General features: G+C 69.1%; 49 protein-coding genes and 9 pseudogenes (1 of these 58 running past the window's edge). 25 read left to right on the forward strand and 33 right to left on the reverse strand.

Annotation, left to right across the window (positions count from 1 at the left end):
• Nucleotides 1–768: 768 nt before the first annotated feature.
• The 4 genes from EF387_RS40120 to EF387_RS40135 form a co-directional block, all read right to left on the reverse strand.
• On the reverse strand, nt 769–1,146 hold the full coding sequence (locus EF387_RS40120) for a nuclear transport factor 2 family protein (RefSeq protein WP_128381555.1): 378 nt from the start codon (nt 1,144–1,146) through the stop codon (nt 769–771).
• A gap of 54 nt (nt 1,147–1,200) precedes the next feature.
• Nucleotides 1,201–2,007 (reverse strand): DUF1684 domain-containing protein, encoded by an 807-nt coding sequence (locus EF387_RS40125; RefSeq protein ID WP_162467303.1) that lies wholly within the window; start codon nt 2,005–2,007, stop codon nt 1,201–1,203.
• A gap of 169 nt (nt 2,008–2,176) precedes the next feature.
• Nucleotides 2,177–3,070: a class I SAM-dependent methyltransferase gene (locus tag EF387_RS40130; RefSeq protein WP_128381557.1), complete on the reverse strand. Its 894-nt coding sequence runs from the start codon at nt 3,068–3,070 to the stop codon at nt 2,177–2,179.
• A 130-nt stretch (nt 3,071–3,200) separates the two neighbouring features.
• Nucleotides 3,201–3,818 carry an XRE family transcriptional regulator gene (locus EF387_RS40135; RefSeq protein ID WP_162467304.1) on the reverse strand — a complete coding sequence of 206 codons (618 nt, stop codon included), beginning with the start codon at nt 3,816–3,818 and terminating at the stop codon, nt 3,201–3,203.
• A gap of 92 nt (nt 3,819–3,910) precedes the next feature.
• Between EF387_RS40135 and EF387_RS40140 the strand changes: the two genes are divergently transcribed.
• The 5 genes from EF387_RS40140 (at nt 3,911) to EF387_RS40160 (ending at nt 8,726) form a co-directional block, all read left to right on the forward strand.
• Nucleotides 3,911–4,918 (forward strand): NAD(P)/FAD-dependent oxidoreductase, encoded by a 1,008-nt coding sequence (locus EF387_RS40140; RefSeq protein WP_128381559.1) that lies wholly within the window; start codon nt 3,911–3,913, stop codon nt 4,916–4,918.
• A 135-nt stretch (nt 4,919–5,053) separates the two neighbouring features.
• Nucleotides 5,054–6,667, forward strand: a complete 1,614-nt coding sequence (locus EF387_RS40145) for an MFS transporter (protein ID WP_128381560.1) — start codon at nt 5,054–5,056, stop codon at nt 6,665–6,667.
• A 157-nt stretch (nt 6,668–6,824) separates the two neighbouring features.
• Nucleotides 6,825–6,989: a hypothetical protein gene (locus EF387_RS48875; RefSeq protein WP_238431968.1), complete on the forward strand. Its 165-nt coding sequence runs from the start codon at nt 6,825–6,827 to the stop codon at nt 6,987–6,989.
• Between the two features lie 106 nt (nt 6,990–7,095).
• Nucleotides 7,096–7,716, forward strand: coding sequence for an RBBP9/YdeN family alpha/beta hydrolase (locus EF387_RS40155; RefSeq protein WP_128381561.1), 621 nt, complete (start codon nt 7,096–7,098; stop codon nt 7,714–7,716).
• A gap of 92 nt (nt 7,717–7,808) precedes the next feature.
• Nucleotides 7,809–8,726 carry a DMT family transporter gene (locus EF387_RS40160; protein WP_128381562.1) on the forward strand — a complete coding sequence of 306 codons (918 nt, stop codon included), beginning with the start codon at nt 7,809–7,811 and terminating at the stop codon, nt 8,724–8,726.
• A gap of 165 nt (nt 8,727–8,891) precedes the next feature.
• Here EF387_RS40160 and EF387_RS40165 read toward each other — a convergent pair.
• Nucleotides 8,892–9,991, reverse strand: a pseudogene (locus tag EF387_RS40165) (IS110 family RNA-guided transposase).
• A gap of 187 nt (nt 9,992–10,178) precedes the next feature.
• Nucleotides 10,179–10,430: pseudogene (locus EF387_RS40170) on the reverse strand (hypothetical protein); the annotation flags it as partial.
• 343 nt (nt 10,431–10,773) lie between these two features.
• Between EF387_RS40170 and EF387_RS48880 the strand changes: the two are divergent.
• A pseudogene (locus tag EF387_RS48880) lies at nt 10,774–10,923 on the forward strand (IS110 family transposase); the annotation flags it as partial.
• 164 nt (nt 10,924–11,087) lie between these two features.
• Here EF387_RS48880 and EF387_RS50245 read toward each other — a convergent pair.
• On the reverse strand, nt 11,088–11,222 hold the full coding sequence (locus EF387_RS50245) for a hypothetical protein (protein ID WP_420802683.1): 135 nt from the start codon (nt 11,220–11,222) through the stop codon (nt 11,088–11,090).
• A gap of 3 nt (nt 11,223–11,225) precedes the next feature.
• Nucleotides 11,226–12,764, reverse strand: a complete 1,539-nt coding sequence (locus EF387_RS40185) for an ABC transporter substrate-binding protein (protein ID WP_128381563.1) — start codon at nt 12,762–12,764, stop codon at nt 11,226–11,228.
• Between the two features lie 212 nt (nt 12,765–12,976).
• Here EF387_RS40185 and EF387_RS40190 point away from each other — a divergent pair, with 212 nt between their 5' ends.
• The gene (locus EF387_RS40190; RefSeq protein WP_128381598.1) at nt 12,977–13,309 is read left to right on the forward strand and encodes an ArsR/SmtB family transcription factor; all 333 of its coding nucleotides are present in this window, start codon (nt 12,977–12,979) and stop codon (nt 13,307–13,309) included.
• Nucleotides 13,309–13,582 (forward strand): annotated as a pseudogene (locus EF387_RS40195) (cation transporter); the annotation flags it as partial. The gene EF387_RS40190 and the pseudogene EF387_RS40195, both read left to right, overlap by 1 nt.
• A 264-nt stretch (nt 13,583–13,846) precedes the next feature.
• Here the strand turns inward: EF387_RS40195 and EF387_RS40200 are convergent.
• The 12 genes from EF387_RS40200 to EF387_RS40255 all read right to left on the reverse strand — a co-directional run bounded on the left by EF387_RS40200 (nt 13,847) and on the right by EF387_RS40255 (nt 27,118).
• Entirely contained in the window at nt 13,847–14,929 is a 1,083-nt protein-coding gene (locus EF387_RS40200; protein ID WP_238431969.1) for a phosphotransferase, read from the reverse strand.
• Nucleotides 14,930–14,952: 23 nt separating this feature from the next.
• Nucleotides 14,953–16,302, reverse strand: a complete 1,350-nt coding sequence (locus tag EF387_RS40205) for an aspartate aminotransferase family protein (RefSeq protein WP_128381564.1) — start codon at nt 16,300–16,302, stop codon at nt 14,953–14,955.
• Nucleotides 16,303–17,069: 767 nt separating this feature from the next.
• Nucleotides 17,070–17,531 carry an Lrp/AsnC family transcriptional regulator gene (locus EF387_RS40210; RefSeq protein ID WP_128381565.1) on the reverse strand — a complete coding sequence of 154 codons (462 nt, stop codon included), beginning with the start codon at nt 17,529–17,531 and terminating at the stop codon, nt 17,070–17,072.
• A gap of 410 nt (nt 17,532–17,941) precedes the next feature.
• Nucleotides 17,942–19,426 (reverse strand): NAD-dependent succinate-semialdehyde dehydrogenase, encoded by a 1,485-nt coding sequence (locus EF387_RS40215; RefSeq protein ID WP_128381566.1) that lies wholly within the window; start codon nt 19,424–19,426, stop codon nt 17,942–17,944.
• A gap of 61 nt (nt 19,427–19,487) precedes the next feature.
• Complete coding sequence (locus EF387_RS40220) at nt 19,488–20,354, reverse strand: ABC transporter permease (protein ID WP_128381567.1); 867 nt, start codon at nt 20,352–20,354, stop codon at nt 19,488–19,490.
• Nucleotides 20,351–21,247, reverse strand: coding sequence for an ABC transporter permease (locus EF387_RS40225; RefSeq protein WP_128381568.1), 897 nt, complete (start codon nt 21,245–21,247; stop codon nt 20,351–20,353). Before EF387_RS40225 ends, EF387_RS40220 begins: the two co-directional genes overlap by 4 nt.
• 3 nt (nt 21,248–21,250) lie before the next feature.
• Nucleotides 21,251–22,390: an ABC transporter ATP-binding protein gene (locus EF387_RS40230; protein ID WP_128381569.1), complete on the reverse strand. Its 1,140-nt coding sequence runs from the start codon at nt 22,388–22,390 to the stop codon at nt 21,251–21,253.
• Complete coding sequence (locus EF387_RS40235) at nt 22,383–23,489, reverse strand: ABC transporter substrate-binding protein (RefSeq protein ID WP_128381570.1); 1,107 nt, start codon at nt 23,487–23,489, stop codon at nt 22,383–22,385. Before EF387_RS40235 ends, EF387_RS40230 begins: the two co-directional genes overlap by 8 nt.
• Before the next feature lie 415 nt (nt 23,490–23,904).
• The gene (locus tag EF387_RS40240; RefSeq protein WP_238431970.1) at nt 23,905–24,300 is read right to left on the reverse strand and encodes a cupin domain-containing protein; all 396 of its coding nucleotides are present in this window, start codon (nt 24,298–24,300) and stop codon (nt 23,905–23,907) included.
• A gap of 289 nt (nt 24,301–24,589) precedes the next feature.
• Nucleotides 24,590–25,324, reverse strand: a complete 735-nt coding sequence (locus EF387_RS40245) for an SDR family NAD(P)-dependent oxidoreductase (protein ID WP_128381571.1) — start codon at nt 25,322–25,324, stop codon at nt 24,590–24,592.
• An 82-nt stretch (nt 25,325–25,406) separates the two neighbouring features.
• The gene (locus EF387_RS40250) at nt 25,407–26,513 is read right to left on the reverse strand and encodes an alanine racemase (RefSeq protein WP_128381572.1); all 1,107 of its coding nucleotides are present in this window, start codon (nt 26,511–26,513) and stop codon (nt 25,407–25,409) included.
• A 119-nt stretch (nt 26,514–26,632) separates the two neighbouring features.
• The gene (locus EF387_RS40255) at nt 26,633–27,118 is read right to left on the reverse strand and encodes a RidA family protein (protein ID WP_128381573.1); all 486 of its coding nucleotides are present in this window, start codon (nt 27,116–27,118) and stop codon (nt 26,633–26,635) included.
• 402 nt (nt 27,119–27,520) lie between these two features.
• Here EF387_RS40255 and EF387_RS40260 point away from each other — a divergent pair.
• Nucleotides 27,521–28,100: pseudogene (locus EF387_RS40260) on the forward strand (Tn3 family transposase); the annotation flags it as partial.
• Nucleotides 28,101–28,210: 110 nt separating this feature from the next.
• Here EF387_RS40260 and EF387_RS40265 read toward each other — a convergent pair.
• Nucleotides 28,211–29,116, reverse strand: a complete 906-nt coding sequence (locus EF387_RS40265; RefSeq protein WP_128381574.1) for a LysR family transcriptional regulator — start codon at nt 29,114–29,116, stop codon at nt 28,211–28,213.
• Between the two features lie 322 nt (nt 29,117–29,438).
• On the opposite strand from EF387_RS40265, the gene EF387_RS40270 reads away from it, so the two are divergent.
• Both EF387_RS40270 and EF387_RS40275 read left to right on the forward strand, forming a co-directional pair.
• Nucleotides 29,439–30,074, forward strand: coding sequence for a cupin domain-containing protein (locus EF387_RS40270; protein WP_238431972.1), 636 nt, complete (start codon nt 29,439–29,441; stop codon nt 30,072–30,074).
• A gap of 17 nt (nt 30,075–30,091) precedes the next feature.
• A complete protein-coding gene (locus tag EF387_RS40275; RefSeq protein WP_238431973.1) occupies nt 30,092–31,165 on the forward strand; it encodes a threonine aldolase family protein in 1,074 nt (357 codons plus the stop codon).
• Nucleotides 31,166–31,858: 693 nt separating this feature from the next.
• Here the strand turns inward: EF387_RS40275 and EF387_RS40285 are convergent.
• Nucleotides 31,859–32,545, reverse strand: a complete 687-nt coding sequence (locus tag EF387_RS40285) for a GntR family transcriptional regulator (protein WP_128381575.1) — start codon at nt 32,543–32,545, stop codon at nt 31,859–31,861.
• A 203-nt stretch (nt 32,546–32,748) separates the two neighbouring features.
• Between EF387_RS40285 and EF387_RS40290 the strand changes: the two genes are divergently transcribed.
• From EF387_RS40290 to EF387_RS40325, 8 genes are all read left to right on the forward strand, one after another.
• The gene (locus EF387_RS40290; RefSeq protein ID WP_128381576.1) at nt 32,749–33,429 is read left to right on the forward strand and encodes a haloacid dehalogenase type II; all 681 of its coding nucleotides are present in this window, start codon (nt 32,749–32,751) and stop codon (nt 33,427–33,429) included.
• 55 nt (nt 33,430–33,484) lie between these two features.
• Nucleotides 33,485–33,970 (forward strand): RidA family protein, encoded by a 486-nt coding sequence (locus EF387_RS40295; RefSeq protein ID WP_128381577.1) that lies wholly within the window; start codon nt 33,485–33,487, stop codon nt 33,968–33,970.
• A gap of 13 nt (nt 33,971–33,983) precedes the next feature.
• Entirely contained in the window at nt 33,984–34,253 is a 270-nt protein-coding gene (locus tag EF387_RS50250; RefSeq protein WP_420802680.1) for an SDR family oxidoreductase, read from the forward strand.
• Entirely contained in the window at nt 34,250–35,653 is a 1,404-nt protein-coding gene (locus EF387_RS40305; RefSeq protein ID WP_238431974.1) for an NAD(P)/FAD-dependent oxidoreductase, read from the forward strand. The genes EF387_RS50250 and EF387_RS40305 overlap by 4 nt, the downstream gene beginning before the upstream one ends.
• 22 nt (nt 35,654–35,675) lie before the next feature.
• On the forward strand, nt 35,676–36,821 hold the full coding sequence (gene solA, locus EF387_RS40310; RefSeq protein ID WP_128381578.1) for an N-methyl-L-tryptophan oxidase: 1,146 nt from the start codon (nt 35,676–35,678) through the stop codon (nt 36,819–36,821).
• 335 nt (nt 36,822–37,156) lie between these two features.
• Nucleotides 37,157–38,422, forward strand: a complete 1,266-nt coding sequence (locus tag EF387_RS40315) for an MDR family MFS transporter (protein WP_128381579.1) — start codon at nt 37,157–37,159, stop codon at nt 38,420–38,422.
• Nucleotides 38,423–38,826: 404 nt separating this feature from the next.
• Nucleotides 38,827–39,120 (forward strand): hypothetical protein, encoded by a 294-nt coding sequence (locus tag EF387_RS40320; protein WP_128381580.1) that lies wholly within the window; start codon nt 38,827–38,829, stop codon nt 39,118–39,120.
• A 31-nt stretch (nt 39,121–39,151) separates the two neighbouring features.
• Nucleotides 39,152–40,012: an SDR family oxidoreductase gene (locus EF387_RS40325; RefSeq protein WP_128381581.1), complete on the forward strand. Its 861-nt coding sequence runs from the start codon at nt 39,152–39,154 to the stop codon at nt 40,010–40,012.
• 274 nt (nt 40,013–40,286) lie between these two features.
• Here the strand turns inward: EF387_RS40325 and EF387_RS40335 are convergent, their stop codons facing one another.
• The 5 genes and pseudogenes from EF387_RS40335 to EF387_RS50255 form a co-directional block, all read right to left on the reverse strand.
• Complete coding sequence (locus EF387_RS40335) at nt 40,287–41,957, reverse strand: sensor histidine kinase (RefSeq protein WP_202918524.1); 1,671 nt, start codon at nt 41,955–41,957, stop codon at nt 40,287–40,289.
• The gene (locus EF387_RS40340; protein ID WP_274388982.1) at nt 41,954–42,682 is read right to left on the reverse strand and encodes a response regulator transcription factor; all 729 of its coding nucleotides are present in this window, start codon (nt 42,680–42,682) and stop codon (nt 41,954–41,956) included. Before EF387_RS40340 ends, EF387_RS40335 begins: the two co-directional genes overlap by 4 nt.
• A 188-nt stretch (nt 42,683–42,870) precedes the next feature.
• Nucleotides 42,871–44,433, reverse strand: a complete 1,563-nt coding sequence (locus tag EF387_RS40345; protein WP_128381582.1) for a streptophobe family protein — start codon at nt 44,431–44,433, stop codon at nt 42,871–42,873.
• A 477-nt stretch (nt 44,434–44,910) separates the two neighbouring features.
• Nucleotides 44,911–45,090: a hypothetical protein gene (locus tag EF387_RS47690; RefSeq protein WP_202918525.1), complete on the reverse strand. Its 180-nt coding sequence runs from the start codon at nt 45,088–45,090 to the stop codon at nt 44,911–44,913.
• Between the two features lie 139 nt (nt 45,091–45,229).
• A pseudogene (locus tag EF387_RS50255) lies at nt 45,230–45,274 on the reverse strand (hypothetical protein); the annotation flags it as partial.
• Nucleotides 45,275–45,402: 128 nt separating this feature from the next.
• Here EF387_RS50255 and EF387_RS40355 point away from each other — a divergent pair.
• Both EF387_RS40355 and EF387_RS40360 read left to right on the forward strand, forming a co-directional pair.
• Nucleotides 45,403–45,993 (forward strand): annotated as a pseudogene (locus EF387_RS40355) (YHS domain-containing protein); the annotation flags it as partial.
• Nucleotides 45,994–46,008: 15 nt separating this feature from the next.
• Nucleotides 46,009–46,308, forward strand: a complete 300-nt coding sequence (locus EF387_RS40360; RefSeq protein WP_128381583.1) for a toluene-4-monooxygenase system B family protein — start codon at nt 46,009–46,011, stop codon at nt 46,306–46,308.
• A gap of 532 nt (nt 46,309–46,840) precedes the next feature.
• Here the strand turns inward: EF387_RS40360 and EF387_RS40370 are convergent.
• The 4 genes and pseudogenes from EF387_RS40370 to EF387_RS40385 all read right to left on the reverse strand — a co-directional run.
• A complete protein-coding gene (locus EF387_RS40370; RefSeq protein WP_238431977.1) occupies nt 46,841–47,785 on the reverse strand; it encodes an endonuclease/exonuclease/phosphatase family protein in 945 nt (314 codons plus the stop codon).
• A gap of 55 nt (nt 47,786–47,840) precedes the next feature.
• Nucleotides 47,841–48,854 (reverse strand): D-alanyl-D-alanine carboxypeptidase family protein, encoded by a 1,014-nt coding sequence (locus EF387_RS40375; RefSeq protein ID WP_128381585.1) that lies wholly within the window; start codon nt 48,852–48,854, stop codon nt 47,841–47,843.
• 137 nt (nt 48,855–48,991) lie between these two features.
• Nucleotides 48,992–50,237 (reverse strand): annotated as a pseudogene (locus EF387_RS40380) (ATP-binding protein).
• A gap of 1 nt (nt 50,238) precedes the next feature.
• A pseudogene (locus EF387_RS40385) lies at nt 50,239–50,745 on the reverse strand (response regulator transcription factor); the annotation flags it as partial.
• A 213-nt stretch (nt 50,746–50,958) separates the two neighbouring features.
• Between EF387_RS40385 and EF387_RS40390 the strand changes: the two are divergent.
• From EF387_RS40390 to EF387_RS40405, 4 genes are all read left to right on the forward strand, one after another.
• Nucleotides 50,959–51,957 (forward strand): zinc-binding dehydrogenase, encoded by a 999-nt coding sequence (locus EF387_RS40390; RefSeq protein ID WP_128381586.1) that lies wholly within the window; start codon nt 50,959–50,961, stop codon nt 51,955–51,957.
• A gap of 43 nt (nt 51,958–52,000) precedes the next feature.
• Nucleotides 52,001–52,888, forward strand: coding sequence for an SCO6745 family protein (locus EF387_RS40395; protein ID WP_128381587.1), 888 nt, complete (start codon nt 52,001–52,003; stop codon nt 52,886–52,888).
• An 897-nt stretch (nt 52,889–53,785) separates the two neighbouring features.
• Nucleotides 53,786–54,196 (forward strand): hypothetical protein, encoded by a 411-nt coding sequence (locus tag EF387_RS40400; RefSeq protein ID WP_128381588.1) that lies wholly within the window; start codon nt 53,786–53,788, stop codon nt 54,194–54,196.
• A gap of 178 nt (nt 54,197–54,374) precedes the next feature.
• Nucleotides 54,375–54,767: a hypothetical protein gene (locus tag EF387_RS40405; RefSeq protein ID WP_128381589.1), complete on the forward strand. Its 393-nt coding sequence runs from the start codon at nt 54,375–54,377 to the stop codon at nt 54,765–54,767.
• Nucleotides 54,768–54,882: 115 nt separating this feature from the next.
• Here EF387_RS40405 and EF387_RS40410 read toward each other — a convergent pair whose 3' ends face one another.
• Nucleotides 54,883–55,674: a hypothetical protein gene (locus EF387_RS40410; RefSeq protein WP_128381590.1), complete on the reverse strand. Its 792-nt coding sequence runs from the start codon at nt 55,672–55,674 to the stop codon at nt 54,883–54,885.
• 276 nt (nt 55,675–55,950) lie between these two features.
• Nucleotides 55,951–56,561: the 3' portion of an NADP-dependent oxidoreductase gene (locus EF387_RS40415; RefSeq protein ID WP_128381591.1), read on the reverse strand. The gene runs 313 nt beyond the window's last position; the window shows 611 of its 924 coding nt (coding positions 314–924); its start codon lies beyond the right edge, outside the window; the stop codon is at nt 55,951–55,953.

Here is a 56,561-nt window from a genome sequence, read left to right on the forward strand (position 1 = left end):
CGCACGCCAGGACGGGGACTGATCTCGAACACTGATCAGGAACCACGCATCCGGTCTATAACCGGCCTCCGATCTGCGAGTTCACTCGAAGTGCGCGACTTCGTGTCGCACCGATCAACTTCCACTTCTCGTCGGTGAGTTGCCTACGCGTCACAATCATCTTCCTACCGGACCCTCCTTTCCCCAGGGGCCCGGATCGGCAAGATTGATCACGACATCACACAGGCCCTAGTGCGATTACCGGCGCCCCTGCGACGTCGCAGGCCAGCGAACAGGCGGTGCAGCAGACTGATTACAGGGGGAGCGTCGGCGTCCAGAGCGCGAACTGGGCTGGGCCGAGCCTATCTTCCTGTCAGATCGAGCAGCATGAGTACGCTCGGTACTACACGATCACGATCAGGTGCAAGTACTTCGCGTCCAGCGGCTACTACTTCGAATACGACGCTGGTCGTTAAGCCGACACGCACACCGTGATCCGGTGGCTCGCCGGGCCAGGCCTTCGCGGGCCTGGCCCGGCGAGCCACCGCCGTGAGACAGCCGGAGAGTTACCGGCCACGGGCGGCCATCGCGCCACCGGCAACGGTGGACGTGCTGCTCAAGAGTTCAAAGACGGGTTCTCAGTTGCGGCTGAGAGGTGGGGAGCACAGCTACTGCCCGGGGCCGCCGATCCGGTGGTCGGCGGCCCCGGGCAGTAGGTGGGCCCCTTAGAGGTTGAGCGCCGCGTACTGTGCGCCGTGGTGACCAGTGGGCGTGTGCTGACTGTCGCCGTCAGCTGTCGTGGCCGCCGACGGGGATGAAGTTGGCGTACTCCTCAATGCGTTTGATCTGTCCGGCGTCGTCGAAGCCGAAGTAGACGGCGGCGTGGACCTCTCCGCGCATGCCGTTGATGGTGGCGACGTGGACCACGTGCTGCTGGAGGACCTCGCCCGGCTGGGAGAGCTGACGCAGGATGTCGTAGCGCATCGATTCGATGTTTTCGATCTGCCCCTCCATTCCGGCGATGTTCTCCTCGATGGACTGCTCGCTCTTGCCGTCGTTGTGCCAGACGGTGGCCGTCTCGGCGCACAGGGCGCGGGCCGTCTTCCAGTCGCGGTTCTCCAGTGCGCGGAGGTAGGTGACAGCCTTGTCCTTCAGGTCCTGGCTCATGCGGTCTTCCTTCGATACGAGTGAGTTGATGGGTTCCGGCAGTGGTGAGGCGTATCAGCTCTGGCCAGAAGCGGCGTGGATCAGGGCGCGTTCGCCGACCTCGATGCGCATCGGCAGGTGGTTGCCGGGCGGCGCGAGCGGGCAGACGAACACATCCGGGTTCAGGTGGTGGTGCGAGAGCGTGGCCTTGTTGAAGTCGACCGTCAGGGTGCTGCCGGGCTCCAGCAGCGACAGCACCAGCCAGCGGCCGATCGTAGGCGTCGAATCGCCGTTGGTCTCGTCGGTGAAGATCACCAGTCGCTGACCGGGGAAGTCCTGCAGGACGGCCAGGACGTATTCGGCGCCGTCGATGGTCACGGCCAAGTCGACGGGAGCCAGGATGGCTTCGGCGCTGCGCGGGCTGGTGAGCCGCGGTACCTCGATCCGGCGCCCTTCGGGAGCTGCCCGGTACTGGCCTTCGAAGACCCAGGCGGGGTCGTAGGGGAAGGTGTCGATGCCGGTCAGTCCGGTGCGCTCGACGCGGCCGTGGTCCATGACGACCAGGCCGTAGGAGCCGTCCGCACCGCTGGCGAAGCCGACCCGGTTGTCAGGGAACTCCAGGGAGCCGCCGGAGGGAACGGGGCTAGTGCCGTCGACCAGGCTGCCGGCCACCTGCACTCCGTCGACGGCCTTGGCCGTCACGGTCAGGTCTCCTGCTTCGGTGGTGCGCCATTCGCCGGGGACGCCGGGAAGCGTGTGAGGGCCCGGGTTGGTGATCTTGGCGTTGGCGACGACTGTGGCCTTGCCGTTCGCTCCGGCGATCTCTTCCCACCGGCCCTGGCGCCAGGCTTCGTAGTCGGCGGGGATCTGCGGTGCAGTCATGATGCTCCCTTTCCTCTTCACCGCGCTGTGGGGTCGCGGCGATGACATTGCGCGGGCATGGTTGCTCGGCCCGACGAAGCGCATGGCGCTGCGCAGGCGATGGTTGCGTATGAGGCAATAAGTTGGGTGCTGGGGCTGCCCGGCGGGCAACCGTGGGTTGCGCCGGGTGTCAGGCGCGGCGGGCGGCCCAGACGGTGCGCTCGGTGCGTACGGTGAGATCTTCGCGGCGCAGAAGGCTGTTCGGGCTGTTGGTGTCCAGAAGCTCGTTGAGTGCGGCGAGGTCCTCGGGGCTGAGGGCGGGTGCGGCGACGCCGCGGATGCGCTGCAGGCTGCCGTAGGCGTAGCGGCCGATCGATTGGCTGCGCTCACCTTCGATGTTGACGGTGATGGTGCGCTCGTCCTCGACGGTGAAGCCGGCGGCTGTCAGCATCGGGCCCCAGTCGGCGCCGCGGTGCGGAACGTGCTCGGCGTGGAAGCTGTCGGTCGCGGCATGGGCGCGCTCTTCGAGGCCAGGCCGGCTCTCCGGGGCGTGGGCGGGCAGGAAGCGGGGGAAGCCCGCGAGCTCGACGACGGCGAACAGGCCGCCGGGGGCGAGCAGTTCGCGGACGCTCCGCAGGGCGCGGTCGGGGTTGGCCATGTGGTGCATCGAGGCCGAGGCCCACACCAGATCCGGTGTGCCGAGGTCGGGCCATTGGGTGGTGTCGAGGTCGGCCTGCACGGCCCGTACGCGCCCCTCGACACCGCGGGCGCACGCCTTCTCGCGCAGGAGTTGGAGGTGCCCGGCCGAGGTGTCGACGGCGGTGACGTGCGCGCCGGGGAAGCGTTCGAGGAGTGCGAAGGTGCCCGCGCCGGTGCCGCAGCCCAGGTCCACGATGTGGCGCGGCTCGCTCTTCAGCGGCAGCCAGGCGGTGATGGACGCTATGTGCTCGGCGAGCACCTCGGCGTCCAGATCGAGGATCTCCGCCTGGCCGCCATCGCTGCGCTCGTGGTGGCTGCCATGGTCGTGGTCGGGGTGGTGACCGCTTTCGCCGTGGTGGAGGGTGTGCTGATGCGTTTGGGTCATGGCATCACCGTAAGCTCGTCATGCGCCTGCCGCACGGCTGCTTGCGGGATGCGCAAGAAGGTGGCTTGATGCGCTGCCCGCCACGCAATATCGCCAACCGCCCGCGGGTCTCCTGTGCGACTGTGGCCCGCTATTTGCAGGGGCCCTGGGCGCCGCCTCCACAGCCGGCTTCGGAGTCGTCGGCGCCGGCGTCTTTCTGGTGGCCGCGGCGGGCGTCGCGGTCGAAGATGCCCATGATCTCGCAGGGGCCGCCCTCGGCGCCGATGGCGTGCGGCATCATGGTGGGGAACTCAGCGGCCTGGTTGGTCTCGATACGAAAGCGCCGGTGGCCGAGCATGAGGATGGCGGTGCCGGACAGTACGACGAGCCATTCGCGGCCGGGGTGGGCGCGCATGCGGGCCGGGTTGTCGGGCGGCGGGTCGGTCATGCGCTGACGCATCACACTCATGCCAGGGTCGCCCTTTATGGGCCAGCGCATCAGACCGTGGGTGCCGTCGATCATCGGGCTGATGACGACGTCTTCGGCGGCGTTCTCCACGAGCTGGTCCAAGGTGGTGTCCAGGGCGCGGGCGAGGGTGACGAGCTGGTCCAGGGCGAGGCGGCGCTGCCCGTTCTCGATGCGGCTCAGTGAGGACTGGCTGAGGTTGGCTCGGGTGGCCAGTTCCTCCAGGGACCAGCCCTGTGCGACGCGCAGTGCGCGGATCCGTTTGCGTACGAGGCTGTCCAGTTGTCCATCTTCTTGCGTCATAGGCAACATGGTATGCCTTTTATGCAACGTGGGTTTAGCGTCGAACAGAGATGGTCCAGCACGGGGGGCCACTTACGACGAAAGGGCGCGACATGCCTGCGCAGGCTTCACACTACGAGAGCGACACACTTCCCACCGAGACCGTGGATGTAGTGGTGATCGGCGGCGGCGCCGCGGGCCTGAACGGCGCGCTGATGCTGGCCCGCTCGCGCCGCTCGGTCGTCGTGATCGACAGCGGCACCCCGCGCAATGCCCCCGCAGCAGCCATGCACGGCTTCATCGTCCTGGACGGTACCCCGCCCCCCGAGATCCTCAAGCGCGGACGCGAGCAGGTACGCCAGTACGGCGGCCGGATCATCTTCGGGGAAGTGGCCACGGCCGAACCCGCCGCCCCCTCAGCGGACGGCGACCTGCGGTTCACCATCACCCTGGCCGACGGCCGCACACTGACGGCGCGCCGGGTGCTGGTGGCCACCGGCCTGCGCGACGTGCTGCCCGAGGTGCCCGGCCTGGCCAAGCACTGGGGCCACAGCGTGGTGCACTGCCCCTACTGCCACGGCTATGAGGTCCGCGATGAGCCGATCGGCATCCTCGCGACCGGTCCGGCCTCCGTTCACCACGCGTTGCTGTTCCGCCAGCTGACGGATGACCTCATCTACTTCACCCGCGGCACCGACCTCGACTCCGAGACCCGCGCCCGCTTCGCCGCCCGCGACATCCGCACCGTCGAGACCGACGTCAAGGAAGTCGTCAACGACGACGGCGGCGCCCTCGCAGGCGTCCGCCTGACCGACGGCACTTTCGTGGGGCGGCGGATTCTGGCTGTGGCCACGCAGATGCGGGCCCGTACCGAGGGCCTCGACGGGCTGAAGCTGCCGATGGAGGACCTGCCCGACAACATGGGCCGCCGCTTCAACTCTGCCATGGCCGGCACCACCGAGATCCCGGGCGTGTGGGTGGCCGGCAACGCCACCGACCTCACCGCCCAGGTCGGAGCCTCTGCTGCTGCTGGAGCCCTGGCCGGCTCCCACATCAATGCCCTGCTGGCCGCTGCGGACACCGACGCCGCGCTCGCCGCCGCCCAGAAGACCACCGGCTGAGACATAAGCCCGGCAACTGAAGAACCGCGCGACCGCCATCCAGCGGGCCGCGCGGTGAGTAAGCCCCTATCTCACTGACCTGGCGACCGGCCCTGTCCCGGCGCTGATCCTGCATGCCCTTTTCGGAAGGAAACCATGAGTACCAATCAGCTTCCTCAGGCGGCGGCCGCGCCCGCAAGCGGCGGGGGCGCGCCGGATGCGCGTCAGCTGCGCGCGATCCTGATCACCGTCTCGATCGCGCTGATGGCTGTCATCGCCTCCGTGTCCGGGCTGAACGTCGCCCAGACCCACATGGCCGTCGAGTTCGGCGCCTCGCAGAACACCGTCCTGTGGATCATCAATATCTACACCCTCGCCCTGGCCGCGCTGCTGCTGCCGCTCGGCGCGATCGGTGACCGGCTGGGCCGCAAGCCCATGCTGATCACCGGCCTGATCATCTTCGGCGCCGCCAGTGTCCTCGCAGGACTCGCCCCATCTGCCGGGGTAATGATCGCCGCGCGCGTGGCCGCCGGCATCAGTGCCGCGATGATCATGCCGATCACTCTCGCCGTCATCACCTCCACCTTCCCCGAGGAGGAGCGCGGCAAGGCGATCGGCGTGTGGACCGGCGTCGCCGGAGGCGGCGGCATCCTCGGCATGTTCCTCTCCGCCCTACTGGTTGACGTCGCCGACTGGCGATGGCTGTTCGTCCTGCCCGTGGTCCTGGTCGTCGTCGCGCTGGCGATGACACTGAAGTCGGTGCCCAACTCCCACGAACGCTTCACCCATTCCTTCGACACCATCGGAGCACTGGTCTCCACCATCGCCGTGATCGGTCTCATCTTCGTCCTGCAGGAAGGCCCCGAGCGCGGCTGGACCGCTCCCATCACCCTGATCAGTCTGGCCGTCGGCGTCGTCGCCGCCATCGCCTTCGTGGCCTGGGAACTGCACCGCCGCGACGCATCCCTGCTGGACGTACGCCTCTTCCGTGAGCGAGGCCTTGCCTCCGGCTCCCTCACCCTGCTCGTCGTCTTCGGCGTCCAGGCCGGCATCGCCGTCGTCCTCTTCCCGTTCTTCCAGGCCGTACTCGGCTGGTCCGGACTGCTGTCCACCGTGGCGATGATGCCCATGGCCGTCATGATGATGATGACGTCCGGCCTGGCCCCCAAGATGGCCGCCAAGATCGGCGCCCGCTCCACCATGACCGTCGGCGTCGCCCTGGCCACCCTCGGCCTGGCCCTGATGGCCCTGTTCGTATCCGTCGACGGCGGCTACCTGTCCATCCTGGCCGGAATGCTCGCCATGGGCATCGGCATGGGGCTGTCAATGACACCCTCCACCGAGGCCATCACCAGCTCCCTGCCCCGCGCCAAGCAAGGCGTTGCCTCCGCACTCAACGACGTCACCCGCGAGTTCGGCACCGCACTGGGCGTCGCCATGCTCGGCGCGCTCCTGGCCAACGGCTACCGCAGCGCCATCGACGGCAAGCTCGACGGCATCCCCAACGGGGCCGCGGACACCGCCCGCGAAGGCATCGCCAACGCCATCGAGGTCGCACCCACCACCGGCAGCCACACCCAGGACCTGATCCACGCCGCGCAGCAGTCCTTCGTCGACGGCTGGCAGCAATCCATGTGGGTCGGCGCCGCCGTCATGGCCGCCCTGCTCCTCTACGTCGCCCTGCGCGGCCCGAAGAACACCGCACCTCTCCCGTCCGACGCCGAGGCAGCCCCCGAGACCGGGGCCGCGGAGAACGTCGCCGCACGCTGACCTAGCCGGAACTCCGTGCGGACGGAGCACGACGCCGCCCGCACGGCAGACGGGGCAGACGGCCGTGGGGCACCCCGCCACCACGCTGGGTGCCCGACGGCCGCGCAGCGCCCCGAGCGCAACCCGACATCCCCGATCACATGCAGGAGTATCCCTCATGAGCACCATCGAGGTGACCGCGGACAACTGCACCGAGGTCACCTCCGGAAACGACTTCGTGATCATCGATTTCTGGGCCGAACTTACAGACGGTCTGCCCAGGCGGCTGTCGATGGCCTGGCGGCCAATCTTCATGTATGTGCGGGCACATCTACTGTTTTAGGCTGGTCAGCAACCATGCCAGGGGTTGAGGATCATCCCTGGATCCGTGCAGTGGCCGTACCAGTTCACCGACAACGTGAAGATCAGGGCAGGGGCGAAGGAGACAGATGACTGAGATACCCGGCCCGCCTCCGCCGGCGCGGCGCTTCCTCATGGTGCACGGTGTGCAGCACCGTCGACCGCGGCAGCACTGGCTGTGGTGGTTGACCGAGGCCTTGCGCCAGCGGGGCGAGCAGGTGCTCTATCCGCAGTTCCCCGCACCCGAGCAGCCGTCGGTGAGCGAATGGATCGATCTCCTGCACGCCGAGCTGGCCCAACTCGGCGACCAGGAACGCGTCGTGGTGTGTCACTCCCTCGGCTGCGCCCTATGGCTGCGCGCCGCCCAGAGCCTACCTGCCGACCTGCGCGTCTCCCGGGTGCTGCTGGTGTCCCCGCTCGGTGACCAGGCGTTCACCGCGGCCAACGGCAATGAAGAGTTCAAGCTCGAGCGCATCGACCGTGAGCTCCTTGCCGCCGCGTCGGCCAAGTCGCCGCGTGTGGTCGTCTCGGCGACCGATCCGTACGCGCCCGCCGACCCACGCGCGTGGAGCGCCGCGCTCGGCCTGGACTGTGACGTCCTGCCTGCGGCCGGCCACATCACCCCCGCAGACGGATACGGCCCGTGGCCGGCCGCGCTCGACTGGTGCCTGCGCGAACAGACCCCCGTGTCAGCCGTCACCGGACTGTGAGCGCGGAGGAGTCCGTCGCCGGTGATCGTGTGCGGCTCGAACACGGATCTGGCGACGCTCGGCGCACACGGCCGGGGCGGGGTGGGACCGCGGTGCGCACCGGCACCGCCGCCGCGATCGGCGCGCTGCTGATTGCGACGCTGTTCTGGGCCGGGAACTACGTTGTCGGCGGTGCCGCCGTGTCCGCGATCCCACCGCTCGACCTCGTGGCGCTTCGATGGGCGATCGCCGTGATACCGCTTTTCGCCCTCGCGCAGCTGGTCGAACGCCCCGACTGGCGACACGTCGCGCGCTCGTGGCACCGGGTACTCCTCCCGGCCCTGTCCGGGCTCGTCGCCTACACCTACCTGCTGTACAAGGCGTTGCAGTACACCGACGCGGTGAGCGCTTCCCTCATCAACGCGTTCAACCCCGCACTCATCGCTGTTGCCGCCGCAGTCTTCCTCCGGGAACCCCTGACCTCGACAACTGTCGCGGGGGTCGTCGTCGCACTCGTCGGTGTGCTGTGGGTCCTGTGCGACGGACACCCCACCTCGTTGCTGTCCAGCGGGTTCGGCCTCGGCGACGTGTTCATGCTCGGCGCAATCGTCGTATGGACCACGTACACCCTTGCCGGTCGCCGTCGCACCGGCATCCCGCCGATCACGAGTACCGCCCTGCAAGCGCTTGTATCGGTGATCGCGCTCGCGCCCGTCGTCCTCCTCACCGGAGGACCGCACTGGCCGGCGACCTCGAACGCGACCTTGGCGCTGTTGTTCATCGGGGTGGGCCCGTCGGTCGTCTCTTCCGCGCTGTGGAACCAGGCCCTGACGACAATCCCGCCTGCGCGCGCCGGAGTGTTCCTGAACTTGATCACGGTCTTCACCGTGCTCATCTCCCTCGCGCTCGGCAAGCCGTTCACTGTCGCAGAAGCAATGGGAGGCGCGGTCGTGCTCTTCGGGGTCACGATCACCAACGCCCAAGCCTTCCGCGGTGGCAAGGCACGAAGTGATGCCCGCATGTCTCGCTGAACCATCGGCTACCGAGACGTATCTGATGCAAGGTCATCATGACAACCCACGCTTCATCGGCCTTCTAGGGCGTGTATCGAAAGTGCTGGTCACAACCACTCGTTGATAGCCGCTACGAGGACGGTCGCCTCGTAGCGGACCGCGAGTTTGATGCCCCTATGGATGTCAAGCTGCCAGCGCCTGGCCGCGGGGCCGAGCATGGGCTCGAATGATGATCGTGTAGAGCTCTCGGGCGACGTAGCGTTTCAGGCAGCGGATGGCTTCGCGTCGGGTCTTGCCTTCGGCGGTGCGTCGCTCGACGTAGCTGCGGCTGCGTGTCTCCCAGCGGAGTCGGGCAAGGACGATCGTGTAGAGAGCCGAGTTGGCCTGACGGTCGCCGCCTCGATTGAGCCTTCTGCGCTGTGTCTTGCCCGAGGAGGCTTCGACTGGGCTCACCCCGCAGAGCGAAGCAAACGAAGCCTCGCTGTGGAGTCGTTCAGGATTGTCGCCTGTGGCGATGAGTAGCGCCGCGGCGGTGTCTGGACCCACGCCGTAGCAGTCAAGCAGTTGCGGAATGTGCTGTCTGATCACGTCGGTGATCTGCTGCTTGAGAGCGGCGATCTCATCATCGAGTTCCTCGACTCGACGGGCGAGCAGCCGCAGGGTGAAGACCGCGGCCGCCGTGGCCGTGCTGGCCGTAGACCTGTGCAGTGTCGTGCAGGCTCGAACCAGTTTGGGAATGGTCAGCCCGTCCAGAGACTCTCGCAGCTCCGGACTGGCCGTCACGAGTACCGCCCTGAGCTGGTTGATGGCCTGGGTGCGGGCTTTGACCGCGGAGGCCTTGGCCATTTTGAAGAGCCGGAGAGCTTCAACGGGACCGTCAGCGAGCTTGGCCGTCGCGGTGGCTCGGCCGGACAGCACGGCATGCGCTGCTGCCTCGGCGTCGATGGTGTCGGTCTTGCCGCGACGGCGGCGTGTTGCCTTGTCCGGCTGGTTCACCTCGATGACGGTCAGCTCGTTGGTGCGCAGAAAGCGGCTCAGCGCAGCCCCGTAGGAGCCGGTGCATTCGACTCCAGCGCGGCTGACCAGGCCTGAGGACGGGCCCAGTCCAGCAGTTGTTGGTAGCCATCGGCGGTGGCGGGAAAGCTCCGGGAGTCGATCAGCTTGCCCGTGGTCGAGACCACGGCTGCCACGTGGGCGTCCTTATGGGTGTCGACACCTAGGACGACCTCACGACGGCAGTCATGGTGAAAACGGATCGGCTGGGCCATGCTGGCACTGGTCATCGGTCTCCTGCCATCGAACCGGAGCTTGGTGGCCGTCGCCGGGCTGGCAGGGTGGTCAGGACTGTGACGGTGCCTGTCGCGAAGGCCCCTATCGGGACACACCCGCCGGCCTGGCGGCAGCAAGTGCCGTCCCGAACAGTGGCCGACAAATCAAGACTCAGGACAAGATAGTCAGTCGTATCGCGGGTCAGGCCACCGCCGAGACGGCACCGACATCCTCACAGTCGTATCTCGTTGCCACGGCCCGGTGTCTTTTGAGGCGGTTGATGCCGCACTCGACCGCGTGCCGAGCCTTGTAGTCCTGCGGGTCGAACTTCGGCGGACGGCCGCCGCGCGACCCGCGTTTCTTGCGGTTCCGGGCCTGGTCGGCCTTGTCCGGGATGGTGCAGCGGATCCCGCGCCGCCGCAGGTAAGCGCGGTTCTTCCGGGAGGCGTACGCCTAATAGGCAGGTGGGTTGGCCGTTGGTCAGTCCAGGCAGGGGTCCGGGCGGGACATCTGTGCTGTAAGCAGCACTGCGAGTGCTTCGACAAGAGGGATGCGTTCTGGCCCCTGCCGTCACGAACTCGGTCGCCGTACCGTTCCGTGATTCGAGCCATTCCCAGGGCCACCTCCCAATCAGCCGGAGCCGTCGAGTTCTTCACGAGAGTGAGGCCCCTGAGCAGGGCTGGGGCCACGGACGGCTGATGGGGTGGTGCGCCCGAGAGCGCTTCTATTAGGTCGCCGGGTGGTCCTGCCGCGGCCCGACGCCGACGGACAGCGAGGCCTTGGAAAGGAGCGCGTGGTGCACGCAACCTGCGGAATCGACTGGGCCGAGGACCACCACGATGTGGCGGTGGTCGACTCCGATGCCCAACTGCTCGGCAGACTCAGGATCAGCGATGACGCGGCGGGCTTCCAGGACCCGCTGCGCCTGCTTGCCGAGCATGGCGACAGGCAGGACGGACACCCAGGAGGTGCCCGCGTCGCCCTGAGCCAATCCGCCCAGCCAGCGCGCGAGATGCGTGAGCGGCCCCTCGTCCAGGCCCAGTTGCTCCCGAACAGCGGCCAGCTGCTCGGGAGTCGGGTCCCGGTCGGCGGAGCGGGCCCGCAGGACGGTCAGCGCGGGTCGTTGCCGGACAGCCAGGGCAGCAAGGCCACGGCCGTGAGCAGCGCGGTCCCGGCAGTGAGGCGGCCGAGGCTCGCGCGCCACCGGGACGGGCGGGCCTCGGTACCGGCCGACGTGACGCTCATCGGCTACTTCAAGTGGGTGTCGATGTCGATCAGGGAGCGCTCGCGCGGGTCGAGGAGCACACCCTCGACGTTCGCGGCGACGCCCTGGATGACCTTCTCGTGGACGAGTGGGACGACGGCGTCGGTGCGCAGGATCTCCGCCTCGGCCCACATGATCCGCTGCTGACGCTTCGTCACGTCGCCCTCTACGGCGGCGGACTTGATGGCCTGGTCCACCTTGGGGTCCTTCAGACGGGCGATGTTGTACACGCCGCCGCTCTTGTAGTCGCTGGCCAGGTAGGCGACCGCGTCGCCGGTGTCGAGGAGGACCACCCGGGACATGATGAGGGCGTCGTACTTGCCTGCGAGGAGGTCGGCTTCCATCTGTGTGTACTCGCGGACGTCCTGCTTGACGGTGAAGCCGGCCTTCTCCAGCTGCTGCTGCAGCACGCTGGCGGCCTCGGGGATCTCGGCGCGGTTGGTGGGGGCGGCCAGACGCAGGGTTTTGCCCTTCGTCCTGGACCTGACCTGTGCGGGTGTCGCGGCCTTGGCGCGGCCGGTGACGTCGACGCGCTTGTCGGCGGCCCAGGACACGGCGGGACCGAACAGGCCCTGCGCGGGGTCGGCGTAGCCGCCGAAGATCGAGCCGACGAGCGCGGAGCCGTCCACGGCCTCGCGGGCGGCGGCGCGCAGCGCGGGGTCGGTGAAGATGCCGTTGCCGGTGTTGAGGATGAGGCTGTCGGTCCGTACGGACGGCACTTCGTGACGGGTTTTCGCGTCCAGCAGCTTCGCCTGGGAGGTGGGGATCCACTCGGCGATGTCGACGTCGCCGCCACGCAGGGCGTTGGCGCGGGCCGGGCCGTCGGCTATCCAGGTCACGTCGATGCCGGGAGCCTTGGCCTTGCCGCCCCAGTAGCCGTCGTACCGGTCGAGGGTGGCCTTGGACTTGCCGGTGAGCTTGGTGACCTTGAAGGGGCCGGTTCCGGTGCCGATCGCGCTGGCGGTGCCGTCCTTGGTGTACGCGTTGGCGGAGAGGATGGCCAGCACCGGGCTGGCCAGCCGCAGCGGGAGGACCGGGTCGGCGGTCTGGGTGCTGATGGTGACCGTGTCGGCGTCGTCGGCCTTCGCGGTGAGGGTGACGTCGCTGAGGACACGGGGCTTGGGCGTTGCGGCGTCCGCGTGGCCGAGGGCGTTGACGACGGACTCGGCGGTGACCTTGGTGCCGTCCTGGAAGGTGGCCTTGCGCAGCTCGAAGGTCCAGGTGGTGGGGCTGTTCTGCTTCCAGGACTTCGCCAGCGCGGGTGCCGCGGCGCCGTTCTTGTCCAGGGCGGTGAGTCCTTCGACCACGGAGAGCTTGCCCAGCAAGGTCGCGTCGTCGCTGTACGGGGACAGCGCATGCACCGGCGGCCGGGCGAGCGCCACCCTGAGTCGCCCTCCCGACCCTCCTTCAGCGCCCGTGCCCGTGCCTTGCCCGCCGGACACGAAACAGCCTGCGAGCAACGGAGTGAGAGCGAGAGCCACGAAGACACCACGGGGGGTCGTACGCACGGGAGGTCCTGTCATCCGAGAGAGGGTGGTTTGAGCCCCTGCGCGCCATAAGTGGGCATTGGGGCTCGGTCATTGTACTTAGGGCACCCTAACTTGATCTACCCCGGTAGGTGAACTCTCAACCAGCGAGATCGCTCCACAGGAGCTGTCGCGAAGCGGACCGAAAGTGCAGCCCGAACGGTACACACTTTGCTGAATTCAGGGATCTATGTACTGTCTTGGGTGCGCTGACCGTTGCCTCCGACATCGACGTGCTGGCCCGCTTCGGCCGCGCACTCGCCGACCCGATCCGCTGCCGGATCCTGCTCGCCCTGCGCCAGGCCCCCGCCTGTCCGGCAGACCTCGCCGACGCCCTCGACGTCTTTCGCACCCGCCTGTCGAACCACCTGGCATGCCTGCGGGACTGCGGACTGGTCGTCACCGTGCCCGACGGCCGCCGCACCCGCTACGAACTCGCCGACGAACGCCTCGGCCACACCCTGGACGACCTGCGCACCGCCGTGGTGGCCGGGGAGAGCGACCGCACCTGCGTCGACGCCGACGACAAGGGCTGCTGCTGATGGCCGCGATATCCCTGGGGCCCTCACCGTCCCGCCGCGACGTCCTCGCCAAGCGCATACGGCTGCTGGCGGCCGCCACGATCACCTACAACGTCATCGAAGCGGTCGTCGCCATCACCGCCGGCACCCTCGCCTCCTCCACCGCTCTGATCGGCTTCGGCCTGGACTCCGCCATAGAGGTGTCCTCCGCCACCGCCGTCGCCTGGCAGTTCTCCGCAGCCGACCACGCCGTACGGGAAGCACGCGCAGCGCACCCTGCGGATCATCGCGGTCGGAGCGGGTCTCGCCGTGGGCGGTCGACTGCTCGGGACAGGTGGCAGGCTGCCCGCAACGGAGGCCTCCCACGTCATCGCTGCCGCCCAGCGGAAGCCTGCAGCGATTGCGATTACGGCCCGATGTCAGCCAGCCACTGGCTCGTGGTCGGCGGGTGATGCCTAGCAGCTTCTGGGCGGAGGGCTCCGGCGTGATCGAACGGCCCGGCATGGCACTCATCGTGCCGTAGCAGCCGAACGAAGATGCTCCTTTCTTTATGGCTTTTCAGGAATGCCCGTGACGGGCCTCCCTGAGGTGCGCGACGACGTCGTCCAGGCTCACGGTCAAGGAACGCTCGATGTTGATCCAGTCGTCCTTGGCGTGACCGAGGAGGTACTCTCGCCGTTCGGGTGCGCGCTCCGCGCGCCAGTTCGAGATCAGCGCACGCAGTGTGAGCCGTGCCAACGCGGCAACCGGGAGCAGCGGGAGTTCCGAGGCCTGGATCGGGCGCTTTCGTTGGTAGCCTGCGGCGAAGGCGCAGGCGTCCCGCCAGGGATGATCTGGTGTCCTGCCGAGCAGGTTCGCCATGGGAACGGCGGGGTCGAAGATCACCGCACTGCGCACCGTGTCACCGAAGTCGATGACACCGGTGACGAAGTGATCGCTCTTCTCTGGGTCCACCACGATGTTGTAAGGGCTGAAGTCGCCGTGGATCACTTGCGTTTCGAGATCGCTCAGCCTCGGGACGACGTTTTCGCCGAAGAGCCGGAAGACCGACTGGGCCAACTGGCGGTGCTCGGGGCTCGGCGTGTGCCCGAGCAGTTCGGTCATCCGGTGGAAATGCCGGATGTCCCATGCCAGACCTCGTCGGTCCGCCGGGTGTGTGAACGGCCTGAGCGCCAGGTCGATCAGCCCCAGCATCTCGCCCGCCCTGGCGAGTCGCTCCGCGTCCGGGTTCGCATCGGCCAGGACCTGGCCTTCGACGAAGTCGAACACCCGCAGGATGCGCGTCCTGCCGTCGTTCAGCCTGATCGTGACATGGTCGTCTCCGTCGGCGGTCAGCTTCACCCGCTGGACGGGCAAGTGCGCAGCGGCGGTTTCGAGGTAGCGCATCGCGGCGGTCTGGAGGGCGACAACCGCCTTCACCTCGTCAGGTGGTGAGACCTTCACGAGGTAGTTGCGCGGGTCGGTGCTGAGTCTGAACGTGTCGTCCTTTTCGGTCGCCAGTCGCCGCAAGCGTCCGGTGAGGCGGTAGTGCTCCTCGAGGAGAATGCTCACCAGCATCACGTCGATGGGCTCGTGGGAAGACGTCAGGCCACTCTCCTCGAGGAGCCGCTGAGCATGGTTCTTAGCTGGTGAGGTGGTCACGGTCAGTCCCTTCGGTCAGCCTGTCACAGACGGTTTTTCGCGACCTCGGCGAAGGTCTCCAGGAATCGGGTCACATCGGCGGAGTCGAAGGCCAGTGGCGGGCGGATCTTCAGGGTGTTCGCTGACTTGCCCGTGCCGTTGATGAGGATCCGGCGATCGCGCATGTCGTTGATGACGTCTTCGGTCAGCAGGCGGTCCGGCTCAAGAGTTTCCCGGTCCTTCACGATCTCCACGCCGACGTACAGACCGGCGCCGCGGACTTCGGCGACGTGGGGGGAGTCCTTGGTGATCTCCCGCAGTCCCGCGCGCAGAGCGTTGCCGCTCTCCAGGACACGTTGCTGCACGTTCTCCTTCTCGAGGACGTCCAGCACCGCCGCGCCGGCTGCCACGGGGATCGAGCTGCCGCCGAAGGTGTTGAAGTAGCGGACGTTGCGTCCGAACTCCTCGCTGACCTCGGGGCGGAAGACCACACCCGAGATCGGCATTCCGTTACCCATCGGCTTGCCCATGGTGACGATGTCCGGCAGGACGCCGTGACGGGTGAAGCCCCACATCGACTCCCCGAGCCTGGCGAATCCGGACTGCACCTCGTCCGCGATGTAGACACCGCCGGCCGCGTGCACCTCCTCCACCACGCCCTGCATGTAGTCGACCGGGTCCGTGAAGATGCCGTCGCTGGTGTAGGCGCAGTCGGTGATCAGCGCCGCCAGGCGGTAGCCGTGGCGCTCGAGGTCGGCGATCGCGCCGCGTACCTGCTGCCGCATGTGCTCGGCGAGCGTGGTTCCCGGCGCGGCAAGGCGCGGGTCCGGCGGATCGATGAGCCGGACGTTCGGGCCCAGCGGCGATCCCGCACCCAGGTGCGGCGAGAAGCTCGCCACCTCCCGGGTGATGCCGTGGTAGGCCCAGCGGGTGACGATGATGCCTTCGCCGCCCGTGTGGAACCTCGCCACCCGCACCGCCAGGTCGTTCGCCTCCGACCCGCTGCACGCGATGCTCAGCTTCGACAGTTCCTTGGGGAAGGTCGCGAGCAGCCGCTCCGCGTAATCGACCAGGGCTTCCTGGACGTAGCGAGTGTTGGTGTTGACCGCCGTCATCTGGCGGGCGACCGCCTCGGCCACGTGGGGGTGGGCGTGTCCGACGCAGGGGACGTTGTTGTAGGCGTCGAGGTAGTCGTTGCCGTCACGGTCGATCAGGTGGGCCCCATGACCGGAGACGAACTCGACCGGCTCTTTGTAGATGAGTGTGTAGCCAGGGCCCAGGACCTTGTTCCGGCGCTGGATGGTCTCTCGGAGGTGTTCGGGGAGCTCGCTCAGTACCCCGGGGTCGAACCGGTTGGGGTAGTGGGCTATCGCCCGACTCAGCGTCGAAGTCATCGGCAGGCACACCTTCAGTCTCGTTCCGGGGTTGCTCGCTACATGGGGCCCTTGTCGATTGTCGACGATAAAAGTATTGTCGACAACTGTCAACAGGCCCGAACTTCCCTCAGGCCCACTCTGCGGAACCCGCGAAAGGACCTGACCCATGCGCCACGCGTTCACAGCAGACGGTACTGGCAGGAGAGAACAGCGACATGAAGTTCAACCCCTACTGGCCAGACACCGCTCCCCATGGTCGGGACCGGTCCCGACCGAGATCGGGGGAATGTACGTGCCTGTCGATCGGGTTCCGGCAGGCGGTTGCCCGCTACGGGTTCGACACCGCGGAGGCGTACCTGATCACCTACCACGACGCGGTCGACATCCTTGAGAAGCTCGTCGCCGAAGAGGGGATCGACTGTGACTTCGCCCGCACGGGCAAGCTGCTCCTGGCGTCCGAACCGGCCCACGTCGAAGGCCCGCGCAAGACGCACCGAGACCCGGCTCATCCCCCGGGGCGGGATCCACTCCGAGATCGGCTCCGACCGTTTCCATGGCGGAATGGTCGACGCCAAGAGCGCCGTGCTGCACGTTGACGGAGATCACCGCCAAGGAGGAGTACTTGTCCCGCCAAACCGCCCGGTCGGTGTGCTCGGTGCCTGTCCTTCTCTCCACATCGCTATGGGGACCGCCTGGGTGTCGAAGAGACCCTGGCCACCGGGGTGGAGGTGGTGGTCTTTGCGGTCACGGTGGACTGGACGGGGAAGTGACGATGGCGGCGCTGCTCACACCGATGGCGTGGTACGCCGTTTTCTTCGCGGACGGTTGACGATGCTGGACAGGGTGAGGGCGGTGACCGTGTCCCGTACGCCGGGCATCTGGGCGATGTTCTCCCGGACGACTCGTACGCGTTCCAGCGAGGCTGCCTCCAGGCGCACCATGATGTCGAAGTCGCCATTGAGGACCTCGCAGATGACGACCTCCGGAATGCTCTTGAGTGCCGCCAGGACGTCGCCTCCGCGCATGCGGTCCTGGCGGTGGACGAGGACGAGCGCCGAGACGACATTGCCGGTGTCCTCGCCCGGACGGACGATGGTGTAGCCGGCGATGTGGTCCTGCCGCTCCAGCCGTTCGATGCGCCGGCGCACCGCATTACGGGAGAGCAGCACCCTGCTGGCCAGCTCCGAGTGCGAGAGGCGGGCGTTGCGGGTCAGCTCGGCGATGATCTTCTCGTCGATGGCGTCCACGGCCGACCGTCTCCCTCGTCAAGTCGGTGGAGATGGCACCATGGCACTCGGATCACGGGTGCCATGGGGGGCTGCGGAGCACGGTGCGGTGCCGGTGAGGAAGAATCCAGACTCCCCACCGGGCTGCCGTGGCTGCTTGACGTCCCAGACGCTCTGCCCCGCCAACTGCTGGATGTCCCTTTGCTGTCGGTGACCAGGAACTGAGAGGCAGGCGCCGACGGCAGGAACTGCTTCACACCGCCGTCCTGTCGAAGATCCGCCCGGGCGGCCAGGCTGGCGACATCAAGGCCGTCGGAGACTGGCGGCCACCCTTGACCGGGCCGCTGGTGGACGTCGCGGAATGGACCCTCACCCCGGGTCACGGCGTTGCCCTGCACGACGGGGGGAGAGGTCCGCTAGTGTCGGCTTGCTCAGCTGTGAAAGCCGGGCAGTGACAGGTACTTGAGCTGCTGGTACTCGTGGAGGCCTTCCGGCCCGCCCTCACGACCCAGGCCGGACTGCTTGACCCCGCCGAAGGGCGCCGCGACCTCAGAAACCAGGCCCCGGTTGATACCGACCATTCCGGCCTCCAGCCGGGCAGCGACCCGACGGGCGCGGTCGATGTGGGACGTCATCACGTACGACGCGAGCCCGTGCTCGGTGTCGTTGGCCACCGCTATGGCCTCGGCCTCGGTGGAGAACCGGTGGATGGCGGCCACAGGTCCGAAGACCTCCTCGTGCATGATCGCGGCGTCGACGGGGACGTGGTCCAGCACGGTCGGGGCGGCATAGTGACCCGGCCCGGCAGGGATGTCCGCCTGGGCGACGACGAGGGCACCACGGTCCACGGCGTCCTCTACGAGGTGGTGGACTTTGTCCACCGCACGGTGGTCGGCCAGCGGGCCGAGCTCGGTGTCCTCCCGGTCCGGGGCACCCACGCGGATGGCGGCGATCTGTTCGCCCAGCGCGGCGGCGAACGCGTCGGCGATTCCCTCCTGGACCAGGAACCGGTTGGCACCGACACAGGACTGGCCGCCCAGCCGCATCTTCGCGATCATCGCTTCGCGGACCGCGAGGTCGAGGTCGGCGTCGTCGAAGACCAGGAACGGCGCGTTGCCGCCCAGCTCCATCGAGGTGCGCAGCACCCGCGCACCACTCTGCAGCAGCAGCAGCCTGCCGACCGGAGTAGAGCCGGTGAAGGACAGCTTGCGCAGCCGGGAATCGGTCAGCAGCGTCGTGCTGACCGCTGCCGCGTCGCTGCTGGTGATCACGGTCAGGACACCGGGGGGCGCGCCCGCCTCACGCGCCAGCTCGCCCAGCACCAGGGAGGACAGCGGGGTGAGAGCGGCCGGTTTGAGCACGGCGGTGCAGCCGGCGGCGAGGGCTGCGGCGGCCTTGCGGGCGGCCATGGCCAGCGGCACGTTCCATGGGGTGATGAGCAGGCAGGGTCCGACCGGTTCGGCGACGGTGACGATGTGACTCCTCCCGTCCGGGGAAGGGGTGCTGCGTCCGGGCGGACGGACCGCCTCCTCCGCGTACCAGCGGAAATAGGCTGCGGCGTAGTCGACCTCGCCCCGGGCTTCTCTGATCGTTTTGCCGATCTCCAGGGTGATGATCCGGGCCAGACGCTCACGGTGCTCGATCAGGGAGTCGGTGAGCCGGTGCAGGACGGCCGCCCGGTCCCGCGGGCTAGTGAGGGCCCACTGGTCGGCGGCCGCGGCCGCCGCGTCCAGTGCCTTCACCGCGTCTTCAGCGCCGCAGTCGGCCACGGTGGCGATGACTACCTCGGTTGCGGGGTTGCGCACCTCGAAGGTGCGACCTCCGGTGGCGGGTTGCCAGTCGTGGGCGAGGAAGCCACGGGGGACGGATTCCAGGACTTCCGACTCCCATGAGGGAGCGGTGAGGGTGTCAGTCATGCGCGTGGCTCTTTCGCTGATCGAAGGCTGGTGTGGTTGAGGGAGCCCGATCGGTGGGTGGTCATACGGCCTCGCCTCCGGGGTTGGCGACGCCGACGGTGTTCTCGACCGAGAGCAGGGATTCCTGGCGTCCGGAGCCGAGCCAGCGGACCAGGGCGACGAGGCCGAGGGCGAGGATGGCGAAGGCGGTGAGCAGCGCGCTGACCGCGGTCACGCTGGGGTCGATCTCGAAGGTGAGGGAGTTGTAGACCCGCACCGGCAGGGTGACGGTGTCGACGGAGGAGAGGAACTGGGAGATGTAGAACTCGTCGAAGCTGGTGATGAAGGAGAAGATCGCCGCCGCGATCATTCCCGGCGCGGCGAGGGGGAAGGTGATGCGCCGGGCGATCGTCAGCCGGCCGGCGCCCATGCTGGCCGCGGCGTCCTCGAGGCGTTCGTCGATGCCGCGCAGGGTCGCGATGAGGATGAGCACCGCGATCGGTGAGGCGAGCACGGTGTGGCCGAGCGCGATGGCGATCGGGCTGCCCAGCATCGCGGCGGGCTCGAAGAGCAGGAACAGCCCGAGCGCGGTGACGATCTGCGGGATGACCAGCGGCCCCAGCACCAGGGCGTAGACCGCTGAGCGCAGCGGGAGTTCACTGCGGGTCAGGGCGGTCGCCGCGGTCACCCCGATGATCAGGGAGAACACGGTGCTCAGGGCGGCGACCAGGGCGGACAGGGACATGGCGGCCGGCCACTTGCTGCCGTCGGCGAACAGGGCCTTGTACCAGTTCAGCGTCCACGTCTCGGGCGGGAAGGCCGCGAAGGCGTTGTTGCTGAAGGAGGTGACGAGGATGACGACGATCGGCAGCGCCAGGAACAGCAGGATGAGGGTGGCGATGGCGGTCAGGGCGATCCGGCCGGTGAGGGTCTTGCGCAGCTCCATCATGATCCGTTCCTCCTCCTACGGCTGGCGCCCAGGGAGCTGACAACCTTCACCAGGAGCAGTCCGGCCAGGGTGAGGACCAGAAGGATCACGCCCTGTGCGGCGGCTCCGTTCCACTGGTTTTCCTTGGTGACCTGTTGGTTGATGAGGGTGGCGATCATCGTCTGGTTGGGTCCGCCCATCAGGGCGGGGGTGATGTAGTAGCCCAGCGAGAGGATGAAGCTCAGCAGCCCGGCACTGGCCAGACCCGGCGCGACCAGCGGCAAATACACCCGCCGGAAGATCGTCACCCGGCCCGCGCCCATACTCGCGGCGGCCGCCAGCAGCCGGCGGTCCACACCGCGCATCACGCCGTACAGCAGCAGCACGGTGTAGGGGAGCATCATCGAGGTCGTTCCGATGACCACACCGAGCTCGTTGTAGAGCAGTTGGAACGGCGCGCCGGGGACCGACATGGCGGTCAGGCTCTCGTTCACCAGGCCCTTGTCGCCGAGCATGATGATCCAGCCGTAGGTGCGTACCAACGCGGAGACGAAGTGCGGGACGACCACGACCAGCATGGCCAGGCCGGCGAGTATGGGCTTGAGCCGGGTGATCGCCTGGGCCAGGACGAACCCGAACACCAGGCTCAGCACGGCCGTCTCGGCGGAGATCCTGAGCGTGGTCAACAGCACCGACAGGTTGACCCCGGTCAGCGCGTCGGCGTACCAGTGCAGCGTGAACGATCCGTCGGCGTCCTTCAGGCTCAGTAGCAGCGTGGAGAAGATCGGGTAGACGAACAGCACCAGCAGATACACGACGACCGGCAACGCGTACAGGATCCCGACCCGCGTCTTGCGTGACGCCAGGAGCTTGCGCGGGCGGGCGGGAGTCCCCGCGGTGAGGGTGGCGGCCATGACTCACCCGCCCTGTTCGACGGGGAAGAGGTTCACGTCGTCCGCATCAACGGTGATCCCGACCCGCTCGCCGGCCACGGGGCCGCGTCCGGCGGGTACCTCCAGGCGCAGCAGCGGCCCGTCACCGCCGTCGACCCGTACACCCGCGCGCACCAGCGTGCCCACATAGGTGGCGGTTTCTACGGTGCCGGTACAGAACCCGTCGTCGCTGGCTGAGGCCCGCAGCCGGCCCGGCTGGACGGCGACCTTGACCTCGGTGCCGGGGGCGAGCTGGTGGCGGCGCGCCTTGATCAGGCCGCCACTGGCATCCAGGCGGACCAGGGTGTGTTCGCCGTCGTGCTTGTCGATACGGCCGGGCAGGAAGTTGGCCGCGCCGAGGAAGTCCGCGACGAAGGGGGTCTTGGGCCGTTCGAACAGCTCCCTCGGGGTGTCGAACTGCTCGATCAGGCCGTTGCGCATCACCGCGATGCGGTCGGACATGACCAGCGCTTCTTCCTGATCGTGCGTCACATAGATGACGGTCAGGCCGAGTTCCTGCTGGATGGTCTTGATCTCGACCTGGAGCTGGTCGCGCAGCTTCTTGTCCAGGGCGCCGAGCGGTTCGTCCATGAGGATGACCGGCGGGCGGTAGACCAGCGCCCGGCACAGGGCGACCCGCTGCTGCTGGCCGCCGGACAGCTCGCGCGGCTTGCGGCCGCCGAACCCGGACAGGCCGGCGATCTCCAGCGTCTCCCCGACCCGCTTGCGGATCTCGTCCTTGCCCACTCCGCGCAGGGTGAGCGGGAAGGCGACGTTTTCCCGCACCGTCATGTGCGGGAAGAGCAGGTACTGCTGGAAGACGAAGCCCAGGCCCCGCTTCTGCGGCGCGAGGCGGGTGACGTCGCGGCCGCCGACGGTGATGGTGCCGGAGTCGGGTTCGCAGAACCCGGCGATCATCATCAGCGTCGTGGTCTTGCCCGACCCCGAGGAGCCGAGGAAGGTGACGAACTCCCCGGCCGCGATCTCCATGGACGCCTCGTCGACGGCGACGACGTCGCCGTAGGTCTTGCGCAGGGCCACTACCGACAGCGCTTTGCCGGTCGCGGTGGCCGGCGTGACGCCGGCCACCTTGACAGACGGTGTGGCAACACCGAATTCAGCCACGAGCCCACTCCAGCCAGCGCTTGGTGACGGCCGCTTCGTTCTTCAGCCACCAGTCGACGTCCGCATCGAAGCCCTTGTCGTAGTACTTCGGCGCACCCGCGGACGCGTTGCGCTGTTCCTCGGTGAGCTTGGCGTAGGCCACGGGCGAGGACGGGTTCGACGGGAAGAACTTGACCAGGTTGGCCTGGCTCTCCGCCCGCAGGGAGAAGTCCATGAGCTGGTAGGCGTTGTCCACGTTGGCCGCGCCCTTGGCGATGGCATAGCCCGAGAACTGGCGGCGCATACCGTTCAGCTGCCTGGTGACCGGGACGCCCTGCTTCTCCAGGTCGGCGAGTCGGCCGTCCCAGACGGTGGACATCGTGACCTCCTGGCGGCTGAGCAGCACACCGGGCAGCGGGCCGCTGTCCCAGAACTTCTTGATGTCGCCTCGCAGTCGGGTCAGCACCTTGAAGGCGCGGTCCACGTCGAGCGGGTACAGCTTGTCCATCGGGACGCCGTCGGCCAGCAGCGCGAACTCCAGCTCCGGCAGGTCACCGTCCGGGTGGACCATCGCGCGGCTGCCCTTGAACGCCTTGGTGTCCCAGAAGTCCGCCCACGACTCCGGCTTCTTACCCCCGAACGCGTCCGTGCGGTACCCGATGCACTGACCGTAAAAGGCATGGCCGACGGCATACTCGGTGATCTGGGCCTCGGGGATCTTCGCGCTCTTCACGCTCTTGACCCGGTCGAGGTCCAGCGCCTCCAGCGCGTCCTGCTTGACGTACTTGGTGTGCGACATCATCGAGTTGTTGATGAGGTCGCACTGCGGGCGGCCCTGCTTGATCTGGGCCAGCAGCGGGGCGTCGTCCAGGTTCAGCACCTTGACCTGGATGCCGGTCTCCTGGGTGAACGGCGTGTAGATCGCCTTCTGCAGAGCCGCGCCGTAAGAGCCACCGCTGTCACGGACGACCACCGTCTTACTGCCGCCCTTGCCACCACTCCCACCGGCCGTCCGGCTGGAGCCGGTACCGCAGGCGGAGAGGGAAGGAAGAGCGGCGAGGGCGGCCAGGCCGCCTGCTCCGCGCAGGAGCGCTCTACGACCGATCTGGGCATCACTCATGGCAATACTCCTCATCTGGGGACGCGTGGAACCAGCTGTGCGGGGGCTTTACCTCGCGGGTGGGGGTTGGTGCAGGGCGGCGAACGCGGACAGAGCATCGCCCGCTTGCGTTGCCGATCGCCGTTTGGGGCGCGTGTTCGTCGTGGATCGAAGTCCCCGACGGCCTTGTCGCCGGAGCGACGTCACCTGGGTGACCGGGTGGGTGGCAGTGGGGAAACTGGAGCCGGGACAGGGGGTGACCAGCGGAGTGGGGGTGGTCCTCAGCAGAGCCGGAGCATGAGGGCTCTGGTGAGGGATGAAGCAGATCCTGGCCTGCGGCTGAGGGACGGGCCGAGCGGTCCATCGTCCCCGGCGACGTTGCTCAGCAGGTGGCTTCGCGTAGGCCCCGGAAGGCGATCGGGGCCGGGCATCGGCATCACGTCACGGTCACGTAGATCTTGCGCACGGTTTCGATGGTCTTCCAGACGCCGACGTAGCCCGGCTTCATGACGAAGCTGTCGCCGGCCTTGTAGATCACCGGCTTGCCGCCTTCGGGTGTGAGTTCGACGATGCCGGAGAGGATGTGGCAGAACTCGAAGGTCTCGCCCTTGATCGAGCGCATCTCGCCGGGCGTCGCTTCCCAGACGCCCGTATGGATCGACTCCCCACGGGCGACGTCCTGGGACCAGGTCCGGAAGGTGGGATCGCCGGAGATCAGGCGTTCCGGGAGCAGGCCGGATTCTCGCGGCGCGAAGGAGGGATCGGTGTCGATGGCCTTCAGGAGCGACATGTCTTTCCTTGTTGTGCTGGTGAGGTTGGTGGCCGTGGCCACGGTGGATGAGCCGTTGCCAAGCGGTGTCTGGCGCGCACTCGCGGGCGTGGCCCTTCCCGATATGCGGAGGCCGACGACGCGTCGCGGCTGTGCCGGCGGGTCCGGGTGGCTCGGATGCGGTTGTCGGCACGGGCGCACTGTGGGTGGCACCGTTCGAGTGCGGAGCATGGGGGACGCGCTCGACGCGTGTTCGACAGTTCATGCCGCAATCGGCAGTTGCTCAAGGCAGAAGGTGAGAGGAGAGCGGGTCGTTCAGCCCATTGCCGGTGGTTGAGCCCAGCAGGGGTGTTCAGGAAGCGGTGTACCCGCCGTCGACGGTCAGGACCGATCCGGTCACGTACGACGACTCCGACGATGCGAAGAAGAGCACCGCGTCGGCGACCTCTTCGGGGGTGGCGAGGCGTTGGAGCGGGATCGTGCTCTCGCGCTGGCGGCGGTAGGCCTCGGGGTCGGGCCTGCGCTGGAACGCCGCTTCGATGACCGGGGTGGCGGTCAGGCCCGGAGCGACGACGTTGACGCGGATGTTGCGCGGGGCCCATTCGATCGCCGCGCCCTTGGCGAGCATGATGAGGCCCCCCTTGGCGGCGGAATACAGGACCTGCCCTGCCATGCCGACCATGCCCAGCCGTGAACTGACGCAGACGAACGAGCCACCGGCCCCGGGCATCAGCGGCGCGAAGTGCTTCATCACCAGGAACGCGCTGAGCAGGTTGCTCTCCAGCACGTTCCTCGCGTCGTCGCAGGCCATCTCGGTGAGCGGACCGTCGGCCTGCAGGCCGTGGTTGAGGACGACGACGTCAACGGCGCCGAAGGACTCCGCTGCCTGCTTGGCCAGGTGCTCGACGAACGCCTCGTCGTTGAGGTCTCCGGGAACGTACAGGTCGTCGGGCTGAGCGCTGTCGAGCCGCTCCCTGCGGCCGGTGAGCAGCAGCCGCCCACCCTCCCGGCGGAAGTGGGAACTCACCGCCTGCCCTATGCCACTGCTGGCGCCTGTCACCAGGGCCGTGACGTTCTCGAGTCTCATGTCAGGCACTCCTCTTATGGGGGAGGTCGGTCGTCGGGTTGCGGTTGCGGTACGGGCCACGGGGGCTTGTCCCTGAGGCCGGTCAGTTGAGGAAACCGCGGGCGTCGACCGGCCACCGCTCCAGCGACGTACCCGTGCTGTCGGTGACGATCAGTTCCTCGAAACCGAGGACGACCGGGCATACATGGTTCGGCACCACGGGGACGACGGTGCCGACGCTGGGGCGGAACTCGCCGTCCGGCAGCGGGAGGAACCCGTGGTACTCGTTGACCTTGGACAGGACCGCCTTCGTGCCGGCGATGCCGCCGTAGCCGATCTCGGGGCTGCCTTCTTTGCTGAGGGCCTTGTTGCCCACATCGACGATGACCTGGCCGGGGACCCAGTCACTGACCACGGTCCCGGCGACGAACAGCGCGATCTGGTCCTCCGTGCAGGCGCCCAGCCGGGCGTTGTTCAGATCGCCGAAGACGTACTCGCCGGGACGGATCTCGGTGATCACGCTGCTGGTGGAGAACTCGAGGGTGGGAGTGGAGCCGGCGCTGACCACCTCAGCGGCGACGCCGACACTTGCGAGGCTGTGTACCGCGGTGGTGAGCGCGGCCTCCTGGTCCTGCGCGGCGCGCCGGCGAGCGTCCCGGTCGGCGCAGCCGTGACCGGGATAGGTGAAGACGCCCACCGGCAGCAGACCGCGCTTGCGGGCGGCGAGCGCGAGGTCGCCCGCGGCCTCGGGCGGCGCCCCCGAACGACGGGCGCCACAGTCGATCTCGATCACGACCTGCAGCCGCTCGGGTTCGTCTCCCATCGCGTCGGCGAGGGCCTCGATCGCCGCGACGTTGTCGACGCCGACCCGCAGCCGGGCGGACTCGGCGAGCCGCCGGATCCGGGCTCGCTTCGTGCCAGCGGCCCAGATCGGGTAGGCGAGGAAGATGTCGTCGAACCCGGCCGCGGCGAAGACCTCGGCCTCACCGACGTTGCCCGCGGTGATCCCGACCGCGCCGGCCTCGATCTGGCGTCGCCCTATCTCCACGCACTTGTGCGTCTTGACGTGCGGTCTGACCTTGAGGTTGTGCTGGTCGGCGAAGCCCTGAATGCGCTCGATGTTGCCCTGCATGACGTCGACCAGCACGATCGGTGCGGGGGTGTCGATCCGCTCGACGAGTGCGTCGAGTGCTCGTTGCAGCCGGTTCACGCTGCCCTCCTTGTGGTTTCTGCCTGGAATTCGGGGGCGCGGGTACTGACTCCCCTGGATGCCGAACGCGCGCGGCCCGCGATATGCCCGCGCTTGCGTACACACCCGTCGGCCCCGGCCTACACAGCGGTGCAGACCATCTGGATCTCGACAGGGGTGTTGAGCGGCAGCCCGGCGACACCGATCGCGGTGCGGGCGTGGCGTCCGTTCTCGCCCAGTACCTCGATGAGCAGTTCGCTGGCCGCGTTGGCGACCTGCGACTGCTGACCGAAGTCCGGCGTGCTGGCCACGAAGACCAGCATCTGCACGATCCGGACCCGGTCCAGATCGCCCACCGCCTGCACAGCGGCGGCGAGGCAGTTGAGCGCGGCATGGCGTGCGAGCTCCTGCGCCGTCTTCAGGTCGACGTCCCGGCCGACAGTGCCCTGTCCCTGCAGCCAACCGTCCTTGTAGGGCAGCTGGCCCGAGATGTAGATGCTGGGTCCCACGGTCCGGTGGTGTACGTAGTACGGGTTGTCTCGGAGCTCGGGAAGGGCCAGGCCCAAGGCCTGAAGCCGATCGGAAGCCGAGTCGGTGTTCGCTGCCGAAGTCACGGACTGACTCATCGCGCCACCTCCGCAGACGGAACAGGGCACATGCCCACGCAGTTGGCCCCGAGAACCCGCTTCGCAAGAATCTTGATGATCTGCACTCGGCACTCCTCTCGAGCAAACAGTGGCGACAAAGCGCTGTGTGGTGGCTTAAACCCGCCACCTCATTGTCGTTTGTCGACCATATGGGCGCCTGTTGAGCACTGTCAATACAGACCTCAGTCTCGAATGCGACGTCGGGACACGACGTGCGACTGGACCCGCCGCCGCTGGAAGCGGCGGTCGACGCCGGGACCTGGCTCACCGGTTTCATCCGCTTCGGCATGGACGGCCATGTGCGTGGCCGGCCTCACCAAGCGGCCGAAGACGGCGTATGCGCACGCGCGGTAGCTCCGGGACAGCTACGAGTACCACGAGTACTCCGACATGGTGTTCGGCCTGTTCAAGATCCTCAGCTACGACTTCAGCCCGAGATTCCGCGACTTGGACGACCAGCGGTTCCGGGGCCACGATGCCCGGTGTCGAGACGGGCACGTACGGCGCGGTGGATGCGGCGTTCGCGGAGTACGGGTGGATCGCCAAGACTGAGCACCTGTTACGGGTGGTCGACCCGGTGGACGACACCTACCGGCGGCAGATGAACCGGCAGTTCCCCGTGCAGGAATCGAGGTACAAGCCGGCCCGGGACGTGTGCCACGGCAAACGCGGCACCATCCACCAGGCGTGCCGCGACGGCATGGAGGGCCGGCTCGGCGCGCTCGTCCTGGTCCTCAGCGCCATGGTGCTCTGGACCACGAAGTACATCGACGCCGCCGTTGCCCGGCTGAACGACGAGGCCCATGAGCTGCGAGGAGGACATCGCGCGGTTGTCCCCGCTCAAGCACCGCAACCTGAACTGCTCGGCCGCTCCAGCTTCTCCGTCGGCGTCCCGGCCGCCGACGCCCTGCGCCCACTGCGGGACCCGGACGCGGTCGAGCTCGACGACGATGACGACGGCTATGCCGCACGCCCCACGGCGGTACCGCCGATCCAACCGGGCGGCGGAGGCCGTGTGACAGCTATCGCCTGTTCCTCGACATGTGCCACGGACCCGCAGCGGTTGGCAAATCAGCGGTCCCGGCCCTGGATCCGTGCGGCGGCGCGGTGCAACTCGGCAAGGACTGCGCGGACGGCCTTCCGGGCGGTGCGCTCGGGCCGGTAGAGGACGTCGATGTCGCGTCGGGCGTGTACTCCGCCGAGCGGCTTGAGGACGACGTCGGGGTGCGGCCGAGCGGTCCAACGGGGCATCAGCGCGAGGCCGCCGCCGGCGGCGACGGCCTCGGCGACCACCGCGAATTCGTTGACGCGGTGGACGATGTCGAGCCGACGGTTCGCCACGCTCGCGATGGCCGCGATGATGGACATCAGCGGGAAGCCGTCGTGCACCGTGATCCACGGCTGGTCTGCCACGTCCCGAGGCGTAAGCAGCGGCTTGGACGCCAGCACATGGCCAGCAGGCAAGGCGACATCGAGGGGCTCGCTCAGCAACGTGATGGCGGTCACTGTGCGTGGCCATTGAGGGCCATGATCCAAGCGGTGAGCGAGCACGAGATCGTAGTGACGGGTAAGGGCCGGGACGCGGTCCTGGGCGACGTCCTCGTCCGCGAGCGCCAGGCGGGGGTGCCCGGGCTCGGCAAGGCTGCGCAGCAGGATCGGGAAGAACGCGGACGCTGCGCTGTGGAATGCGGCCAGCGAGACGGTGCCGTCGGGATTCTCGGCGAAGTCGGTGACCGTGTGCCGGGCTTGGGCCAGGGCTGTCTCGACCTTGATGGCCGCGGCGGCCAGAGCCTGCCCGGCGTCGGTCAGTACCAATCGGCGTCCGGCGCGTTCGGTGAGCGGCAGGGGAATTGCGCGCTGCAGCAGCCGCAACTGCTGCGAGATCGCCGAGGGCGTCACGTGCAGCGCTTCGGCGACCGCGCTGACGCTGCCGAGATCTCCCAGCTCGCGCAGGATCCGCAGCTGCCGTTCATCCATCGTGAAAGTGTAGCGCTGCTACATCTTAGGTTTAGAAGTTGCTTGTGGCCTTCAATGCGCTGGCGAGGCAGTGTGGGCGCATGCATGCTGCCCGCCGCACCGATGCGGTGCTTCTTCTCGCGGCCAAGACGGCCCCCGTCGCACTGTCCGTGACGGCGGTCCTGTTGCCCCGATATATAGTTTCTGCGCTCGCTTTGTGGTGCCTTGCGGCCTCCGGTCGCCCGGGGCGCCGCTGGAACCGCGCATTGGTCCGCGTCTTATGGGGTGGCGCCCACCAGCGCCGCGAATACCGGGCCGATCATCAGCCCGTGCGGGGGCACCCATGCGCAGCCTCGGCGATCCGGCCGAGGTGGTCCTGCCGACGCTGAAAGCCACTGATGGCCGCGCCGTCCGGGCCCGGCCGGCAGCCGGTGAGCAGTACCGCGGCCGCGGTCGGCGCGAAGATCCGTCTGCGCCGCCAGCAGCGTGGCATGAGCGCCGCGGAGATGGCCCGGTTCGCCGGGCTGAGCAAGGCAGCCGGGCTGAGCAAGGCCGCGCTGTCGCAGCTGGAGGCGGGCAATCCGACGATGGCAGCCTGGACGCGATCGCGGCCGCGCTGCGCATTCCCATCGCGGACCTGCTGGCACGCAACCCGCCCGGGCTGGTCTACCGGCCGGGCACGCCCGCCGAGCCGGGCGAGGTCGCCAAGGAGCTGCTGCGCCGCAGCAGCAACAGCCTGGAGATCTGGCGGCTGCGCATCCTGCCCGAGACGGAGCTGACCGGCGTCCCCCACGCCACCGGCACGATCGAGCACCTGCTCATCGCCGCCGGGCACGTGACCGCCGGGTCCGTGGATGCCCCGCAGGACCTGGGCCCCGGCGACATACTCGCCTTCGCCGGCGATGCCCCGCACTTCTACCGCACCGCCGCCGAGGCGGTGGACATCACCGTCGTCTTCGCCTCCCCCGTCAGCACCTGAGCCCAGGAACCATAGCCATGAGCACCAGCACCGACGTCATCCCCTCCCATCGGGCTTTCATCAGCGACAACATCGCGGGCGCCTCGCCCGAGATAGCGCAGGCTGTCGCCGCGGCGGCGGCCGGGTATGCCCTGTCGTACGGCAACGACCCCTTCACCGGCAGCGTCCGCCACAGGCTGAGCGAGCTCTTCGAACGTGACGTCGAGGTCTTCCCGGTCTCCACCGGAACCGCCGCGAACTGCCTGGGCCTGGCCGCCCTGACCCCACCCTGGGGCAGCGTGCTGTGCCACCCGGACAGTCACATCAACATCGACGAGTGCGGTGCGCCGGAGTTCTTCACAGGCGGCGCCAAACTCGTCACGGTTCCCGGCGACGACAGCAAGATCGACCCCGACGCGCTCCGCGAGGCGGTGCGCCGCAAGGCCGGTGACGTTCACAGTGTGCAGCCGTCGGTGGTGAGCATCAGCCAGGCCACGGAGCGCGGCAGCGTCTACACCCTCGACGAGATCCGCCGTCTGGCCACCATCGCCAACGACGCGGGACTGCGCGTCCACATGGACGGCGCCCGCTTCGCCAACGCCCTGGACCACCTCGGCGTCACCCCGGCCGAGATGACCTGGAAGGCCGGCATCGACGTGCTGTCCTTCGGGGCCACCAAGAACGGCGCGATGACCGCGGACGCCATCGTCTCCTTCGATCCGGCACTGGCCACCGAACTCGCCTTCCGTGCCAAGCGTGCCGGCCAGCTCTCCTCCAAGATGCGCTTCCACACAGCCCAACTCGACGCCTACCTCACCGACGGTCTGTGGCTGCGTAACGCCCGCCGGGCCAACACGATGGCCGCCCGGCTCGGCGACGGTCTCAAGGCCATCCCAGCACCGAACTCCTCAGCAGCCCGCAGGCCAACATCCTCTTCTGCCGCCTGCCCCAGCAGGCAACCGAAGGGCTTCTCGCGGAGGGTTACACCTTCTACCACGACCGCTGGGCGCCGGGCATCGTCCGCCTCGTCACCTCCTTCTCTCACACCCCCGAAGACATCGACCAGCTCCTGGACGATGTCCGCCGCCACACCCGCTGACCACCGGCCGTAACCGGCAAGGCGGCTTGCTCAGCGCGAGGGCCGCCGCGGCTCCGGCCGCGCCAGGAACCTCGCAAGAGCACCGGCGTTTGCCCTGCAGGCCCGTGGTGACGAACCTGGCAGCGGCGTCGCGTGGCGGCAATGGGCCCGTTCATGGCCGGAAGAACGCCGCCGGCCTTCGGGCGGATCCGGCAGAACAACGACCATGACGCGGAGGCAACTAGGGCCTGTGTCGGAAGTGGCGTCGTTCGCCCGAAGGGCGGGCCGGGCGGCGTCTGGTGCGTGCTCTCGGTGTGCCGGGCGGAAGCCCTCGTACTGGATGTACCTGGGCTTTCGCCCGGTGCGGCGAGTGGGGGTGCCCCCTGCTCGGAGAGCTTGGGGGAGCGTGCCAGGCGTCGGCAGGCAGGCGCCACTTCCGACACAGGCCCTAGCCGACGCACAGCGGGGGTTGGTCATTCACTTCCTGCCGATGGGCGGGTACGGCCTCAAGTGCGGCCCCCACCCTGAGCGGCTGCGGAATCAGTCCTTGCGTGCAAGGTGGCCCCTACCCGCCGCACCGTGCCGGCGGTCGGCAACCTGCAACCCTCGCTCAAGATCCACTACAGATCGTGTGGAGAGTGCGAGCTTGGTCCTCGACGTTTCGGCATGGGCGTGCGACGTCACGGTGGCGAGCGGGCTTTGACGCTTCGCGCACGTCGGCACGGCCTCAAGCGTGCCGGGGCGCGTGTTCCCCTGGATCTGCCGTCCGGGCTCCCAGCCCCATGGGGAAGTGGGCAGCCATTTCCTGGCGGAACGCGTCGGTGTCGCCTTCCAGGGCGACCGCGGCCAACCTCTCGTGCTCGACGACCAATTGGTGCGGGTCGTCGTTGTAGGTGCGGTGATCGACGCTGAGGTGGAGGCGCAGCTTGGTCTCCCAGCCGTTCCAGAGACTCTGCAGGACGCCGTGCCCCGAGAGGTCGTAGAAGAGCCGGTGGAAGCGAAGGTGCGCGTCGATGCTGGCCGGGATGTCGTCCTTCTCCATTGCCCGGCGGAGATCTTCTACGGTCTGCAGCAGCTGGGGCCGCGCAGGACCGCGCAGTGCTTCGGCCGAGAGCTCGGCGGCGTACGGCTCGACACGTAGCCGGACCGAGTCGATCTCGGCGACCTCACGAGCGCTCACCTCTACGACGAACGCGCCACGGTAAGGGATCTTTACGACGAGCCCTTCTTCCTCCAGCTTGGTCAGAGCCTCGCGCAGCGGGGACCGGCTGATCCCCAGATCCGTGGCGATGTGCGCCTCGCGCAGCTGGCCACCAGGAGGGACGCTTCCATCGAGGATGGCGGCACGCAGTGTGCGGTAGACGCCGTCCGGCGTCGTCGTCCGCTGCTCCTGCCACTCGAACTTGTGGTCCACCCCGTTGCCCTCCCCTGCTCACGCCGACCACCTGGTCGTTTGTCGACGACTATACCTCTGCTGGTTTTGCCGCATCCACACTGTTTGAGGCGCTCCTCCGACGTGGTTGACAGCCGAGACCCAGCTGGTCGACAATCGACCAATCAAATGGTCGACAATCGACCAGGACGCAGAACTGCTCCAGTAACGCACTAGGAGGAACAGTGGGATTCGATGCGAAGCCCAAGTTCGTGACGTTCGACATGAACGGAACGCTGATCAAGTTCAGCATCAACGACACGATGCGTGAGGTCCTGGGGGACCGGCTGCCGGCCGAGGTCGCCGACGAGTTCCTGCGGATCTGCAAGGCGTACCGGATCGACGAGTGCACGGGCGCGTACCAGCCGTTCCACCAGGTCGTCGCCCGTTCCATGGAGCGCGCCCTACACAAGGTCGGTCTGGAGTTCCGCGAGGACGAGGCGCGGGCAGTGTACGAGCGCATCCCCACCTGGGGTCCGTACCCCGGTGTCACCGAGGCGCTGAACCGCCTGGCCGAGGAGGTCCCGTTGGTGATCATCACGAACAGCGACACCGCGCATGCCGTGCGCCTCGCGGAGAACCTGAAGGCGCCCTTCGAGGTCGTCATCAGCGCCGAGGAGATGGGCGTCTACAAGCCGCGACTCCGCGCCTTCGAGTACATGTTTGACAAGCTCGGCGTGACACCCGACGAGATCGTCCACGTCTCCGCGAGCCCCATGTACGACCATCGCCCCGCGGCGATCATGGGCATCAAGAACAAGGTGTACATGGACCGCGGCTGGGAGCACGACGAGCACTGGCTCGGCTACGAGCGGATCACCGACATCGCCGACCTCCCGGTCCTCTTCGGCCTGCCGCGCCCCTGACGCCTGAACCCGAGCGGAGAACTGAGGAAATGATCCACAGCAAGACGGTGGCGGCATGAGTCAGCCCCTGCCTCAAACCGTCAAGGGTGACTCGGCTTCAGAAAGGCTCCAGGCCCTGGGACTGAAGCTACCCGTCCTCGCCGGCACCACGTACCTCGTGCCCCACCGGACGGTGGGCTCCACCATCCACCTCTCCGGCCAACTCCCCTTCAGGGATGGCGAGCTGCTGGGTCAGGGCGTTGTCGGCCGGGACGTGGAGCTGGAGACCGCGCAGGAGCTCGCACGCCATGCCGCGCTCAACTGTCTGGCTGCTGCTGTGCAGGCGGTGGGCGATCTGGACCGGGTCCGGATCGTGCAGATGCTGGTCTTCGTGGCCAGCACGCCGGACTTCGGTCAGCAGTCGCAGGTCGCCAACGCGGCCAGCGAACTGCTCATCGAGGTACTGGGTGAGAACGGACGCCACGCCCGCACCGCGATCGGTGTCGCCGGGCTGCCGCTCAACACCCCTGTCGAGATCCAGGTCGTCTGCACCGCTGTGTAGTGGCGAGCCACTCATGAGCAGTGCGGCTGTGGCCCGGCTTCGACAGGCACTCGACGCCCTCGGCCAGCACGATCGACACCCCGGTGCAGATCCTGCTGGCCGAAGCGAGGGGCAGATCCCGCTCCGGCGCCTCGCCACTCCGGAGGAGATCGCCGACGCTGTCCTCTTCCTCGCGTCGCCGGAATCCTCGTACATCCCCGGGGCAACGTACCCCGTCGACACCGGCCACACCGCCTTCCAGCAGCGGCCCACGCGGTTCCCAGAGACAAAGGACACACCATGAACGCCCTCGCGGCACCACCCCGAAACGGAGAGCTCGGCTTCTGGGTGGCCCAACTAGCCGACAACAAGCCCTCGTTCCCCCGCTTCACCGGCCAGGACTCCGTCGACGTGGCCATCGTCGGCGGCGGCTACACCGGCCTCTGGGCGGCGTACTTCGCCAAGAAGCTCGAACCGTCCCTCTCGGTCGCCGTCTTCGAGGCCGAACAGGTGGGCTACGGCGCATCGGGACGCAACGGTGGCTGGCTCTCGGCCATGCCCCCGGGCAACCGTGCCACCTTCGCCCGCGCCGGGGGAGGGCTGGAGGCGAGCCGGGCACTGCAGCAGGAGTTCGTCGCCGGCGTCGACTCCGTCCTGGACATCCTCCAGGCCGAAGGCATCGATGCCGATCAGCACAAGGGCGGCGCACTCGTCGCCGCCCACACTCAGGCTGCGCTGGGCCGGCTTGTCACCAGGCGTGATGCCGACCTGAAGTACGGGCTGACCGAAGACGAGATCCACCTGCTCGACCGGGACGAGTTCCAAAGCCGGATCAACATCGCCACTGTCCACGGCGGGCTCTTCTACAAGCACTGCGCACGGATCCACCCCGCGAAACTCGTCTACGGCCTCGCCGACACCCTGACCTCCATGGGGGTCAGCATCTACGAGAGCAGCAGGGTGGACAGCGTCGCGGACAAGACCCTCACCCTGACCAACGGACGCGTCACCGCGGCCAAGACGTTCATCTGCACCGAAGGCTATTCGGGACGGCTGCTGGGCAGCCGGACCCTGATCCCCGTCAATTCCTCGATGATCGTGACCAAACCCCTGCCTGAGGAGGCGTGGCAGCAGATCGGCTGGGACGGGCCGCAGTGCCTCAACGACTCCGCGCACACGTTCATCTACGCCCAACGGACGTCGGACGGCCGTATCGCCATGGGGGGCCGCGGTGTCCCCTACCGCTTCGGCTCCGGTACGGGAGGAGCCGGTGCGACCGCCCAATCCACCATCGACCTGATCTCGCACAAGCTCGGTACCTTCTTCCCGGGCATCCCCTTCGAGGTGGAACACGCCTGGTCGGGAGTCCTGGGCGTCACGCGGGACTGGAACGGCGGCGTGCACTGGGACCCGGCATCGGGCATCGGATCGTCCACCGGCTATGCAGGCCACGGTGTCACGGCAGCCTATGTCGGCGGCAGGACCCTCGCGGAGCTCGCCTTCGAGAAGGAAACCGAACGGACCACCCTTCCCTGGGTCGGCTACCGGGCACGGAAGTGGGAACCGGAACCCGTTCGCTGGCTGGGTGTTCACGCCATGTACCGGCTCTTCGGTATCGCCGACCAGTGGGAAGAACGCAGGGGCTCCAGCAAGACCTCACTCCTGGCCAGATTCGGCAGCCGCCTCGCCGGACTGCACGAGTAAACGAAAAAAGGAAACTGCTGTCATGGACGCAAAACTCGCAGTCATCGGCTTGGGCAGCATCGGAAGCATGGCCCTGTGGCAGGCCTCCCGGCTGACCGACTCGGTAGTTGGTTTCGAGGCAGCCGCCCCCGCCCACGGCCGCAGTGCCGTAGGCGGAGACACCCGCCTGTTCCGCATGATCTACCTCGGCAGGCCCGAGTACTACCCCATCATCGAACGCTCCCGCGGCCTGTGGGCCGAACTCGAAGCGGAAACCGGGCAGGACATCCTCACCACCACCGGGGGTCTGTCCATCGGGACGGCGAACGGCAGCTACATCAACAGCCTCCTCGAGGCCACGCGGGTCACCGGAGCCGAGCACTGCGTCCTGAGCCGGGAGGAGATGGCCGAACGCTACCCCCAGCACAACCTGCGCCCCGACGACTGCGCCGTCTATGACCCCCGCGCCGGTGTTCTGCGCACCGACCGCGCCGTCAGCGCCGCCGTCGCGGCGGCCCAGGCGAACGGCGCGACCGTCCTTCAGAACACGCCCGTGGACAGCATCACCGAAACCGAAGACGGCGTGGTCGTCACCTCGGGCGAGAGAACCTGGACGTTCGAGAAGGTCATCGTCGCCTCGGGCGGCTGGTCGCGAAGGCTCATGCCCGACCACCTCAAGGCCGTCACGGAAACCCACCGGCTCGTCCTGACCTGGTTCATCGCCCAGGACGGCACGCAGTTTTCGCCGGAGAACTTCCCCGCTTTCAGCCGGTGGTACGAGGATCGCTCCATGTACGGCGCACCCGCCGTCGACGGCGTGACGGTCAAGGCATCGGTGGACGGACCGCTGGCCGGGCGCGCAAGGGCAACCCCCGACCCGGACTCCGTGCCAAGGGAACTCACCCGGGAAGAAATCGAAAAGGTCACCGAGATCGTCACCGAATTCTTCCCCGGCCTGATCCCCACGATCGCGCGCTCCGACGCCTTCCCCGACCTCTTCACCGAGGACAGGCATCCCCTCCTCGGCTGGCTGGACGAAAACAGCAGGGTCTACTGCGCCACCGGATTCTCCGGAAAGGGCTTCAAAATGGCCACCGGCTATGGCCACATCGCCGCACACGAGGCGCTCGGCAAGCAGACCTTCGAAGGCCTGGACTTCGTGCGACCGGACCGATTCAAGACCAGGTAACCGCCCACTCCGCCGCCTCGGCTCTGTGGCCTCGGTATCGCCATTCGGCTGACGGTCGTTGCGGGACTCATCTCTTGATGTCCCCCAACGATGCCGAGAACCAGCCGTATGCCGAATGCGCCCCCTGGGCCGTCCTCGCCCCGGCCGCCGTCCTGGGCCCTGCTCGGGGCGCTCGCGGTCACGGCGGCCGGTGGAGTACGCATCCCATGGCTGAGGCGGTGGGCGTCGGCCCACCCCGGAGCGCCCACCGACCATCCCAGCGGGACGGCGCAGACGGTGCCGGAGCGACCGCGTACGCCCGTACTCATACAACCCAGGAACCGACGGACACCACCATGCCCGATCTCATCTCCCGCGCCCTGAGCCGCCGAACCGTCCGGACGACCAAGCCTTCACGCGAGCGGACCTGGAAGCATCTGTCACCGCTGCTGCGGCTGCTGATCCTTACCCAACTCACCTCCGGTATCGGCTTCTTCGCCGTCCTGCCGTTCCTCGCCGAGCACCTCGGCACCGCGCTCGGCATGGCGGGGTGGATGGTCGGCTTCGTCCTGGGTCTGCGCACCTTCAGCCAGCAGGGCCTCTTCGTAGTCGGCGGCGCACTCGTCGACCGCTACGGCGTACGCCCGATCGTGCTGGCCGGCTGCCTGCTGCGGGTCGCCGGGTTCGCCTGGCTGGGGTACGCGGAGCAGACCTGGACGGTGATCGGCGCGGTGCTCCTCATCGGCTTCGCCGCCGCGCTGTTCTCACCGGCGGTGGAGTCCGAAGTGGCCCGGCAGGCGGTGATCAGGGAGGAGCAGGGCCACGGTTCACGCACTCGGGTGCTGGCTCTGCTGAGCGCGGCCGGACAGGCCGGTGCCTTCATCGGCCCGCTGCTCGGCGCCCTGCTGCTCGCCGTGGACTTCCGCACCACCTGCCTCGCCGGAGCTGCCGTCTTCGTCCTCGTCCTGGCCGGGCACATATGGCTGATGCCGCAGCACATCCCCGGCCGAGTGCGCACCCGACAGCGGGGCGGCACGCGCGCACTGCTGCGCAACCGCCGCTTCCTCGCCCTGTGCTGCGCCTACGGCACCTACCTCCTCGCCTACAACCAGCTCTACCTCGCCCTGCCGGACGAGGTACGGCGCGCGACCGGCTCCCAGGCGGCCCTGTCCTGGCTGTTCGCCCTGTCCTCCCTGCTGGTCGTCTGCGCCCAACTGCCCCTCACGCACTGGGCAGGCGACCGGCTCGGCCTGCGCCGCTCAATGATCGCCGGGCTGCTGCTCATCGCGGCCGGTTTCGCCGTCGTGGCCGCTGCCCTGCCCGCCGGCTGGACGGGCGTGGCGGGGTTGCTGCCCGCCGCCGGGTACGTCGTCCTGCTCACCCTCGGCCAGATGCTGGTCGTCCCCGCCGCCCGCGCCTGGGTGCCAGACCTCGCCGAGGACGGCCGCATCGGTCTCTACACCGGCGCGCTGTCCTCCGTCTCCGGCCTGATCGTCCTCATCGGCAGCTCAGTCACCGGCTCCCTGCTCGACCTCGACCTGCCACCTGCCGTGCCCTGGCTGATCCTCGCCGCAGCGCCGGCCCTGGCGGTGGCGATCCTGCCGAGCCGCTCGGAACGGTAGACGGATGCGGGAGGGGCTCACTGACGTCACTGGTTCCTGCTCGCACACAGGCGGCCTGACCCGTCGCCTTCTCAACCGCACCACCCCGCCAGGCATCAAGGTCAGCTGGGCTGGGGCGGGATGTACTGGACGGGAAGGACACGGACGGCCGGGTCGGGAGCCGACAGCAGTCCGCGCAGCTGCCGGTTTTCCAATGTCAGTTGGTTGACCACCCGCACCAGCCCTTCGACATCGGCCCGGAGTTGTTCGAGCTCGGCTTTGTCCTTCGCGCGGAGTTCCTTGAGCCGTACGACCTGTTTGCGGAGCCGGGTCTCGGCGTCGGCGGGCCTGCGGGTGGTCGTTCAGCATGGCGTCGTCATTGCCGCTGTGTCCGCCGCCCCCGCCGCGCCTGAGGGAGAGGTCGCATGAGCACGCGCAGGAACACGCGTCAGGAGGTCGTCGTCCTCTATCTGGACAACTGCGCCTTGGGCGCCAAGGTGGTCGGCTGGTCCCGGTACGACGGCACCGGCCGTACCACCCCGACGACCGGGGACGGCGACGAGCCGCCTCACGCCACGGGCCTGGACGCCCTGCTCGACGGCTGGCGCCTGTTCCAGGCCGCGCAGTTGCTGCCGCCCTTTCCCGGGCACGAGTACGACGTGTCGTTCCTCAAGCACGAGTTCTTCTTCGAGAAACTGCACACGACCCACGACGACTGACCCACGCGACGGCAAGGAAGTGATGCTCGCCATGACCGGATCGTCCGAAGCACCCGTGGTGGTCACCGGAGCCACGGGGCGCCTCGGCGGGCGGGTCGCCCGTCGCCTGGCCGAGCGGGGCGTGGCACAGCGGCTGCTGGTGCGCAGCCCCGAGCGGGCGCCCGCGCTGCCCGGTGCCACGGTGGTCCCCGGTGGTTACGGGGACCGCGACGCCGTCCTGCGCGGCCTGAGCGGCGCGCGGACGGTGTTCATGGTGTCCGCCTCCGAGAGCGCCGACCGGATCTCCCAGCACAGGGCGTTCGTGGACGCCGCCGTGGAGGCCGGGGTCGAGCATCTGGTGTACGTGTCGTTCTTCGGCGCCGCCCCCGATGCCGTGTTCACGCTGGCCAGGGACCACTTCCACACCGAGGAGCACATCCGCGGCCGTGGGCTCGCCCACACCTTCCTGCGTGACAACTTCTACGCGGAGCTGGTCCCCGATCTCGTCGGCGCGGACGGGGTCATCCGTGGGCCGGCCGGGCAGGGGCGCACCGCGTTCGTTGCCCAGGACGACATCGCCGACGCCGCGGCGGCGGTACTGGCCGGCCCGGACGACCACGCCGGTGCCGTGTACGACCTGACGGGGCCCGAGTCCCTGACGTTGGACGCGGCCGCTGCGATCCTCTCCGAGCAGCAGGGGCGGACCGTGACCTACCGGTCAGAGACGGTCGAGGAGGCGTACGCGTCCCGTGCCTCGTACGGGGCCCCGCGGTGGCAGCTCGACGCGTGGGTGTCCACTTACACGGCGATCGCGGCGGGGCAGCTCGACGGTGTGACCGGCGCGGTGGCTCGACTTACGGGGCGTGCTGCGACGCCGCTGGCGGAGGTTCTTGCTGTGCGTGGGGGCGCCTGACAGCTCGGGGAGCACCGTGCGGGCGCGGCTGCGGGCCGGATTCGGCTGAGCGCGCCGTTCCCCGCACCCCTGAAGGGGCACGCCCCTCCGGGTGTGGTTCGGTCGATGTGTTTCGTCGCCATCGGCCCAGGGCTGGACGACCACGGAGATCGCCGAACGGCCGGTCCTCACCGAGCCCACGATGCAGAAGCGCGTGGGTCGGATCCTTGCCGAGATCGGGATGCGGGACCGCGTCCAGGCCGTGATCATGGCGTCGCGTACGACGCTGGCCTGGTCAGGGTGAATCCGTGGCCACCGGGTCCCTGCCGTGCGCGGCGCCTTGGTCGGTGAGGCGAGGCAGGAGGATGCGGAAGGTGGCGCCCCGGCCGGGGGCCGAGTCCACGGCGACCTCTCCCGCGTGTGCGGTGACGAGTGAACGGACGATGGCCAGGCCGAGACCGGCGCCGCCGGTGGCGCGGGTGCGTGAGGTGTCGGCGCGATAGAAGCGTTCGAAGATACGGCTGCTCTGCTCCGGTGTGAGGCCCGGGCCCTGGTCCGCCACCTCCAGGACCGCGTGGTCGCCGACCGCGCCGACTCCGATGCGGATGGGGGTACCGGGCGGTGTGTGGGTGACGGCGTTGCCGACCAGGTTGGTGACGACCTGGCGCAGGCGGGACTCGTCGGCGAGGGCCGGGGCGGAGGCGGGCGGGCCGTCCCCGGCGGGGCCGGTGAGGGTGACGGGGCGGACCGGGTCCAGGGCGCGTATGTCGTGGAGGGCGTCGGCGGCGAGCGTGCGCAGATCGGTGGGGGCGAGGTCGAGGCCGGCCGGGAGGCCCGGCGGGTGCGAACCGGTGGGTTTCCCGGTCGGTTTCCCGGTGTTCTTCAGCGCGTGTTCGTCGAGGCGTGCCAGCTGGAGCATGTCCTCGACGAGCCTGGTCAGGCGTTCGGACTCGCGGGCGATGCGGGACATCGTGGCGTCGATGTCCTCAGGCCCGGCGACGGCACCCATGTGGTGCAGGTCGGTCAGTCCCTTGATACCGGCGAGCGGCGTGCGCAGCTCGTGGCTGGCGTCGGCGACGAAGCGGCTCATCCTCGCCTCGGAGTCGGCGCGGGCCGCGAACGCCGCCTCGAGCTGGCCGAGCATGCCGTTCAGCGCCGCGGTGAGGCGGCCCACCTCCGTGTTGGGGCCGGCCAGTTCGGGGACCCGGCGGGAGAGGTCGCCGCCCGCGATCTCGGCTGCGGTCTGCTCGATGCGGGAGAGCGGACGCAGCCCGGAGCGGACCGCGAACCAGCAGGCGACGGCCAGGCAGCCGAGCAGGGCGAGGCCGGTGCTCCGGTAGATCCGCCACATCCGGTCCACCACGCCGTCCACCTGGGCCATCGAGGATGCCACGATCACGCTTCCGGAGGCGGCCGGATCCGTCACCGTGGTTCCCGTTGCCGTCCGCGTGCCCGGTTTGATCGGTATTCCGGGCAGGGCGGTACGGTTGCTCCTTGGCACGGCGATCGCCCGCCAGCGGGTGTCGCCCTCCGTGCTGCCGACGGTGAACGGGCGGGCGTCGCGGGCGGCGACCGCGGCCGAGTCCAGCCGGGGAAGAGCCGGGCCGCGTGCGTCACCGGTCCGGTCGGCGCCCGCGAGGGAGTCGATGCTGCTCTCCACGGTGCCATCCTCGGCGACGTAGGTGAGGACGGGGTTGCCCAGGACGTCCGTGCTGAAGTCGGCGAGGTTCGCCGGCGCTTTCCGTCCGGCTCCGATCTGCGCCACCGTGCGCGGCAACAAGGAGAACACCTGGGCGGAGGCGCGCAGTTGGGCGTCCACGCGGTCCTCCATATAGCCGCGCAGGGCGTTCCCGGCGACCAGGCTGAAGGCTGTGAAGGCGGCCGCCAGCAGTGCCAGGGCGAGCGCCGGCACCCGGCTGCGCAGTGACGCCCGCGCCCAGACGGTACGGATGCGGGGCCCGGTCATGTCCTCGGTCCGCGCAGGACGTAGCCGACACCGTGCACGGTGTGGATGAGCTTGGGGCCGCCGTTGTCGATCTTGCGGCGCAGATAGCTTATGTAGGTGTCGACGATGCCGGTGTCGCCGCCGAAGTCGTAGTCCCAAACCCGCCCGAGGATCTGTTGCTTGGACACCGTACGGCCGGCGTTGGTCATCAGGTAGTGCAGCAGCCGGAACTCGGTGGGCGACAGGCGTATCGGTTCGCCCGCGCGGGTCGTCTGGACGCCGTCGGGGTCGAGTTCCAGATCGGCGACGCGCAGCAGCGCGGTGGGGTCGCCGCTGGTGCGGCGGAGCACGGCCCGGATGCGGGCGATCAGCTCCTGGAGGTCGAACGGCTTGGTGACGTAGTCGTCGCCGCCCAGCACCAGGCCCTCGATCTTGTCCTGGGTTGCGTCGCGGGCGGTGAGGAAGACGACGGGGATGTGTCCGCCGTGGGGCGCCGGCCCGGAGTGGTGCCGCTCACGCAGTCGGCGTATCACCTCGAAGCCGTCCAGATCGGGGAGCATGACATCCAGCAGGACCAGGTCGGGCGAGACCTCCCGGGCCCGGTCGAGGGCCTCCTGGCCGGTCCCGGCAGCGGCGACGGTGAAACCGGCGTGCCTGAGCGCCGCGCACAGCAGTTCACGTACGGTCGGTTCGTCGTCCACGACCAGGAGGTTCGCACCCGCCGTGGCGGGCTCAATGGTTGTCAAGGGGGTGCCTCCAGGCGGCCGGAATCTGCGGGGCAGGATACGAAACTGTCGTGTCGTCACCGTGTAAAGCCTCACGGTGATCGCGCCCCTCGGGCACCGCGCCTCGTAGTCACGGCGCCCCCCGTCACCGCGCCCCATGGTCACGGCGCCCCAGGTCACCGCGGTCCACGTCGCCAAGTGCGGCGCGTTCAGCGCGATCCACGGCCTTCACGCGCCGCCGCATACGCCGCGGACAGCAGGCTTCCGGCGAGTCCGGCCAGTGTCCCGACGAGCAGCCCGAGCGCGGCCGTCCACAGCACTCTGCCGCTGAGTTCGGCCCGCATGCCCACCAGTTCGCTGCCGAACACGGTAATGCCGAACCGCCCGGATGCCCCCGCCGACCAGGCGGCGCCGCCGAGGACTACTGCCGTGACGACGCCGATCCGCTCGGCCAGGCCGATGTGCCGGGCCAGCGGGCCCCGGTAGGGGTGCAGCGGGCGGGTGTGGGCCGGGTGCGCGGCGCGGGCGGTGGCGTAGGCACATCCGAGCAGGATGACGCCGGTCACGGTGAGGGCCGCGAGCCACAGCGGCCAGCCGCCCGCGGACAGGGACTGGAGGTGCTCGGTGCGGTCGGGCTGCACGGTGGGCTCCTGCCCGTCGCCCCTTCCGCCGAGGGCACCCATCAGGGCGGTGAGCGGATTGCCGCCTTCGCTCCGCACCGGGTGCACGCCGGCCGTCCACGGCGATCCGACGCCGAGTGTCAGGAACACGGCCAGGGCGTTCGGGGCCAGCAGCAGCGCGGCACCGGCCGCCGTCCCGGCCCGGCCGCCCGCCACCGCCCCGACGAGCACCAGCGCCATCAGCGGCAGGGCCGCCATGACGAGGAGCGTACGGACAACAGCCGAGAGGCCCCGGCCCCAGGCGGACCGCAGCCCGTCCAGCGCACCGCCGAGGGGCAGTCGCGCCCGGCGGCTGATCAGGCATCCCACCGCGAGGGAGACCGCCACCCACAGCATTGCGCCCAACGCGGCCCGTCCCAGGTGCACTTCGTACGTCATCGCCGAGTGGCCCGCCGTAGCGCCACCGGCGCCGAACAGCCCGCCCAGCGGATTGCCCTCGCCACCGCCGAAGCCGCCCCCGAAGCCACCGCCGAGGCCACCTCCGGATCCTTCGGTGTCCATGTCCAGGCCACCGCCGAGCCCGCTCATCGCCGACCTGGGCATGGTGACCGTCCCCTGGCCGAGGGCCGCCACGATCATCACGGCGAGCAGCGCCGTGCCGCCCGCCCCTGCCGACCGCAGGGCCAACTCGCCGGCGCCGAAGCGGTGTTGCCGCAGTCGTCGGGAGAACGCGTACCACAGCACGACGGCTCCGACCAGCGTCACTCCCAGTGGCACCACATCGGCCGACCCGTTCATCGACGGGCCCATGTCACCACCGCCGCCGAAGAGTCCGGCAAGTCCGGAGCCGCCCATCGTCCCCGTGTCTCCGGACCCGCCCGGCCCCGCGCTCACCGAGCCACCCACGGCCATGGCAGTCACCGCCATCGTCAGCGACCACAGCGATCCGATCGACCCCGCGTCGAGCAGGGCCAGCGCCGACGCGGCCACGGCCGCCATGGCGACCACCGCGCACAGTCCGGCCGCCGCCCCTTCCAGGGCGTTCCGCCAGGGCTCGGTCGGGCCCTGCGGTACGGGCCGGGCCGGGCCGTGGGGTCCGGGGCGCGGGCCGGAACCGCGCGGGGTGCGGTGACGGGACGTGATGGCAGACATGTGGCGAACACTCCGCTTCGCTCGCAGTGAGGCACGCGGCCGCCGTACAGGGGAGTTACGGTGTCGCGTGCCACTGGTCCGCACAGACTGGCGGCCTCGGGTGCCACGTTCCGGAGAGGTTCTGGGAGGTTTCTGAGAGCCGGCGGGAGGGCCACGCAGATCACGGGGCGGGCACCGGAGGTCCGCCGTCCCGATTCCCAGGAAGTTCCCAGAAGTCGGTGACCGGGTTCGGTGTGCGGGCTCGGGTGTCCGGGTTCGGTGAGCGGACTCGCCGAAACGGGTGTGCATCCAGCGCGCGGAGGCGACCGCGCTTCGAAGCCGGCCTGTTTGACGAGGGCCGGCAGCCGCCTCCGCTCGGGTGCCCTGGACGGGTCGATCCAGCCGTCGCCGGTGGCCATCCACTGGATCGGGTTGAGCGCACTTGGCGTGTCGTCAGGCGGAGTACCGGGGCTCCGGGCGCTCGCAGGTGCTGCCGAGCTACACCATCTGGTTCTGCCGGGAGGCCTCCTCCACGGCGCTCAGCCCTTCGGGGACATGGAAGGCGAAGGCTGCGTTCGCACGGTGCGGCCCGCCTTCGACGGCGTTCGCGAGATCGCGTACGCCGAGGCCGCGGCGGAGTTGCTCGCGGGTGCCGACCGCGCCGAACAGCCCGACCACGGGTTCCAGGACCGTCCACTCGGCGTCGCCGTGCCGCTTGAGCGGGACTCGCCGCCGAAGTGGTTGGGTTGGGCAGGGACAGCATGCCCTCGGTGCCGTAGATCTCCAGGTAGGGCAGTTCCGTGCCCCACAGGTCGAAGCTCATCAACGTCGTGGCGATGGCTCCCGAGGCGAAGGTGAGCACCGCCGACGCGTGGGTGGGGACGGTGACGTCGATGGAGTCGACCGCTCGGTCCGGCGCGGTCGCGGCCCTGGGCGTCGCCCCGATGCGGCTGGCGCCGCTGATGTACCGGATGGGGCCGAGGCAGTTACTACGGCCTGAGCAAACCCTGGTACTGGGACCAGTTCCTGCATTCGCTGGAGAACGGTCACCACGCGATGCACCTCGGCACCTGGTTCTGGCGGCCGACGCTGTTCTGGAAGCCCAACGCGGGGGTCTCCAGGGAAGAACGGGCCTGGCTGAACGAGAAGTACCTCACCTGGGAGGAGAACTGGGGCGTCCTGTGGGACGAGATCATCGACAACGTCAACAACGGCCGCCTCCAGGACACCCTGCCGACCACCCTGCCCGCGCTGTGCAACCTCACCCAGCTGCCGCTCGGCTCCGCGACGTCCCGGCACGACCTCGCCCCGCACCAACTGGTCCACAACGGGCGGCTGTACAGCTTCGACTCGGCGGTCTCGCAGTGGTGCTTCGAGCAGGACCCGGAGCGCTACGCGGGGCACCAGAACGTCGTCGACCGGTTCATCGGCGGCCAGATCCAGCCCGCCGACCTGGGCGGCGGGCTGGCCTGGATGGGGCTCACCCCCGAGGTGATGGGCGATGACGTCTACAACTACGCCTGGGCCAAGGACTACGCCACCGGGCAGGCCGGGTCGCGTTCGGCCGCGCTGATCCGCTGAGCGAGGAGATCTCTCATGGCACTGTTCCCGATCATCGGACGCGTCGTGGGCGGCTTCCTCCCGCATCTGGTCGCCGTCGACGCCGACGACACCATGGACGAGATCGTGGAGAAGGTCGCGGTGCACAGTGTGGGCCGCCGGCTGCCCCGGCCGTCCCGACACGTCGGCTACGACGTGCTGTTGGACGGGGAGCCGCTGCCGCCGTCCGCCACCTTCGGTTTGGTGCCGGCCGAGCGCGAGGTGCTGCCCCTGCAGTGGTTCGACGTGCGCTTTCGGGAGGAGGTGCCGACGGGTGGCTTTGGATCGCCGCCGTAGTGGCGTGAGGTTTCATGCGACCTCGCCCTCCGTGTCGAGTTCCGCGAGTTCACGCGCCCGGAACGTCGTGCTCCAGACTCGCCCGAAGTAGTCCTGCGGCGGCGGAGGTCGAGCGAGAGCGCCTCTTCGAGGAGGCGGCCGAAGCTCCCCAGGGCCTTCTCCAGGCCGGCGATCGCCCGGGCCGTGGGTTCGCATACCTCGTGCAGGTAGTCGGCGGTCGCGCTGTCCGGCGCTCGCTCGGCGAGCATCCACCACTGCTCGCGCTTGCGGTGCCAGTAGACGAGGTCCGCTCCGGACATCACGAACTCCTCGCAGCTGTGGCAGTTCAGACCCCATGGACATGCGCCACCGTTGACGACGGGCTGGAAGGTGCAAAAGCCGCCCTCGGCGGGTGTGGATCTGCGGGTGAGGTCGATGGCCAGGGCCTGTGTAGGCCTCGGCGAGGCCCCGGGTGGCACCGCCCGGCTGGCCCGGCTGCAAGCCGCCGCCAAGGCCGTCGTAATTCAAGCTAGCCCGTTCCGGAAGCCCGCGCTCACACCCGCACCGACGCCGCCACCGGCAGGTGGTCGCTGCCGGTGGCCGGGAGGGTCCAGGCGGACCGCGGCTCCACACCGCGCACGAGGATGTGGTCGATCCGGGCCACCGGGAACGAGGCCGGCCAGCTGGCACCGAACCCCGCGCCCGACTCGGCCTGCACGGACCGCAGGTGGGAGGTGAGCTGGGACAACGCCCGGTCATCGGTCGTGCCGTTCAGGTCGCCCACGAGGATCGTGCGGGAGAGCGGCTCGGCGCGCACGGCGGCGGCGAGTCGCCGAGCGGCCGCGTCACGTGCGTCGGAGGTGAACCCCGAGCCGGCGGTGAAGCGGACGGACATCAGATGGGCGACGAATACCGCGACCGGTCCCTCGGGCGTGCGGACGGTGGCGCGCAGGGCACGTGGCCAGGGCGCGATGTCGACCGCACGGGCGTCGGCGACCGGATACCTGCTCCACAGACCGACCGTGCCCTGAACGGAGTGATACGGGTAGGTGCCGGCCAGCGTTCTCTCGTACGCCGCTGTCGACGGGCCGCCCAGCTCTTCGAGAGCCACGACGTCCGCGCCGGAGGCGGCCAGGGCACGGGCCGTGCGCACCGGCCGCGGATTGTGTTCGTTGACGTTGTGCGTCACGACGGTCAGGTTGCCGCCATCCTCCCGTTTGTCGACGAGTGTCCCGCCGAAGAGCGAGCACCAGACGACGGCTGGCAGCACGGCCACGGACACGGCGGCGGCCCTGGACCGGCGAGCCAGCGTGCACAGGAGCAGCAGCGGCACGGCCAGACCCGTCCAGGGCAGGAAGGTCTCGACGAGGCTGCCGAGACGGCCGACCCGGTTGGGGACGAGGGCGTGGCCCAGCATCACCAGCGTGGCCAGGACCGCGAGCGAGCCCAGGACCAGCGGCGGCCGCCGGACGCCGGTGTCCTCGTTCCGCGGGCGGATGGAATCAGGTTCCGGCCGGGCGGGCGCGGTGTCGACGGAGTTTGTCACTGCCGTCTCACCGTGTCCCGGGCGAGGTCGTCGACAGCCATCGCCGTACGCCCTCGATCAGCGCGTGGCTCGTGGCGAGAGCGGCCCGCAGCCCCTGCCGGGGGTCGGTGCCGGCGCGCTGGTGCAGCACCACTCCGAGGATCAGCCGGTCCCGGCCGTCCTTGTCGGACGCGGTGGCCGCCCACATCAGGGCGCCGCCGGCGGGAGTGCTGGAGCCGGTCTTGAGGCCGGTCACGCTCGCCGTGCCGAGCAGGGTGTTGGTGTTGCGGATCGTCCCGGGGACACCGGGCACGGAGGCGCTGGGCATGGCGACGATGGTCCGGAACACCTCCCAGCTGGCCAGCCTCAGCTGGTCGGCCGAGGTGCTGGTGGTCGTGGGTTCGATACCGCTGGCGCCGGTGTACGTGGTGTGGCGCATGCCCAGGTCACGGGCGGCCCGGTTCATCTTCGTGACGAAGGCCTCCTGCGGGCCGGCGTTCCAGCGGGCCAGCAGCCGGGCGGTGTTGTTGCCGGAGGGGATCAACAGCAGTTCTAGCAGCTGTCGTTCACTCAGCCGCATACCCTCCCTGACCGGCACGCTCGACTCCACGCCCGAGCCTGACTCGTTCGCGGCGGTCCGGTCGACGGTGACGAGGGGGCCGTCCTCGCCCGCGCGCAGCGGACGGTCGCGGAGGACCACGTAGGCGGTCATCACCTTGGTGACGCTGGCGATCGGCACCGGTGTCCGCTCGCCCCGCGTACCGAGGTCACCGTGGGCGCCGAGGCCCTCGACCACCACGCTCGTCTGCCCCCCGGCCGGCCACGGCAGCGAACCCGCTCCGGTTGCCGGGCTGGTGCCGGAGGTGAGCACGGCGACGGCAAGAACCGCCAGGGTGACCAGTGCGGTGGCGCCCGCGGCCAGGCCGGCCGTGAAGCGCCGCCCGGACCGGTCGTGCCGGCGGGGCGGGAGCCATGAGCCGGTGGACCACGAGGGCTGGGCCCGGCCTGCGCCGGGCTCTCCGGAAAAGGGAACCGGTGACATGGGAGGGACACCTCCAAGGGGGCGGGTGCGCGGCGTACGCACGTCGACCACCTTCCGCGGGGCGGATCTCCGCTCGGCTCCGGCCACGGATCGAGCACCGCTCGGCCGGGCATCCGTTCGGTATCGGCCGTTCGGCGTCAGCCCGCAGGCGGCAGCCGGAGGGTGGCGAGCGCCCCGCCATCGGGAGCGTTCGCGAACTCCAGCGACGCCTCGATGACCCGGGCCTGCCCCAGCGCGATGGTCAGCCCGAGGCCGTGCCCGTGGCCGTGCTCCGACGCACCCGTGCGGAATCGCTGCGGGCCGTCCGCGAGCAGCTCCGCCGGGAAGCCCGGGCCGTGGTCCCGTACGGTCACGGTCGTCCCGGCCACCTCGACCTCGACGGGCGTGTGGCCGTGCCGGTGGGCGTTGACGACGAGGTTGGCGACGATCCGGTCGAGCCGGCGCGGATCGGTCTCCGCCGACAGGGCACCGGTGGCGGTGAACCGCGTGTCCAGCCCGGTGCGGGCCACGGACTCTCCGACCATCTCGGCGAGCGGTACGGGCCTGAGTTCGGCCCGCTCAGCGCCCGCGGCGAGCAGGGAGATCTCCAGCAGCTCCTCCACCAGCGTCCGCAGCACCCCCACCCGGTCACGCACCAGGTCGGTGGTCTCGCCCTCGGGAAGCAGCCCGCTCGCGGTCACCAAGGCCATGAGTGGCGTACGCAACTCATGGGCGACGTCGGCGGTGAAGCGCTGCTCGGTCAGCAGACGTTCGCGCAGACTGTCGGCCATCGAGTCGACGGTGGCCGAGATCTCGGTGATCTCGTCACCGCCCCGGCCACCGGCCGCGGTCCTGGCGGTCAGGTCGCCCCCCGGCGATCCGGCGGGCGGTCCGCGCCACCCGGCGCAGCCTCCGGTTCGGCAACTCGGCGGCGAGCGCCGACAGCGGTACGACGACCGCCAGCGCCGCCAGGGAGTACTTCCACATGTGCCGGTCCAGCGCCCGCCGGGTGAGCAGGTCGGAGGTCATGTCGGCGCTCACCGCCACGGGAGCGCTACGGAGGGTCCGAACGGCCCACATCGAGGGGTGGTCGCCGGCGTACCGGGTGGCGGAGCCGACCGCCCCGCCCTGCCGGTCCTGGAGGCGGCGCAGGAGTTCGTCGGGCATCTCCCCGATCGAGACGACCAGACCGTCGGGCGGGACGCCGTCCCGCTCGTAGTCCTCCACAGCGTCGGACAACTGGGTCAAGGCCTCGGCCGCACCGTCGTTCATCGACCGTTCCAAGGTGCTGCGGTGGACCAGCAGTCCGACGGTCACCGCGATGGCACAGCACGCCACGGTGACGAGCAGCGCGATCTTCGAGCGCAGCGAACGCCAGTGCACCAGCGCGTGTACGGTCTCCACGTCAGCGCCGCAGCTTGTACCCGAAGCCGCGGACGGTCTCGATCTGCTCGGCCCCGATCTTCTTCCGCAGGCGCTGCACGCACAGGTCGACCACGCGGCTGTCACCGTCCCAGCCGTAGTCCCACACGTCGCGCAGCAGGGTCTGCCGGTCCACCACGATGCCCGGGTTCGCGGCGAACTCCAGCAGCAGCCGCAGTTCGGTGGGGGCCAGCGCGACCGGTTCACCGGCCCGGAACACCTCCAGGCCGCCCGTGTCGATGACCAGGTCGCCGATGACGAGCGGAGCGTGCCGGTCGAGGCCGGGCCTCCCCGACCGGTCCGGCGGGTCCAGCTGGTCCGACAGGTCCGGACGATCGGCCACGGGCCCGGCCGCCGGGCCGGGGGCCGGGGTGAATGTGGCCCGCCGCAGCAGCGAACGGATCCGGGCCACCAGCACGGCGGTGTCGACGGGCTTGACCACGTAGTCGTCGGCCCCTGCCTCCAGGCCGGAGACGACGTCCACGGACTCCTGCCCGATCGTCTCGCTCACTTGGCATCTCTCCCTTGATCAGCAGATCCGCCGTTGATTAGGAGGCTTGCCCGATGCGCAACGCCGGGTGCGCATCGCCTGCGCCCTCATGGCGTCGGGCACGCCCCATGAGTGCATGACGCAGCGGACTGTCCGGGGCTCGTGCCATGCGCAGCAATTCGCGACTTGAGCCGAAGTCAGTAACGTGGCCCCGTGCTTGCCGCAACCGCCATCTCCCAGAGCGCCACCGCCCCCCTGTCGGGACTGGTCCTGCGCGACATACCGAAGCCCCGTGCGAAGCCCGGGTGGTCCCGGGTCCGCGTCGTGGCCTCTTCACTGAACATGCACGACCTGTGGACGCTGCGGGGCGTCGGACACCCCCCGGAGCGCCTGCCGATCGTCCTCGGCTGCGACGCCGCCGGATACGACGAGGACGACAACGAAGTCATCGTCCACCCGGTGATCGGCGACCCGGACGCCGGCTTCGGCGACGAGACGCTGGACCCGAACCGGGCGCTGCTGTCCGAACAGCACGACGGCGCCTTCGCCGAGTACATGACCGTACCCATCCGCAACCTAATCCCGAAGCCCCCCTGGCTGTCCTTCGACGAGGCCGCCTGCCTGCCGGTCGCCTGGACGACGGCGTACCGCATGCTGTTCACCCAAGCCCGGATCCAGGCGGGCGACCGGGTGCTGGTGCAGGGCGCGGGCGGCGGCGTCGCCTCGGCCGCGATCAAGCTGGCGGTGGCGGCCGGGGCTGTCGTCTTCGCCACCAGCCGCAGCGCGGACAAGCGCTCCGAGGCGCTCACCTGGGGCGTGCGTGAGGCACTGCCCAGCGGCGAGCGGCTGCCGGAGCGGGTGGACGTCGTCATCGAGACGGTGGGCGAGGCGACCTGGTCACACTCTCTGAAGTCGCTGCGGCCCGGCGGCACGGTGGTGATCGCCGGGGCCACGAGCGGCGCCAACCCGCCCGCCGACCTGGGACGCGTCTTCTACCTCCAGCAGCGCATCATCGGCTCCACCGGCTGCACCCGCACCGAACTGGTCGCCATGCTCCGCATGCTCGAGGCCACCGGAGTCCGCCCGGTCATCGACCGGACGCTACCCCTCACCGACATCCACAAGGGCTTCCAGCTCATGCTCGACGGCAAGTTGACCGGGAAGCTCGTCATCCACCCGCCTGTCTCACCAGAGTTAGGGACCTCCCCATGACTGAACAGCAACGTTTCATCCGCCACAGGACGGAGAGCCCTTCATGACGCAGAACACGGACCGCGACAGCCTGGCCCTCGCACGCCGGACCTGGAGAGCTCTCGAGCCCTACCACGGGGCTGTCTACTTCTCGCCCGAAGCCGCAGGCCAGTACGCCGAGTTGGGCGTTGACGCCAGGACGGGGTACTTCGCGTCCCGTTCCGCCGCGCTCGGCGCCGCTCCGGCGGATCTGGTCATCGCCACGTTCTACAATTTCAATCCCGAACTGGTGCGACGAGCCATACCCGCGGCATGGGAAGCCGCCACGCCCCAGAGGTTCGCCGCCGCCCGGCTCACCGGGATCGATACCACGCTCCGCCGCATCCTCGGCGCGGACGTCTCCTCACCGGCGCTCGCCCGCGCGGCGGAACTGGCTCGTGCCGCGGCTGAAGTGACCGTGCGCCACCCACAAGGCCGCCCTCTCTTCGCCGCGCACGCCGCACTGCCGTGGCCGAGCGCACCCCACCTCGTGCTCTGGCACGCGCAGACCCTGCTGCGGGAGTTCCGTGGCGACGGTCACGTGGCGGCACTACTGACTGCCGGACTGAGCGGGATCGAGGCTCTCGTCACGCACGCCGCCGGAGGCGACATCGACGCAGGGGTGCTGCGCGACTCGCGGGCATGGACGCCGGAGCAGTGGGAACAGGCCGTGCAGAACCTGCGTGAGCGTGGATGGCTCGACGACGGACCTCACCTGGCCTTGACCGAGGACGGTACGCGGCGCAGGGCGGAGATCGAGCACACCACTGACAGGCTGGCCGCCCTCCCTTACATCACGCTCGGTCCTGCCGCCTGCGCCGAACTCCGTTCGCTGGTGAGGCCGTTCAGTCTTGCGGTGGCCAAGGAGCTCCTGCCGTGGGCAGTTGACCGCCTCAGCGAAGAGAGTGCATGAGAGAAGAGAGCGAGGCCGGGAATTTTCGACGGCAGGTCCCTTTCGACGCCCCTCCGAAGCAGCCGAGGTGCTCGCGGCGCTGCCCTGGCGCACATCGCCTGGCGTGTGGAGTTGAGGCGCCACGACCAGCACAGGCTTCTCACCTGGCTGGAGTTGCCTCCCTGAGCCGACCCCGCATGCGGTGCGCTCGGGTGTGGACGGACAGGTCGGCGCCATGGGGAAGGCACTGAGGAAGTTTCATCGTGATTCGTGCAGGTCAACGGCCGTGTTGTGACGGGCGGTTGGGCGAACTCGCGCTTGTCACGAGCGTGGGGGGCGTATCGAGTCGTGATCAATCTACGGGATTCGCCCTCACGGTGGGGCCTGGACCGGTAGGCCTTCTTGCGTGACGCGAGTGCAACTGACGGACGCCGCCTGGGAGTCATCGGGCCGTACCTGCCGATCGCAGCCTTCCGGCGTCCCGTGGCCATCGGTTCCCGGGTCCGGTCGCCGAGCGGTAGGGTGCGGGCAGCGGCCGACACATCGGCCCAAGCCCGCACCCTGGCCCATGACCAGGTCGCGCCACGGCAAGGTGCCCGCGGACCCCACACGAGGGTCCGGACTGTGAGCATCAGTGTGAGAGGCACGTCAACTTCCGGCGGCCGCACGGCCGTCGAGCCTTTGCATGCTGCTCTTCATCGCGCGCATCGGGTCATGGGGCCGGGCGCGGGAATGGTGAGAGCCGTATGACCAGCAGCCACGGCCGCAGGAGCCGAGCGAGGAACAAGAGCCGCCGCCAGGGTGCCGCGTACGCCGCCGCCAACGCCGGCACTCTCCACCAGCACGACAGCGGCCCGTCTCCCAAGGACCTCCAGCCGGCCGACCCCAGCCGGTGGGGGAGTGGGTACCGCGCCGGACATGCGGACTGCTTCCGGGCTGATCGGCGCGTGCATCCAGCGGTGCGCACCGTGCCAGGAGTCCCTCGCGGCGAAGCTCCTCGACGACGAGGATCCGATCGCGCTCGCGGTGACAGCCGCGTCCGTCTACAACCTGCACGTGGCCCACGAGCCGGACGCGGGAAGTCCCGCCGCCAAGTCCATCCGGTTCTTCTTGTTCGTCAAGCATGTCCGCTTGCACGGAGGTGACGCCCACCTGTTGCCGGTCATGGTCGAGAGGATGTCCCGCTCGGACCGCGCGGCGCTCCTGGACGACGCGCTGAAGCTGTGGACGCATTACGAACCCGAGTACCTCGGGCCTTCTGCCCGGCCAGCGGGGCTTGCCGGACTTCACCGCCATCAGGGATGCGGCTGCCGCGCGACCCGGTGCTGAAGTCGGCGTCCACACCGCTGGCGGAGAGGGTCCGCCAGAGGGGATCGGCCCTGCTGTACGGCCTACTGCTCCCCGCCGGAATGCCGACCGATCCGGTATGCATGCCGGCCGTACACGCCCTCAGCCCTTTCGTCGACCGTCTGCGAACCGCCACCCCCTGCAAGGAGAACCGGACCACATGAGCGAGAACACCGAGAACCTTGAGCAGCTCGCAGAGGGCGCGGCCCGCTCTCTCGTCGCACTCGTCGCCGCCCTTCAGGGCCGCGGGGTGGAGTACCCGGGGGAGGCGTACCGCATCTACAGCTATCTCACCCGTACAGCGGGGGAGATGAGGACCGCCCTCGACCTCGTCGGAACCTCCGTCCAGGGCCTCCACGACAGGGGGCGCCTGATGTCCGACTGCCGGGGCGAGCCGCTCGACGACGTGCTCAAGCGCTTCACCGAGTCTTCCGGCAGGGCGCGGGACCTCGCGGGCGACCTGCACGGCAACTTGAGCCGGGCCCACTGGGCGGTTGGTCACCTCGCGTACAAGGAGATGCCCGAAGAGCAGGAGTCGGCAGCGCGCAGTTGAGCCTGTCTGTTCGGGGAGGGGTGATCCTCTGCGGGCGGAGTGAGTGAAGGCCGGGGCCGGGGTCCCGGCCTTCACTCTGGCATGCGGCGGCTCGTCGACGCCCGCCGGTGAGTGCTCACGCGGTCAACTCGCACGGAACTGCCTCATGAGTGAGTGACTGAGCCGGGCGCGCTCGACCTAAGTCCTCGACCGTCACCGTGCCCGTCCGGCTGCGGGCCGCCTTGGCCGTCTCGATGAGAGCCAGCGCCACGTCCTCGGCCGTACGGGTCCGGTTCGGCGGCCGTCCGGCACCGAGTTCCTCGGTGATGCGGTGCAGCAGGGCCGCTTCGGCCGGCCCGGGCTCGCCGATGTTGAGCGAGCATGCCGCAACACCCGTGTCGACGATCAGACAGGCACAGGCACGCTGGAGCACCTCGTCGCTGACAGCGGCGAGCATGGATTTCCACGGATCGTGGGCCCGCAGCGCGGCGGCGTCGAACCGGAACCGCTTGCTGCCCAGGCCGTGCAGCGCCGGCCCCGGATCGATGCCGCCACCGACCGGCTGCAACACCCGCATCAGATCAGGTTCGTCCGGCTCCGTGTCACGGACCACGAGACGGTGCGAGGTAGCGGGCTGTGAGGTGAGGTCACGGTCGATGGAGGAGAAAAGGAGATCCGAACGCAGACCCCGGCTGTCCTTGATGAAACTTTCCGCCGACAACGCGCGGTCGTGATCCGTGTGCTTGATCTGCAATCGCTCGCGGCTGCCGGTGCCCCACTCACACGTGATGTCATCGAACCGGTCCCCGGCGAACATCTTCACGTCCACGGTCACCGACCTCGCACGTCCCACCGCCAGGTCCACCAGACGCAGCGCAGTGAGCAGATCTTGGTAGGCATAACCGAGGTGCGTCGGGCGCAACCCCATGGTTACCTCCAGCGTGCCGTGTCTGCGCACGCCACCCCCCCGGCGCCCGCCGCACTCACCCTAACCGCCCCCGGTAACCGGCCGCGCGGGATGCGCGAACGGGGTATAGCGGCTCCGCAGCCCCGGCTTGGTCTCAGGGCGCCCCCTGGTTCCGGCGTACGCCTGAACGTGCTCAACCCCGTACAGAGGTGAACACGCTCAGTTGGGGATGCGCTGACCACGGGCTCTCGCCAGTCTGCAATGGACGGTCGACGGCGCCGGGCGGCCGGGCACTTCTCATGCCACCTTGATGACAACCTTGCCCGAGGTGTGACCGTTCTCGACGGTGGCGAGGGCGGCCGGGGCGTCGGAGAGCGGATGGACCGCGGTGATCACGGGTGCGAGGACTCCGTCGAGGGCCAGCCGGGCGGACCGCTCCAAGTTCTCCCGGTCGAGGCGCCGCTCGACGAAACGCCCACCGAGATCGGTCACAGACATATCACCCACGGCGATGACGTTGCGGGAATCTCGGGCCAGCGGAGCGACCTTCCGCAGCGAGGTGCCTCCGGCCAGATCGACGATCCCGTCGAAGCCGTCCGGAACCAGCTCGCGTGCCGCGGCGGCGACGTCCTCGGCGGTGTAGTCGATGAACTGCACACCGATGGCCTCGGCCTGCTCGCGCTTGGCAGTACTCCCGGTGCCGATCACACGCAGCTCGCGCCCGATGGCCAGCCGGGCGACGACGAGGCCGACCCCGCCCCCGACCCCGTTCACCAGGACCGTGGCACCGGCCGGGAGGCCGAGCTGGTCGAGCACGTCCACCGCGGTCGTCCCGGCCACGGGCAGCGTTGCCGCCACGGTCGCGGACAGGCCCGACGGGATGCGCGCGGTGTTCGGCGCGGACAGCA

This window comes from Streptomyces cavernae (assembly GCF_004023625.1).
Lineage (GTDB): Bacteria > Actinomycetota > Actinomycetes > Streptomycetales > Streptomycetaceae > Streptomyces > Streptomyces cavernae.

Excerpts from the sequence above, each read along its gene's own strand:
- EF387_RS40185 (WP_128381563.1), bottom strand. The coding sequence starts at position 12,764 with ATGACAGGACCTCCCGTGCGTACGACCCCCCGTGGTGTCTTCGTGGCT.
- EF387_RS50250 (WP_420802680.1), top strand. The coding sequence starts at position 33,984 with ATGAGCAGTGCGGCTGTGGCCCGGCTTCGACAGGCACTCGACGCCCTC.
- EF387_RS40120 (WP_128381555.1), bottom strand. The coding sequence starts at position 1,146 with ATGAGCCAGGACCTGAAGGACAAGGCTGTCACCTACCTCCGCGCACTG.
- EF387_RS40155 (WP_128381561.1), top strand. The coding sequence starts at position 7,096 with ATGACTGAGATACCCGGCCCGCCTCCGCCGGCGCGGCGCTTCCTCATG.
- EF387_RS40315 (WP_128381579.1), top strand. The coding sequence starts at position 37,157 with ATGCCCGATCTCATCTCCCGCGCCCTGAGCCGCCGAACCGTCCGGACG.
- EF387_RS40275 (WP_238431973.1), top strand. The coding sequence starts at position 30,092 with ATGAGCACCAGCACCGACGTCATCCCCTCCCATCGGGCTTTCATCAGC.
- EF387_RS40375 (WP_128381585.1), bottom strand. The coding sequence starts at position 48,854 with ATGTCACCGGTTCCCTTTTCCGGAGAGCCCGGCGCAGGCCGGGCCCAG.
- EF387_RS40225 (WP_128381568.1), bottom strand. The coding sequence starts at position 21,247 with ATGGCCGCCACCCTCACCGCGGGGACTCCCGCCCGCCCGCGCAAGCTC.
- EF387_RS48875 (WP_238431968.1), top strand. The coding sequence starts at position 6,825 with ATGAGCACCATCGAGGTGACCGCGGACAACTGCACCGAGGTCACCTCC.
- EF387_RS40245 (WP_128381571.1), bottom strand. The coding sequence starts at position 25,324 with ATGAGACTCGAGAACGTCACGGCCCTGGTGACAGGCGCCAGCAGTGGC.
- EF387_RS40130 (WP_128381557.1), bottom strand. The coding sequence starts at position 3,070 with ATGACCCAAACGCATCAGCACACCCTCCACCACGGCGAAAGCGGTCAC.
- EF387_RS40410 (WP_128381590.1), bottom strand. The coding sequence starts at position 55,674 with ATGGGGTTGCGCCCGACGCACCTCGGTTATGCCTACCAAGATCTGCTC.
- EF387_RS40395 (WP_128381587.1), top strand. The coding sequence starts at position 52,001 with ATGACGCAGAACACGGACCGCGACAGCCTGGCCCTCGCACGCCGGACC.
- EF387_RS40235 (WP_128381570.1), bottom strand. The coding sequence starts at position 23,489 with ATGAGTGATGCCCAGATCGGTCGTAGAGCGCTCCTGCGCGGAGCAGGC.
- EF387_RS40125 (WP_162467303.1), bottom strand. The coding sequence starts at position 2,007 with ATGACTGCACCGCAGATCCCCGCCGACTACGAAGCCTGGCGCCAGGGC.
- EF387_RS40140 (WP_128381559.1), top strand. The coding sequence starts at position 3,911 with ATGCCTGCGCAGGCTTCACACTACGAGAGCGACACACTTCCCACCGAG.
- EF387_RS40145 (WP_128381560.1), top strand. The coding sequence starts at position 5,054 with ATGAGTACCAATCAGCTTCCTCAGGCGGCGGCCGCGCCCGCAAGCGGC.
- EF387_RS40305 (WP_238431974.1), top strand. The coding sequence starts at position 34,250 with ATGAACGCCCTCGCGGCACCACCCCGAAACGGAGAGCTCGGCTTCTGG.
- EF387_RS40325 (WP_128381581.1), top strand. The coding sequence starts at position 39,152 with ATGACCGGATCGTCCGAAGCACCCGTGGTGGTCACCGGAGCCACGGGG.
- EF387_RS40215 (WP_128381566.1), bottom strand. The coding sequence starts at position 19,426 with ATGACTGACACCCTCACCGCTCCCTCATGGGAGTCGGAAGTCCTGGAA.
- EF387_RS40335 (WP_202918524.1), bottom strand. The coding sequence starts at position 41,957 with ATGACCGGGCCCCGCATCCGTACCGTCTGGGCGCGGGCGTCACTGCGC.
- EF387_RS40205 (WP_128381564.1), bottom strand. The coding sequence starts at position 16,302 with ATGACTTCGACGCTGAGTCGGGCGATAGCCCACTACCCCAACCGGTTC.
- EF387_RS40135 (WP_162467304.1), bottom strand. The coding sequence starts at position 3,818 with ATGACGCAAGAAGATGGACAACTGGACAGCCTCGTACGCAAACGGATC.
- EF387_RS40220 (WP_128381567.1), bottom strand. The coding sequence starts at position 20,354 with ATGATGGAGCTGCGCAAGACCCTCACCGGCCGGATCGCCCTGACCGCC.
- EF387_RS40320 (WP_128381580.1), top strand. The coding sequence starts at position 38,827 with ATGAGCACGCGCAGGAACACGCGTCAGGAGGTCGTCGTCCTCTATCTG.
- EF387_RS40295 (WP_128381577.1), top strand. The coding sequence starts at position 33,485 with ATGAGTCAGCCCCTGCCTCAAACCGTCAAGGGTGACTCGGCTTCAGAA.
- EF387_RS40265 (WP_128381574.1), bottom strand. The coding sequence starts at position 29,116 with ATGGATGAACGGCAGCTGCGGATCCTGCGCGAGCTGGGAGATCTCGGC.
- EF387_RS40255 (WP_128381573.1), bottom strand. The coding sequence starts at position 27,118 with ATGAGTCAGTCCGTGACTTCGGCAGCGAACACCGACTCGGCTTCCGAT.
- EF387_RS50245 (WP_420802683.1), bottom strand. The coding sequence starts at position 11,222 with ATGAGCGTCACGTCGGCCGGTACCGAGGCCCGCCCGTCCCGGTGGCGC.
- EF387_RS40360 (WP_128381583.1), top strand. The coding sequence starts at position 46,009 with ATGGCACTGTTCCCGATCATCGGACGCGTCGTGGGCGGCTTCCTCCCG.
- EF387_RS40270 (WP_238431972.1), top strand. The coding sequence starts at position 29,439 with ATGCGCAGCCTCGGCGATCCGGCCGAGGTGGTCCTGCCGACGCTGAAA.
- solA (WP_128381578.1), top strand. The coding sequence starts at position 35,676 with ATGGACGCAAAACTCGCAGTCATCGGCTTGGGCAGCATCGGAAGCATG.
- EF387_RS40400 (WP_128381588.1), top strand. The coding sequence starts at position 53,786 with ATGCGGACTGCTTCCGGGCTGATCGGCGCGTGCATCCAGCGGTGCGCA.
- EF387_RS40405 (WP_128381589.1), top strand. The coding sequence starts at position 54,375 with ATGAGCGAGAACACCGAGAACCTTGAGCAGCTCGCAGAGGGCGCGGCC.
- EF387_RS40345 (WP_128381582.1), bottom strand. The coding sequence starts at position 44,433 with ATGTCTGCCATCACGTCCCGTCACCGCACCCCGCGCGGTTCCGGCCCG.